Genomic DNA, 55,406 nt, shown 5'->3' with positions numbered 1-55,406 from the left:
GCGGCGCGACCCTGCGCGAGGGCTCCAAGACGCCCCAGCCCGTGACCGCCGAGGCGGCGGCCCGGGTGTTCGACAGCGTGGTGGTCTCCAAGATCAACGGCGGCTACCGCCGGGTCGACGGCCCGGAGACGTCCGCCTCCGAGCCGACCGCCGACGGGCGCGCGGGCGTGCTGCTGGCGCGGCTCTCCGCCTGCCTGCGCGGGAGCTGGACCGAGCGCGACCGCGACCGCCTGCTCTGGCGGATCGGCGAGTTGCGGCTGGCCGCGGCCACTCCGGACCTGATCGCCCTGGCGCGGGCGCTCGGCCCGGCGCGGGCGAGCTACGCCCTGGTCTGGGCGCTCGCCCGGGCGGCGGGCGCCGAGGCCGGTCCGGTGCTCGCGGCGATCGCCGCCGACGCGCCCGGAAGCGTGGTCCGCGACCTCGCCCTTTTCGCCCTGGCCGCCCCGCTCACCGGGGCCTGCCGGCCGGAGGCCGAGCCGGACCTGCCCGGCATGGTCGCCCGGCCGGCCGAGGCGGGCGACGTCGACGGCCTGTGCGGGGCGCTGGACGGCCTCGCCCGGCACGATCCGGGCCGGGTCGGGCCGGCCCTCGTGGCGCTCGGCCGGCGGGCGCAGGCGGCGCCCGGCCTGCACGCGACGCTCTGCGCGGCCCTCCTCCGCCTGCCGGCGCGGCCGCCCTACCTGATCGGCCTGCGGCGCCTGTTCAAGCACGCCGAGATGGCCGACGACGCCGCCCTGTTCGGCGCCGCCGCCCAGCGCTTCGAGACCGCGCAGGCGATGTACCGGGCCGGCCGGAGCCACGCCTACGTCCCCGACCTCCGGCGCTACGTCGCGGTGGACGCGGCGCGCCAGGGCCCGGAGGCGCGGCTCGGCCTGTCCACCGCCACCCGCGCCTACATGAAGCGGCGGATCTGGCGCGCCCTGCGCAAGCGCGGCGCCGTCGGGGACCCGGCCTTCGCCCCGTTGGCGGCGGGCTTCCTGCTGGCCCTCGGGCCGGAGGATCTCGACCCCCCGGCGCGCTGGACCGCCTGGGGGCGGCAGCCGGACGGGACCTGGGGCCGGCAGGCGCGGGCGCGGGGGCCGCTCGCCCGCAACTGGACCGCGAGCCAGCTCCTGTACCGCCACGCCCCGGAGGCCCGGCCGCGGGCGGGATCGCTGACCTTCCTGGAGACCGGCGCCGTCGATCCCGACCGGCGCGACGAGGCCTTCCCGGACCTCTGGAGCGCCCGCCCGGACCTGGCGCTCCGCCTCGCCGCGGAGGGGCGGATCGAGCCGGTGGCGCGGCTGGGCCTGCGGGTGCTGCGCGCGGATCCGGCAGCCTGCGCGGCCCTGACGGCCGCCGCGATCGGGCGCCTCCTGGCGGCGGCGCACGACGCCGTGCGGACCTTCGCCTTCCAGACCGCCCAGGCGCGCCTCGCCGCCGGGATCGCCGACCCCGCCGACCTCGCCGCCCTGGTGGCGGCGCTGCTCACGAGCCCGGATCCGGAGGCGCGGGCGCTGGCCCTGCGGCGCCTCGAGGCGGGGGCGCCGGCCGTCTGGTCGGATCCCGACCTCGCCGCCGCGCTGCTCACGAGCCCCGAGCCGGATGTCCGGGCGGCCCTCCCCGGCCTCGCCCGGGCGCGGGCGCTGTCCCCCGGGCTCGCGGCGCCGCTGGTCGCCCGGCTGGTGGCGTGGCTGCGGGCCATGCCGCCGGAGCCCGGCGCGGCCGCGACGTCCGCGATCCGGGGCCTGCGCGCCGCCCTGCCCCTCCTGTGGCCGGACCGCGACCTGCCGGTCGCGTCCGAGGACGCCGCGGCCCTGATCGCCCACCCGGCGGCCGCGGTGAGATCCGCCGGCCTCGCGCTCCTGGCGCAGTCCGAGGCCGGGGCCGCCGGCCTGCCGCCGGAGAGCTGGGACGCGCTGATCGGCGCGGAATCCGAGGACATCCGGGTCGCCGCCCTGGTCCTGCTGGCGCGCCTCGACGACGCGCGGCTCGGGCCCTGTGCGGACCGGATCGTCGCCTTCGCCAGCGGGCCCGGCAGCGCCGTCCGGCAGGCCGCCCGGCCCCTGGTGGCGCGCCTCGCGGCGGCGGATCCGGGTCTCGCCCCACGTCTCGCCCGGGAGCTGATCGGCAGCCTGTTCCGCGCGGCGCCCGACGACGCCTACGCGGCCGACGTGGTGGCGCTGCTGCGCGAGGCCCTGCCGGGGGAGTGCGCCGCCCTCGACGACGGCACCCTGTGGCGCCTGCTGCAGGCGCGGGCCGACGGCGCCCGCCGCCTCGGCGCCGCCCTCCTGCCCGACCGGCGCGCCGAGGCCCTCAGCGTCCGCCAGATCGCCCGGCTCGGCGGCCACCCCTACCGGGCGGTGCGGGACTGGGCGATGGCGGCCTTCGCGGCCGATCCGGCCCGGTTCCAGGCCGCGGCGGCCGAGGCCGTGCTCCTCGTCGAGAGCGACTGGCCCGACACCCTCGCCTTCGCCCGCGGCCTGTTCGCGTCCTGGCCGGAGGCCGCCTGGACGCCGGAGGCGCTCGCCGTCGTCACCGACAGCGTCAAGCCCGAGGTCCTGGCCTTCGCCCGCCATCTCCTGCGCGGCCGGCTCCGGCCCGAGGACGCGGAGGCGCAGGTCCTGCGCCTCCTGGAGCACCCCGCCCCGTCGATGCACCTCCTGCTCACCGAACTCCTGACCGAGCAGGCCGTGGCGAGCGAGGCGGCCTTCGCCCGGCTGATCCCCCTCGCCCGGATCGTGATGCTGCAGGTGCTGCGGGGCCGGGTCGCCAAGGACCGGATGGCCGCCTTCCTTCGGGCCGAGGCCCTGCGCAGCCGCGCCCGCGCCGAGGCGCTGCTGCCGCTCTTCGCCGACCTCACCCTGAGCGGCACGGCCCGGGACCGCAGCGCCGCGATCCTGACCCTGCGCGACGTCGCCGACGCGCATCCCGATCTCGCCGTGCCCCTCGTCCGGTGCCCGCCGGAGCCGCGGGGACCCGTCTCCGTCTCGGAAGGGGCTCGATGAACTTCGTCCATCGCTACCTCGGCGAGAGCCGGGCCGTCTCGGACGCGGACGCGACCCGGCTCGGCTTCGTCCCCGACACCTTGCGCGAGCCGACCTACTTCGCCGGGACCGTGGCGCGGCACCTGCCGTTCCGGGAGGCGATCTCGGCCCTGCACCACGTCGTCGTGTCGGACCTGCGCTTCGCGCCGAAGGACCGCACCGCCTACTTCGCGTGGCTCCAGGCCCACGAGCAGGAGCTCCTGGCCGAGGCCCTCGCCGAGAAGGACAGCCTGCGCGCCGAGATCGAGGCGCTGCGCGCCGAGAGCCGGGACATCGCGGCCCGCTCCGACGCCGTGATGCGGCCGTTCTACGACGCGCGGAAGCGGTACTTCGACCACCTCTACCGGGAGAACCTCGACGCCTGGATCGTGCTCGACCCGGTCATCACGGTCCATCCGGACGAGATCTTCTTCGAGGCGTTCAGCCTCGACGAATCGAGCTACGGGCGCCTGTCCTGCGACCACGACACGTTCGCGCGGATCGGCGACATGGCCTGCGGCACGACCAACATCGACTACAGCCACGCCCTCTACGATGAGTTCCAGAAGATCCGCAGCTACCGCGACACGGAGCTGGCGATCGACCCGACCGGCTTCGCGGTCCAGACCTCCGGCGAGGCCGCCTACCGCGAGGACAAGATCGAGCTGCCGGATTCCTGGATGCGGGGCTTCCTGCAGGTGTCGAGCGCCATGGCGCAGCCCGCCCACGTGGTGGATCTGCACCCGGTCGACATGCACGCGATCCTGACCCGCCTCGCCGCGCGCCGGGAGCGCCACGGCCCGCGCTCCCTCCGGTTCCTGCTCGAGCCCGACCGGCCGGTCAGCGTGCTGATCGAGCCCTGGAACGAGCGGCTGACTTTCCGGCGCTCGATCTACCGCGGGGGCGAGGCCGCGGAGATCCGCCTGTGGGGGCGGCGGCGCCTCGCGATCCTGGCCCGGACCCTGCCGCTCGCCCGGTCGGTGCGGCTGCACCTCCTCGGCACCGGGCTTCCGAGCTTCGCGGTCGTGGATTTCGGGGGCCTGCGCTTCACCCTCGGCCTGTCGGGCTGGACCGCCAACGACTGGTCCCGGGCCGGGCAGTTCGACCTGCTCGCGCCCCGGGCGGAGGTCGACGCCGGCACCGCCGCCCGGGTCTTCGCGGCGCTCCGGCGCCACCACGCCGCCGGGACCGGGCCGCTCGCCGCCGAGACCGGCCTCGACCGGGCGACCGTGGAGGCGGCCCTCGGCGGCTACGTGCAGGCCGGCCGCGCCATGTTCGACCTCGACAAGCGGGTCTACCGCCTGCGGGAGCTGACCCGGGAGCCGCTGGCGCCGGGCGCCCTGCGCTTCGCCTCCGAGCAGGAGGCCAAGGCCGACCGGTTCCTGGCGGCCGGGCTGGTCACCCTCGGGCCCGTCGAGCCGGCGGGCGACAGGCGGCGCCTGAGCGGGACCGTGCTGGACGACGGCCGGAGCCTGACGCCCGCGGTGGAGCTCGATCCCGACGACCGCATGGTCGGCGGCACCTGCCAGTGCGGCTTCTACACCCACAACCGGCTGACCTGCGGCCCCTGCGAGCACATGCTGGCCGTGCGGCGCTTCTTCCACGCCCAGGTCGAGGGCAGGCCCGCGCGGTGGCAGGCGTGAGGCGGACCCGATTGATGCGGCCGCGCGCCTGGCCTATCCTGACCGCGACAGGGGGCGCCGGCCGGGGCGGACCTTGCATTTCGGGCGGCGATTCGCCGTCCCTGCACCCTGCCCGGCAAAGCGTCACTGGCCCGCTCTTCACTGGGCCGGCACTGACCACCGGTGCGCGTTCGCGGTTTGGGTTCGCTGAACCCAAACGCGCACCGGTGGTCGTGCCGGCGTCGAGTGGACCGGGCCAGTCCCGAGACTTGACGAAGGCATCCCGGCCGACGTCCCCCGTCACGCCTCCTGCCCGCGCCGGAGGCCGCCGATGAGCCAGCAGCCCGGCAGCCTGACCCGCCAGCAGCTCTACGACCGGATCCGCGAGAGCTCGAAGGACGAGGTCATCCTCGAGGAGATGATCCGGCTCGGCTTCTGGCCGGACGGGGAAGCGCAGCCCAACCCGCCGGACGACCTGATCCGCCGCCGCGGCGAGATCGCCCGCGCCCTCGCCGACCTCCACCGGCGGGAGGCGGCGTGGCGCGACCCCGAGGCCGCCCTCAAGGAGATGCATCGCCGCCGCAAGACGGCGGCGCTGGAGCGGCGGCGCGAGACGCGGCTGCGCAACGCCCGCGACCGCCACGCCCGGGCGCAGGCGTGGCACGCGCGCCGGGAGGCCGAGATCCTCCATCTCGGGGACGGCGTCTCGGCCGGACTCTCGGCCGGGCTCGCGCACGCGGCTCCGGACGCGGGCACGCCCGCGCGCGGGCCCGCCCCCGGGCTCCCGCCCCTGGCGAGCCCGAAGGCGCTGGCCGAGGCCATGGGGATCGGCCTCGGCGAGCTGCGCTTCCTCGCCTACGACCGGGCGCTCAGCACGGTGAGCCATTACCGGCGCTTCACCATCCCCAAGAAGGCGGGCGGGCTGCGCCGCATCTCGGCGCCGATGCCGCGCCTGAAGCGGGCGCAGTACTGGATCCTCGACGCGCTCCTCGCCCACGCCCCCGTGCACCCGGCGGCCCACGGCTTCGTGCCGGGCCGCTCGATCGTCACCAACGCCGCCGCCCATGTCGGGCGGGACGTCGTGGTCAATCTCGACCTCAAGGACTTCTTCCCGAGCCTCGACTATCGGCGGATCAAGGGGAAGTTCCGGGGCCTGGGCTACGCCGAGCCGGTGGCGACCGTGCTGGCGCTGCTGTGCACCGAGCCGGACGTGGACGCGGTCGAGATCGACGGCGCCCGCCTCTACGCCGCCCGGGGGCCCCGCCGGCTGCCGCAGGGCGCGCCGACGAGCCCCGCGCTCACCAACCTCGTCTGCACCCGGCTCGACGCCCGGCTCTCCGGGCTCGCCGGCAGCCTCGGCTTCACCTACACGCGCTACGCCGACGACCTGACCTTCTCGGCCTCGGGCGAGGCCGCCGGGAAGGTCGGCGCGCTGCTCAAGTACGTCCACGCCATCGTCGCCGGGGAGGGCTTCACCGTCCATCCGGACAAGACCCGGGTGATGCGCCGCGGCCGGCACCAGGAGGTGACCGGGCTGACCGTCAACGAGCGGGTCGGCGTGCCCCGCGAGACCCTGCGCCGCTTCCGCGCCCTCCTGCACGGGCTCGAGCGGGACGGACCGGTCGGGCGCCGCTGGGGCGCGGCCGGCGAGGCGGGCGTGCTCCGCGCCGCCGTCGGCTTCGCGCAGTTCGTCCGGATGGTCACGCCGGAGACCGGCGCGCCGCTGCTGGCGCGGGCCCGCGCCCTCGCGGACCGCCACGCGGACCGCCCCTCGGCCCGTCGGGGCCGGCGCTGCCGGATTTCCGCGCCCGGTCGCCCGGGGCGAGGTGCCGCTCGCCCGCTGGTGGCGCCCCCCCCCGCCCGCGCCCGAGCCGGACCCGATCCTGGCCGAGGCCGAGGCGGCCGCCGCGCGGAGGCGGAGGAGGCCGCGGCCAGGGCTGCGCCCGCGCGGCCGCGCCGGTGCCGGGCCGCAGCGGCGTCCCGGTCTCCGGGCGCCCGCGTCTCGGCGCGCCGGAACCGACCGCCCGCGCGGAGGTCGCCCCGGACACGGGCGCGGAGCCCGACGCCGCCCCGATGAAGCCCTGGAAGGTCGTCCTGGGGATCTTCGTCCTGTTCCAGGCCGCCGCCCTGCTGCACCCGGCGCTCGGGCTGCTCGTCCTCGCGGTCGCCCTGCTGCTCGGCCTCCGACGCCTGCTGCGCCGCTGGCGACGGCGCCGATGAGCTTCGCCCGGCGCCTCCCGGCCGGGCACCTCCGGACCAGCCTCGCCGCGCTCTTCGCCCTGGCCCCGGTCCTCTCGCTCGGACCGGGGGCGTCCCGGGCCGACGAGGCGCCCGCCGTACCCGTCTTCAACAAGGCCGAGGCCGCGGAGATCTCGGCGCCGCTGCGGCAGGACCCGGCCCTGCTGCGCAGCTTCGGCACCTGCCCGGCCGACACCTTCGCGCGGGAGCGCCCGTTCTGGCGGTGGGCGTTCGCGCCCCGCCGGCCCACCGAGCGCCGCTGCGCGCGCGAGCCCGCTTCCTGCTACGCGCTCTGCACCTGGTGGTCGAACGCGCCAACCTGCTTCGACCTCGCCCTCGCCCTGGAGCACCACTCCCTCGACGTCGCCGACATCCTCGACAAGGAGCGGCTCTACGCCCTCGCCTGCGCGGGCGGGTTCCCGGCGGGCTGCACCAACCGGGCGGCCGGGATCCGGAACGGCGGCTACGCGGAGGGTCCTGTCCGCGACGCGCCGCGCGCCGACACGGAGGCCTGCCTCGCCCGGAGCTTCCGCCTCGATTGCGACCGGCGCGGCGCCTGGGGCTGCGCCATGCTCGGCCAGGCCTATCGCCTCGGCGAGGGCGTCGCCGCCGAGGCGTCCCGGGCCCGGGCGGCGTTCGACATGGCCTGCGCGATCAACCCGGACTTCGCGGCCTGTACCTTCGCCAAGCGGCAGCTGGCTGAGATGGGCGCTCTGTGAGCGCCGGCGACGCCGGACCAGATTCCGACCCCCTGCGGGCCCTCTACGGGCGGGTCGACCCGGAGCCCGAGGGGTCGCCGGCCCCGGGCCACGCGCGCGCCTCCCTGTGCGTGGACGTGGGCGACGGGGACGACGTCGCCGCCGCCGAGCGCTGGATGCTGGCCCATGCCGGCCGGCTCACCAGCGTGCGCAGCACCGGCTGCGGCTGCTGCGTGATCGGCTGGGACATCGAGGGGCCGGCGGCGCTCATCGCCACCCTGCCGGCGGCGCTCGGGGCAACCTCCGACTGGGCCGGCCCGGCCGCGGCCCCGCGGCGCGCGGCGATAGCGCGGGGCCGGCGCCTCTGGGCGCGCTGGTGGGAACGCTGGGTCTGCCGCGGCTGAGACGCGACCGACACGCGGTCGAGACGGGGAGCCTAGCGCGGTTCCGCGACGACCTCGGCGCGGTCCAGCACCGGCGGCGCCGGCCTCCGCTCCGGGATCAGCCGGTCCGGCGCCGCCCCGCGCTCGAGGGTGGCGATCGCCAGGGGCGCGCCGCGGCCGCGCAGGGCGTGCGTCCCCAGCGCGCGGGCGCGGACGCCGTCGGGCAGCCGGTCCAGCCGGTCGAGGAGATCCTGCGAGATCAGGATGCCGACGCCGAGGGGGCGGCACAGGGCCTCGATGCGCGACGTCACGTTCACGGCGTCGCCGAAATACGCGATCTTGTGGCGGTCGACCCCGACCTCGGCCGTGACCACCGAGCCGCCGTGCAGGGCCGCCCGCAGCCGCGGCACCGTGCCGAACCGGGCTTGCCAGGCCGCGGCGTCCGCCTCGATCCGGTCGAGCACCTCGAACACGCAGGTCACGCAGCGCGCGTCCTTCAGGCCGCGCTTCATCGGCCACGTGATCATCGCGAGGTCGCCGATGAAGTCGTCCGTGGAGCCGGCGTTGCGCCGCACCGGCTCGGCCAAGGTCGCGAACACCGCGCTGAGATAGGCCTGGGCGCGCAGGTCGCCGTGGGTCTCCGCGAAGGCCGTGGAGCCGACGACGTCGAGGAACAGGAAGATCCGCTCCTCCTGCACCGGCTTGTGGTAGCGGCCGATCATGAAGTTCACGAACACCTCGCCGCCGATCAGGTCGCGCATGCGCATGACGAAGACCAGCAGGGCCGACACGGCCAGCGAGTAGGCGAGGAAGCGCGGCGTGATCCGCACCGCCGTGGACAGGCTGTCGCCGGTGAGGCCGAAGGCCCAGACGACCAGCCCGCCGAGGGCGCAGCCGAGCGTGATCAGCACCACGTACAGCAGCTCGGCCGCGAGCATGTAGACCAGCGCCGGCAGGCGGCGCAGCCGCGTCTGCAGCCCCGACAGGGCCAGGCCCGGCACGAAGGCCAGCACCGTCCCGCCCACCGCTAGGGCGTAGACGAGGCCGGCGAGCATCGAGGCCCCGCCGACGAAGAGCAGGTTGTAGAGGAGACCCGCCCCGCCGGAGGCGAGGAGGAGAGTCAGGGCCCAGAGCCAGCGGTACTGTGGGAGCATGGGCTGTCGGCGAGGTCGAGCGTGGCGGCGGGCACGGTTGGACCTACGCGATGGCGGTGGGCGAAGGCGAGAGGGCGGACGCGCGCCGCGACGGGTGGGTCGGGGCCGCAGACTGGCCGGTCAACCGTGACCGATCCGGAACGTTTCGCGCCGTCCACAGGACGTCGTCGGCCTGTGTCGCCGCGCGGCCACAGGCGGCGCGCCGCGCGTCCGCTCCGGGGCCTGCCACCCGGCGATCCCGCGCGACCGCGGGAGGCTGGTGGGCCCGGCAGGACTCGAACCTGCAACCAGACCGTTATGAGCGGCCGGCTCTAACCATTGAGCTACAGGCCCGACAGAGCGGAGACGCCTAGAGAAGCGATACCCGAACCGTCCCGTCTCGTCACCCCGGTTTCCCCTCATTCCGGTCCATTCCCGTGCGCTGGAACAGGCGCGGACCATCCCGGCTCCGGCAGCACTCGGGTCGGTAACCGAGTCCCGACCTCGTGACCGGTCGAGCGTCGCGTGGCGGGCGATGGGACAGCACGGCATCGCCGGTCCGCGGAACGGCTGCCCACCGAGCACGGCGGTGGCGATCCTCCTATGGGGGCTGCCCTCTTCCAGGTGAGCCCGCCCACAGGAGGATCGGGAGGAGCCGTTCGTGAGGATCGACGGCCGCGGCGACGGCCGCTTCCCGGCGCTCGTCGGCTTCGAGAAGGCGAAAACTTTTACCGGCCTCCGAAGCCATCCGAGAGGCGGCGGGGGGAGCCGACCGAGATCTCCAGCCTCGGCGGGTGCTACAACGTCGAAGCCTCGCGGCGTGGGACAAAACCGGTCTGGTCGAGTTGAGAGGTCATGGACGCTCTCCTGCCTGGCGACCTTTGGGCCGTCGTGGAGCCGCTTCTGCCGCCGGAGCCTGGAAAGCTGATGGATGGTCGGCCGCGCGTGGCGGATCGAGCCGGGGCGGCCGGTATCGTCCTCGTCCTGCGCGCGGGACCGCCGTGGAGGCACCTGCCGCGCGCGGGGGTTGGCTGCGGCGGCAAGACGCGCGGGCGGCGACCGGGCGTATGGCAGGCGCCCAGGGTCTGGGCCGCGCTGCACCGGGCGATGCTCGCCTGCGCCCTCGTCTGCCACGCTCAGGCCGAACGGTTTTGTCCCTGTCTCCAGATCTCATGACCAGCGGGTTCGACGTCATCATCGTAGGGGGCGGCGCCGCCGGCATCGGCGCCGCGCGGAGGCTCGCGGACGGCGGCGCATCGGCCTTGCTGGTCGAGGCATCCGCGCGTCTCGGGGGCCGCGCGTACACGCAGGATCTCGGGGGCTACCCGCTCGACCTCGGCTGCGAGTGGCTCCACTCGGGCGACCGCAACGCGTGGGTCGGCATCGCCGAGGCATCGGGCTTCCCGGTCGATCGCGGCGACCCGCCATGGGCGAAGGCACACCCGAGCATCGCCGAGGACGAGGACGACCAGGCGGCGGCGCGGAAGGCGTACGGCGAGTGGGAGGAGCGGCTCCGCACGGTCGCGGCGGGCAGCGACCGGGCCAGCGATGCCCTCGCGCCCGGCGGCGCCTGGAACGCCTACGTCCGGGCCATCGCCGGGTTCATGAGCGGCGTGGGGCCCGAGCAGATCTCGGCCACCGATTACCTCGCCTACGACGATGCCTCGACCGGCCGGAACTGGCACCTGCCGCTCGGCTACGGCACGCTCGTCGCCGCCAGTCTGCCGTCCTCGACGACGCTGCGGCTGGGCACCCCCGCCGAGCGGATCGACGTGACGGCGGACGGCGTCGCCGTCGCCACCCGCGCCGGCACCGTCCGCGCCGGGGCGGCCATCCTCACGGTCTCGACCGCAATCCTGGCCGGCGACGCGATCCGCCTTCCCGCCGAGGTCGACCCCTGGCGCGAGGCGGCCGCCGCCCTGCCGCTGGGTCGCAACGAGAAGATCTTTCTGGAGATCGGACGCGACACCGCGTTCGGACCGGGCACTCACGCCTACGGAAACCTGCGTGACCCGAGGTCTGCCGCCTATTCCATCCGACCCAACGGCTGGCCGGTGATCGAGGCGTTCCTCGGGGGCGACGGTGCCCGCCTCGTGGAGGAGGAGGGACCCTCCGCCGGCTTCGCCCACGTCGCGGCGGAACTGGCCGCCCTGTTCGGCAACGACGTGGCGTCGGCCATCCGGCCGCTGGCGGCGACGTCGTGGAGCCGGATGGCGTCCATCGGCGGCGCGTATAGCTGCGCCGTGCCGGGCCGATCCGAGGCGCGGGCACGGCTGGCCCGGCCCTTCGAGGACCGGCTGTTCTTCGCCGGCGAGGCGACCCACCCCTTCGACTTCACGACCGCCCACGGGGCCCACGACAGCGGGCAGAGGGCCGCCGACGAGGCCCTGGTTGCGCTTCGGGAACGGGCCCGTTCCGGGCGGCGCGTCGCCCCCGCCGCGGGGCCGCGGCCGGCCGGATAGCGAGCTCGGTCGCGGTCGTGCAGCGCCTCGACCAGCACGGCCAGCGCCGGCTCCGGCCCGCGCCGGCTCGGGAAGTGGAGGTGACGGCCGGGGAACGGGCCGCACCAGTCCTCCCGCACCCGGACGAGGGGTCCGGCCTCCCGGTGCACCCGCTCGCCGTCCTACAGGTAGGCGATCTCGAACCCGTCCAGGGCTGCCTGGAGGAGCGCAGCGCCTCGGTGTTGAACACCAACGGCCCATCGACCCGCACCCTCGGTTCGCGCCCGTCCTTCCCGAACTCCCGGGCGTGGAATCCGCCTTGTGTCGGCAGGCGTTGGTTGATGCAGGCGCGGGCGGTGAGGTCCTCCGGGCGCCGCGGCTTGGCTCGCCCGGCGAGACACGAGGGGGCGGCGGCCATGCGCATGTCCGGCCCGATCCGGACCGCGGTCATGTCCTCGGCCACGATGCCGTCCGAGCGCGGATCGGCCGAGAGTGGAACGGTGTTCCGGGTCACCCGCCGCCGGACGGTCCCCTAGGGATGCTCGGCCCCTGGCGGTTCTTCCTCGGGCAGTTCGCGGTGCTCCCCTGCCTGTCACCTGCCTGCGGCCGCTCCTGGAGACGGTCACGCAGGTCGGCGTCACCGCCCTGTGCCTCATCCTGCTCCCCGGGTCGCGCCTCTACGGCCTCCTCATCGCGACACCGGTCGCGACGGCGGTCATCGGCATCGCCACTATGGTCCTCGGCGGGTCGCCGGTCGCCGTGACGGTCCTGGCTTGGCGGCAGGGCAGCCGGCGGCGGCCAGACGGTGGGATGATCCCGGGCCGCGGGCTCGAACGGCAGCGCTGGGCGGTGACCGAACGCACCCCTGGCGTCCCGTAGGGAAGGTTCCGCTTCCGACCGAGGCCGGCCGGTGGAGGGGTCGAATCGGGGATGGAGGCGGATGGCGCGGTGAGATCAACTACCGTGTCCGCCAGAGCGCGCCGACCAACCCGAGATTGGCGAGCGCGAGAGCGAGCAGCAACCACCACAGCGCATCCGGGCCGGCATGGGTGAGCACCACCGCGCCGGCTGGGGGAGCCAGAGCCTGCGCGATCAGGCCCGGCCGGGCCAAGCGGCCGACCACCAGCGGGTAGCGCACGGAGCCGAACAGCGCCAAGGGCACCGTGCCCCGCGCGATCGAGTAGATCCCGTTGCCGCCGCCGTAGAGCACCAGCCAGAGCCCCACGCCGGGCAGGCCGAACGCGAGCAGGGCCACGCCGAGGGCGACCAGAGCGAACGCGGCGGTCAGCGTCCACAGCGGATGGTGCCGCCCCTTGAAGGACATCTCCACGAGGCGGGCACCGACCTGCGCCGGGCCGATCAGCGCCCCGTAGGTGACCGCCGAAGCGAGCGCTACGCCGCGCGCCTGCAAGAGGGTAATCAGGTGAACCGACACCAGCGCCATGATCGCGCCGCCGAGCACCAGGACCTCGGCGAACAGCAGGAACGCCCGCCGCTCCGGAGTCGTCAGCGGGCCGGCGCCGGCTTGGTGATGTGCCGCCGCTGGCAGCGCCGGGGCCTTCGGGATCAGCCGTAGCACCAGCGGCAGCGTCACCGCGAGGTGCAGGCCGGCGTAGGCGAGGCACGCCCCCCGCCAGCCGGCATGCGCGACCAGGAACGCCGACAGCGGCCAGCACACGGTGCTGGCGAACCCGCCCCACAGCGTCAGGCTCGTGATCGCCGGCCGCGCCGCAGCGCCGTAGAGCCGGCCGAGTGTCGCGAACGCCGGGTCGTACAACCCGCAGCCCATGCCGAGGCCCAGGAGCAGCCAGCCGGCCAGGTAGACCGGCAGCGCCGGCGCGAGCGCCAGCGTGGTCAGCCCGGCCGCAAGCAGCAGGGCTGCCAGCGCCAGCACCGGGCGACCGCCGTGGCGGTGGATCGCGGCGCCGACATGCGGCGAGGCGAACGCGGCGACCAACAGGCCGAGGGACAGGCCACCGACCACCCAGGCGAGCGGCCAGCCGGTGCTGTCCGCGACCGGGCCGGCGAGCACCGCCGGCAGGTAGAACGACGACCCCCAGGTGAGGATCTGCACCACGCCGAGGGCGGAGATCACCGGCCAGCGGCGAGCCTCGGACACGGGCCGCCTACCAGGTGCCGAGCAGCGGTAGCCAGGCCGCCAGCGCCAGCAGCGTGATCAGCAGCACGGGCGGGGTGATGACCAGGCCGACCTTCATGTACTGGCCCCAGGTGATCCTCTGACCCTTGCTGGCGAGGACGTGCAGCCAGAGCAAGGTGGCGAGGCTGCCGATCGGCGTGAATTTCGGGCCGAGGTCGCAGCCGATCACGTTGGCGTAGACCATCAGCTCGCGGGTCAGCGGAGACAGGTCCGGGGCCTGCTGGATCGAGAGCGCTCCGATCAGCACGCTCGGCATGTTGTTCATCACTGACGACAGAACGGCCGCCGCAAAGCCGGTGCCGATGGTGGCGACCCACGGGCCGTACCCGGCAAGCCAGACCAGGCCCTTCGCCAGCTCGTCGGTCAGGCCGGCGTTCCGCAGGCCGTAGACCACGAGGTACATGCCGAGGCTGAACAGGACGATCTGCCAGGGGGCGCCGGTGAGCACCTTGCGGATCGGGATGATCCGGCCCCGGCCGGCGAGCAGCAGGAGCAGGGCCGCGCCGGCGCAGGTGACGGCCGAGACCGGCACGCCGAACGGCGCGGTGACGAAGTAGGCGAGCAGGAGCGCGCCGAGCAGCGGGAACGCCGCCCGGAACACCAGCGGGTCGCGGATCGCGCCGGCCGGTCGCTCCAACGCATCCACCGGGTAGGCCGCCGGCACGTCGCGCCGGAAGTAGGCCCGGAGCACCACCAGCGTCGCGGTCAGGGAGACCAGGTTCACCGGCACCATCACGGCCGCGTACCGGCCGAAGGTCACGTCGAAGAAGTTGGCGGAGACGATGTTGACGAGGTTGGAGATCACCAGCGGTAGGGAGGTGCTGTCCGCCACGAACCCGCAGGCGACGATGAACGCCAGGGCCGCCGCCGGCGTGAAGTCGAGCCGGAGCAGGATCGCCAGCACGATCGGGGTGAGCAGCAGCGCGGCGCCGTCGTTGGCGAACACCGCCGCGATGGCCGCGCCGAGGAGCACGACCAGCGGAAACAGCCGCCGGCCCCGGCCACCGCCCCAACGGGCGACGTGCAGGGCCGCCCAGTGGAAGAACCCGGCCTCATCGAGCAGCAGCGAGATGATGATCAGCGCCACGAAGGTGAACGTCGCGTCCCAAACGATGTGCCAGACCGCCGGAACATCGCCCGGATGGATCACCCCCGTGGCGAGGGCGACGCCCGCGCCGGCCAAGGCGCTCCACCCGATCCCGAGGCCCCTGGGCTGCCAGATGACGAAGACGAGGGTGGCAAGGAAGATGGCGAGCGCGAGCATCCGGGCGGTTTCTTCTTATGGTTCGGCGTGAGGCTCAGGCGGTGGCGATGCGGCGGCCGTGCTCGTCCACCACCCGCTCGCCGTCCTCTTTGACGAATTCGCCCCGCTGCACCGGCAGGAGATCCAGCACGGCTTCGGAGGGCCGGCAGAGGCGCACGCCCTTGGGCGTCACCACCAGCGGGCGGTTGATGAGGATCGGGTGCGCCTCGATGGCATCGAGCAGCTGCTCCTCGGTCAGCGTCGGATCACCGAGCTTCAGTTCGGCGAACGGCGTGCCCTTCTCCCGGAGCACGTCGCGGACGCTCAGGCCGGCGCGGGCGAGGAGCTGCACCAGCAGCGCCCGCGCGGGCGGGGTTTTGACGTACTCGACCACATGCGGCTCGATGCCGGCGTTGCGGATCATCGCCAGGGTGTTGCGGGACGTGCCGCACGCGGGGTTGTGGTAGATCACGACATCGAACGGCTCAGCCATGGGCGGTTTCTCCGGGGGGGCAGCAGGTTGCCAGCGCGGCCATCGCCGGAGCGCAGACTTCCGGGCGGCCCTGGCAGCAGTCTTTCATCAGGAAGGCGATCAGGTCGGACAGCGCCGGGTAGGCGGCGCTGTAGATGATCGAGCGGCCCTCGCGCCGCGAGGCGACCAGCCCGGCGTGGCTCAGCTCCTTGAGGTGATGGGAGACGGTGGCGGCGGAGACGCCGACCGCCTCGGCCAGAGCGCCGGAGGCCAGGCCGCCCGGACCGGCGGTCACGAGCGCCCGCACCAGGCGCAGGCGATGTTCCTGGGCGAGGGCCGCGAACGCGGCGAGGGCTTGCGGCTCGTCCATTTTCGTTACAATCTTCAAATTACCGTTTGAAAGTACAAGAAAGCCGATCCTTGGACAAGCCTGCACAGCCCTTCACCGATGGCCTGCCGAACTTGAGCCAGACGCACTTCGTGGTGCCGACCCGCGCCAGCGCGGTTTCGGCCGCGCCGTTCACCCATGCGCCCCGGTTCCTGATCCTCTATGGCTCCCTGCGCGAGCGCTCGTTCAGTCGGTTCCTCGCCTACGAAGCCGCTCGGCTGCTCGAAGCCATGGGTGGCGAGGTGCGGATCTACGACGCCCGCGGCCTGCCCCTGCCCGACGACACGACCGCCGACCACCCGAAGGTGCAGGAGCTGCGCGCCCTGTCGATCTGGTCCGAGGGACAGGTGTGGGTGTCGCCCGAGCGGCACGGCAACCTGACCGGCGTGATGAAGAGCCAGATCGACTGGCTGCCCCTCTCCGAGGGCAGCGTGCGACCGACCCAGGGGCGCACCCTCGCCGTCATGCAGGTGTCCGGCGGGTCGCAGAGCTTCAACGCCGTGAACAGCCTGCGCCTGCTCGGCCGCTGGATGCGTATGATCACCATCCCGAACCAGTCGTCCGTGCCGATGGCCTACAAGGAGTTCGACGACGCCGGCCGGATGAAGCCGGGGCCGCTCTACGAGCGCGTCGTGGACGTGTGCGAGGAGTTGATGAAGTTCACGCTCCTGACCCGCGAGCGGGCCGACTACCTGGTGGACCGCTACAGCGAGCGGAAGGAGCGCGAGCCGGAGCGGCTGAGCGCGGTGGCCGCCGATATCGGCTTTGTGAAGCGCTGAGACCTCTCCCGAGAAACGACCCGTGGAGCGCGCCGATGCCGACCCTTGAACGCCCGGACCGGATGGCGCCGGCCGCCACGGACATTCCGCTGGGTGCCCTGCTCGCCGCTTGCGACGCGCAGCCGGCCGCGCCCCTGGTGTTCAGCTACGCCGGCCGGACGATCGAGCGCGGCTATCATGTCACCGAGGTGAAGGCCGGGCAGTTCGCCGCCCTCGACTGCGGGGCCAACCCGGAAGCCTGGTCGGAGATCTTCGTCCAGCTCTGGGACGTGGTCGACGGCGACCGCACCCACATGACCGCCGGCAAGGTCGCGGAGATCATCCGCACGGTGTCGGAGCACGTCGGCCTCGACCCGGGCGCCCGGCTCACCTTCGAGGTCAGCGACGGAGTCGCGCCGATGCAGCTCCATCGCGCTGACGCCCCCGTCCGGTCAGGAGATGTGCTGACCGTGGCCCTGGCGCCGCGCGTGGCGAGCTGCAAGCCTCGTGATCGATGGCTGGAGGCGAAGCGGCGAGACGACGCGCGCTGCTGCTGAGGTGCTGTCCCTTCGACGACCGTCGGCACAAGGGCGCGGCGCACGCGTCCGGTGGCCGGGCGGGGTCGGGCTTGCCAAGCCGGGTTCGGGTTGGATTGGTCGACCTTCGGCCTGCCGCTCCCGTCGAACGGGTCTCTACCCCAGACGATGAAGCCACACAGGCGGGACGCGTCGGATCCGCACCGCTCGGTCCGGACCCGGGCGCGACCGTCTCCCGTGAGCCAAGTCCCGAACGGCTCGGCCGGACGCGGCGGCGGTCACCGAGGCGAACGGGGCCGCTAGGCGGGAGCGGTCATCGGATTCCGTTGTAACGTGGGGCGGAGGGGTGGCTCACGGCGTCGCCGCCGCGTGGCCGCACGCCTCGTCCCGCGGGCCGACGAAGCGGCCGAGCAGTCGGCCGAGCAGTCGGCCCAGGCTGTCCATCAGCAGGAACACGGCCGGGACGAAGACGAGGGAGAGCAGGGTCGAGACGATGAGGCCGGCGATGACCGCCACCGCCATCGGCGCCCGGAACTCGCCGCCGACCCCGAGCGCCATGGCGGACGGGACCATGCCCGCCGCCATCGCGATGGTCGTCATCACGATGGGCCGCGCCCGCTTGCGGCCGGCCTCGACGATGGCGGTGACCCGGTCGACGCCGCGGCCCATCTCCTCGACCGCAAAGTCGACCAGCATGATCGCGTTCTTCGTGACCAGTCCCATCAGCATCAGGATGCCGATGACGACCGGCATCGAGATCGGCATCTGGAAGAGGAGCAGGCCGAGGATGGCGCCGCCGACGGACAGAGGCAGCGAGAACAGGATGGTCAGCGGCTGCAGGAACGAGCCGAACAGCAGGACGAGCACCGCGTAGACCATCATGATGCCGGCGCCCATCGCCATCAGGAAGCCCGAGAACACCTCGCCCATGATCTCGGCGTCGCCGGTCTGCTTGATGGTCACCCCCGGCGGCAGAGTCCTGGCCGTCGGCGTCCGCAGCGCCTCGGCGATGAGCGTCCCGAGGGCCTCCGAGTTCTCCATGTTGGCCTCGACGGCCACGCGCACCGCCCGGTCGTAGCGGTCGATGGCGCCGGGTCCCTGGTCGAGCTCGATGTCGGCCACGACCGCCAGCGGCACGGCGGCCCCGTTCTTGGCCGGCACTTTCAGGTTCTCCAGCCGTGAGACGGCGCCGCGGGCGCTCTCGGGCAGTTGCACCCGGATCGGCACCTGGCGGTCCGCGGCGTTGAACTTCGCGAGGTTCAGGCCGATGTCGCCGATGGTCCCGACCCGGACGGTCTCCGCGATGGCGTCGGTCGAGACGCCGAGATCGGCCGCCACGCCCTCCTTCGGCCGGATGCGGACCTCCGTCCGGTTCAGCGGCGCCGTCGACATCACCGCCACGAGGTGCGGGATGGCGGCCATGTCGCGCTGCAGCCGCGCGGCGACCTCCGTGACGACGTCGGCGTCGGGACCGCTCACCACCAGGGCGAGGTCGCGCTGGCCGCTGTCGCGCAGGGTCCAGGACCGGATGTCGGGCTCCTCGGCGAGCAGGGCCGCGATCTCGGCCTCGACCGTCCACTGGCGCTTGGCGCGCGCGGCCTTCGGCGTGAGGTTGACGGTCAGGGTCGCGAGCCGGGTCTCCTTCTTGCCGCCGACCTGCCGTCCGCCGTCGACGAAGACCGAGGTCACCTCGGGCAGCGCCCGGATGCGCGAGACCACCCGGTCGGACACCGCCACCGTGTCGGCGAGCTTCGCGCCCGGCGCCAGCTCGACCATGAACAGCGTGCGGGCATTGTCCTGCTTCGGGATGAAGCCCGAGGGCAGCAGGCCCGTCGACGCGATGGAGGCGGCGAACAGCGCGAGGCCGGCGAACAGCGTGACGACCCGGTGGCGTACCGACCAGCCGACGAGGCGCGTATAGGCCCGCATGACCGGTCCCTCGCGCTCGTCGTGGTGGCCGCGGTCGCGCAGGAAGTAGGCGGCGAGCATCGGGGTGATGAGGCGCGCCACGAGCAGCGACATGAACACCGAGACCGCGATGGTGAGGCCGAACTGGATGAAGTAGCGGCCGGCGATGCCCGGCATGAACGAGACCGGGGCGAAAACGGCGATCAGGGTCGCCGTGATGGCGATGACCGCGAGGCCGATCTCGTCGGCGCCCTCGATGGCCGCTCGGTAGGGCGACTTGCCCAGCCGCATGTGCCGGACGACGTTCTCGATCTCGACGATGGCGTCGTCCACGAGGATGCCGGTCACCAGCGTGATCGCGAGCAGGCTGATGCCGTTCAGCGTGAAGCCCAGCGCGTCCATCGCCCAGAAGGTCGGGAAGACCGAGAGGGGCAGCGCCACCGCCGCGATGAGCGTGGCGCGCCAGTCGCGCAGGAACAGCAGCACCACGATGACCGCGAGGAGCGCCCCCTCGATCAGGGTGTGCATGGCGGAATCGTAGGAGCCGATGGTCGACGAGACCGACGAATCGATCAGCTCGAACTGCAGATCGGGATAGCTCGCCTGGAACTCGGCGATCTTCCTCTGCACCCCAGCCGCGACCTCGGCGTCGCTGGCGCCCGCACCGCGCGAGACCGCGAAGGCGACCACCGGCTCGCCGTTGAAGCGCGCGAAGGTGCGCGGCTCCTCGATACCGTCCTCGACGCGTGCGAGGTCGTCGAGCCGGACCTTGCGGCCGCCCGGCAGGACGATGGCGGTGGCCTTGAGGTCGCGCAGGGTGCGCGACGCGGCGAGCGTCCGGATCGACTGCTCGCGCCCGCCGACCTCGCCGCGCCCGCCCGCCATGTCGGCGGAGGTGAGGCGCAGCTGCCGGTTCACGTCCGCGGCGGTGATCCCGAGCGACAGCAGCCGGTCCGGCTGGAGCACGACCCGGACCTCGCGCGCGACGCCGCCGACCCGCTCGACGCCGCCCACGCCCTTCACGCCCTGGAGCGCGCGGGCGATCTTGTCCTCGACCAGCCAGGAGAGGTCGGCGGGCGTCATCGCGGGCGCCTTCACGCCGTAGACGAGGATCGGCAGGCCGGCGATCTCGACGCGGCTGATCACCGGCTCGTCGATGGTGCGGGGCAGGTTGATGCGGATCTTCGAGACCGCGTCCTTCACGTCGTTGACGGCGCGGTCGGTGTTCACCTCCAGACGGAACTCGACCGTGGTCACCGAGGAGCCCTCGGTGATGGCCGAGGTGATGTGCTTGACGCCCCGCACGCCGGCGATCGAGTCCTCGACCCACTTGGTGACCTGGGTCTGCAACTCGGACGGTGCCGCACCCGACTGGGTGATCGCCACCGAGACGATGGGCACGTCGACGTTGGGCATCTTCGTCACCGCGAGCCCGCGGAAGCTGACGAGGCCGAGCACGACCAGCACCAGGAACAGGACGAGGGGCGCGATGGGATTGCGGATCGCCCAGGCGGAGACGTTCAGGCGCATCGGGCGGCCCTGGCTCTCGTGACGTCGGGATGGGTGTGGGGACGCCGGCTTAAGGCACGCCGGCTTCGGCGGTGTCCCGCGGCGCGGGCACCGCGGCGACCGCGGGCGCGGGGGGCGGGGCCTCGAGGACCGGCCGGACCCGGTCGCCGTCACGCAGGAACGAGCCGGCCCGGGCCACGACGCGCTCGCCCTCGTTGAGGCCTGCGCGGATCTCGATGGTGTCCTCGTCGGCGATGCCGGTGCGCACGGTGCGGTCCTCGACCCGGTCGCCGGCGACAACGAGCACGCTGCGGCGTCCGCCGCCGTAGAGCACGGAGGCCTGGGGGACGCTCACGCCGCGGCTGCGGCCGAGCTCGACCCCGCCGCGGGCGAAGGTCCCGATGCGCAGGCGCGGGTCGGGATCGAGGCGCACGCGCACCTTGCCAAGGCGGGTGGCCTTGTCGACCTCGGGGTAGACGGCCCGCACGCGGCCCGCGACGCGGCCGCTCTCGCCGAGATCGATCCAGGCCGGGGCGCCCTCGCGCAGCAGGGGCAGCTTGGTCTCGACGATCTCGCCCTCGAGCTCGATCTCGCCGCGGGCGATCAGGCGGAACAGGGGCTCGGACGCGGCCGAGGCGGCGAGGCCGACCCGGGCGGTGCGGCGGCTGACGATGCCGTCCACGGGAGCGCGGATCTCCGTGCGGGCCAGCCGCAGGGACAGCTCGTCGCGCACGGCGCGGGCCTGGGCGAGGTCGGCCCTGGCCATGGCCAGCCCGTTGCGGGCGAAGGCGAGCCGGCCCTCGGCCTGGCGCAGGGCAGAGGTCCGGGTCTCCATCACCACGGCGGTGGTGTTGCCCGTGGATATGAGCGTCTTGGCCCGATCCAGGCTGAGCCGGGCCTCGGTCGCGGCGGCCTCGGCCTGCTCGATGCTGCTCTGGGACTGGGGCACGGCGGCCTCGGCCTTGGCCACCACCGCGTCCTGCTGGGCGATCTGGCGGTCGATGAGGTCGCGGGCGAGGCGCGCGAGCACCTGACCCTTGGTGACGCGCGCGCCCTCCTCGACCAGCACCTCGGTGACCCGGTAGCCGTCGATCTCGGGCGTCACCAGGATCTCGTCGCGGGGCACCAGGGTCCCGGTCACCGTCACGGTCTCCACGGTCTCGCGCCGCGTCGCCTCGACGACGCTGACCGCGGGCGCGGGCAACGGCTTGAGCGCGGCGGCGGCCTCGTCGCGGGCGGAGGCGGCCGACAGGCCGAGCGCCAGCAGCGCGGGGGCGACGAGGAAGGCGGCGCGGGTCATCGGCCGGTCTCCGGAACGGCGGTGGTGACCCGCGGCAGCGCGCCGTTCAGGCCCGCCTCGATCAGGGCCTGGAGGTGGGCGACGGCGGGGGCTGGGTCGTAGCCCGGCAGGATGGCGCGGCCGACGACGATGCCCTTCATCAGCGGGTTGATCGCCTCGAACATCGACGCGGGGTCGCAATCCGGCGAGGCGGCGAGCGCCGCGAACATCCCGCACAGCCACGCGCGGGCCTCGGCCTCGCTGCGGTCGACCAGCGCGGCGATGGCGGGGTTCCGCGTGGTTTCCGCCCAGAGGTCGAGGCGCAGCACCGCGGCCTCGCGGGTGATGCCGGTGAAGAACCGTTCGAGGATGCCGTTCAGGGACGCGCGGCGGTCGCCGTCCCGCTCCATCTCGGCGACCAGGGCGGCGCCGCGGGCGCGGTCGCGCTCCGCCATCGCCAGGACGATGTCCTCCTTCGAGGCGAAGTAGCGGTAGAAGTTGCCCTGGCTCATCGCGGCCTCGCGGGCGAGGTCCGACATCGTGGTGCGGTGGAAGCCGTTCCGGACGAAGCAGGCCTCGGCCGCGTCGAGGATCTGTTCGCGCCGCGCCGCCTGGACGTCGCGGACCTCGACGACGGCGCCGGTCACCGCGTCCACGACGCCAGCTCCGCCGCATGGGGCACGACCCGGCCGGCGTCCTGGACCGGGCGGACCTCGGCGCAGGCGCGCGAGACCACGTCGAGACCGGCGCAGGTCCGGGCCTGCCAGCCCCCGGCGCCGTTGCCGGTCCAGGAGATCAGTGCGGCCCAGCCCAGAAGCGCCACGAGGACGGCGAGCAGGTTGGCCGGGCGCGACGCCGCCACCGCGACGGAGCGCAGGCAGGCCCATGCCTCGGGGGCCGGTCCGTGGACGGGCCGCGCCTCTGAGAAACCGTGCATCATTCGCGTCTCCCGCGCCACGTCGGGAGCATTAGTGAACGTTCATTCTCATGTCAATGAACGTTCATTCACTGGTGCCGGGGCACTCAGCCGCGGCGTGCCGGGGTCCTGCTCTCCAGTCCGTCGCCGGGGGCCGTGTTCGTCCCCCGACGGATCGAGCAGCCGGGATGCGCGCCGGGGCTGTCGGGCGACGCCGGCGCTGAGCGCGCTGAGGGACCGCGACCTCCGCGGGCCGTCCAGGCCGGACGGACTCTCGATGCACGCGGTCGGGCCCGACGTTCCATCGCGCGTGGGCCATCGCGCGTGGGCGCGGTCACAGGGCGTCGTAGTACCCGATGGCCTCTTCGAGCTCCCGCTCCTCGTACCCGAAGTGCGAGATCACGACGCGTTCGAAGACCCCGTAGACCTCCCTGAGGTCGAGGACCTGTTCCCGCGTGGGGGCCGATGCGACGGACCGCACGATGGCGCGGATGCGTTCGAGGAGGGCGTGCACGGTGCGGTGCTCCGCGCCGAGGCGGTCGAGGACCCGGCGCAGGCCGTCGGATTGCCGCAGCCTGGGGTACATGTCGCCCTCCTCGATGTCGTGGTGCATCTGGAGGAGGTGGCACTGGCGCCCGCAGAGGGTGCCGAAGGCACGGTAGTTCTCGGTCAGCGTCATCGACGCCACGCCGTCCGTCACCGCCTCGACGGTGCCGGTGCCCGCCAGGAAGCGGTCGAGCGCGCCGCGAACGGCGGCGAGCTCCGCGAGGTGGTGGCGATGATACAGGGCCAGGCGCCGCCCTCGCGCCCGCTGGGCCGGGGTCACGCCGGGGATGGGCGGCGCCTTCGGGCGCGTGGCATCGTCCAGGAAGGGAATGCCATCGAGGGCGCGGCCAAGCCTTGCCTCGACAGGCGGCGCGGCGGCTTCGGGCGTGTCGGGGGCCATCGGATGTGCCGTTCTCCGTCAGGCCGGCGGGAGGCGCTTCTTGAGGTCCATGTTCTCCCGGTAGAGCGCCCCGAGGTTCTTGAACACGCCGTTCAGGTAGGACTGGTAGGTGGGCAAGGCGGCCGGCTCGACACCCGCACGTGCCGCGAAGTGCGCGACGATGGCGTCGGACTCCGTCGTGAAGCTGCCGGGCGTGAGTTCGGCCGCCGGGAAGGTGACCTTCTCGACCACCGGGCCGAGCAGGCCGCGGATCTCGGTTTCCTCCTCGGTGCCGGGCGCGAACTCGCGCAGGACGACGCCGTCGAGTTGTCCAGCCTCGAGGAGGAACAGGCGCACCTTCATGCAGAAGGGGCAGCCCGCCTTGAGGAAGAGGACGGGCGCGAACGGTGTCTCGGTCATCGTAGGACTTCCTGTGCGATGGGGTCGGGTGTCGTGGGCAGCTGGCGCGCGACGGCCCGGCCCTGCGGCCTACCGCGGGCGTGGGACGAGACGGGCTGACGGGTCGCGGCGCAGCGACGCGAGCACGACGTCGAGGCTGAGCAGCAGGAAGGCGGGAGCCGCCGGGGTCGGGAGCACCAGGAGGTGCGCGAGGAGCGCGCCCACCATGGTCGCGGCGAGCCAGACGGCGCCGAGGAAGGCGTAGCCGGGTGTCAGGAGCGCGAGGGCGCCGACGACCTCGACGAGGCCCGTCGCGATGCGGAACCACTGCCCGAGGCCGATCTGATCGAAGGTCTGGACCATCATCGGCACGCCGGCCAGCTTGGCGCCGCCGGCCGCCAGATAGGCGGCGGACAGAGCCACCGACAGGACCCACGCGGCGATGTTGCGACCGCGCGAAGGTCGGGCGGCGCGGGCGAGACTCTGCGACATGCCGGGACCCTGGATGTGACCGGAGCGCCCGGAGCCGCGCGTGGGTTCCTTAGCAGGCCTCGGTTTCGTTTAGTGACCGCGTTATGATACGAGCCCCGTCTCCTCCTGCAAGACGGCACAGGAAGGGTACCGAGGTTACATGGATGTGACTGTCCATCGCCCCGAGCATTCGGCGGGATGCATGCGGGTCTCGAAGATCCTTTCCCGCATCGGCGACAAGTGGACCGTCCTCGTCATCATGCTCCTGCGCGACCGGTCGCGTCGGTTCAGCGAGTTGAAGCGCGGTGTCGAGGGGATTTCCCAGCGGATGCTGACCCTCACTCTGCGGAATCTGGAGCGGGATGGGCTCGTGACGCGAACGGTGACGCCCTCCATCCCGCCGCGGGTCGATTATGAACTGACGGAACTCGGGCACTCCCTGGCGGGGCCGATCCAGGCCCTCGGGGCGTGGGCGTTCGATAACATGGCGCAGATCGATGCGGCTCAGACTGCCTACGACGCGAAGGAGAAGGCTGTCTGAGACGGAACGGTCGCCGTCTGCCTCGACGCGCGTACCGCGCGGAAGCGGACCGGCGGAGACCGGCCCGCGACGGCTGTTCGGTTCGCCGCGTTCGTGGTTGCCCGTCTTCGACAGGGGTACGGCCCGCGGACGCCGCCTCGCGCGTCGGATCGATGACTGGGCTCCGGAACGTCGATCAGCCCCGGTGGCGGGAAGCCTCGACCGCGAAGGCCGGCGCGGCCTGGCGACGGCGCGGGCAGGTCCGGCGATCTCGGCCAGCACGAGATCCTCCGGGCGGTAGGCGAGACCGAGCCCGGCCAGCGCCGCGCTCCGGTTGAGGTCGATGCGGTTGAACGCACGCGGTCCGTCCACATCCCAGCCGCTCCACCGTCCCGGCGTGGACGGGGTCCGGTCCCGGCAAGATCACGACGCGATCTCATCCACGTTCGGGGCGCCGGGCCGGAGGCTCGGGCGCGTGACTGTGGAGGCGATGTCGACGGGCGAGCCGCGACATGTGGCGGTCCCCGGCATCGCCCCGCGTGAGCCGTTCGTGGGCAAGCGCGGGGTCCGCGCCCTCGCGGTCGCCACCGACCCGCACGGGAAGGTCCAGTACGGGAAGGTCCAGTACGGGCAGGACAGCCGCCCCGGTGACCATGCCGTCACCGTGCTGCCGGACGGGGTTCCCGACACGTACGTGGCCGCGTCGCGCGGGGACGGGGGACCTGCCTGTGCGCCGGCCCTGACGGTCGCGACCTCGCCACTTCCGTGGATGCGCACGGCGCGGCGTTCGGTGCGGCGTTCGGCGTCGAGACCCTCCTGCCGGAGGGCGGCGTGGTCCGGCGCCGCTACCGGGTGGAGAAAGCGCCGACCTGATCCGCATGGACGGCGCGGCCCGCGCACTGGGGGGAGACTGGCGGCGCGAAACGGGGTCTGATCGGGACGTCGCCCGTGCCGTTTCTCGTGCCCCAGCGAGAAAACGTGCCCCAGCGAGAAAAGCTGCGTCCAGCCCAGGGGACCGATGGTCCGGGCGGACCGTCAGGAGCGGCCGGCTCCGACCATCGAGCTACGGGCCCGGGCGGCGCCGACGGATAGCCGAGCCCCGGCCGTCACCCGGATCTCGCCGCGCCGCGGGAGCGCCGGGTCCGGGGCGCGGGATCCTGTGCGACCGGTTCGTCCGCCGGCGCGCCCACGGGGGCGGCCACCGGCGCGGGCGCCGTGTCCTTGATGCGCCACAGGTAGCGGGCCAGGATCGAGCGGTACGGCGCGAAGGCGGCCGCCACCGCGGCGGTATCGGCCCGCCCAGTGAGGCGGCGGAGGCACCCCACCGCCGCCACGTCGCCCGCGGGCCAGATGTCGGGGTCGTGGAAGTGGAAGATGCCGACCATGTCGGCCGTCCAGGGGCCGACGCCGCGGATGCCGCACAGGATCGCCGCCCGCTCGGGATGCGGCAGGTCGGCGAGGCCGGGCCCGAGCAGGCCCGCCGTCTCGGCCGCCACGATCGCCTGGAGCGCCCGCACCTTGTTGCCCGAGATGCCGCAGGCCCGCAGCAGCGCCGCGTCCCCGGCCTCGAACAGGTCCCGCGGGCGCGCGCCCGCCGCCGCGGCCGCGGCCTCGATCCGGGCCCAGATCGCCGCCGCCGCCCGGACGGAGAGCTGCTGGTTGACCACCTCGACGAACAGGCGGTCGGCGACGCACGGATGCGCCGGCGGCTCGATCCGGATCGGACCGGCCCGCACCAGGGCGGCCCGCAGCGGCGGATGGGCGCGCGCCGCGTCCAGGAGGTGGTCGTAGATGGCGGGATCCAGCATCGCCGCAGCCTAACCGGCCCGCGGGGTTTCGCGGAAGCGGCCCTGGAGCCGTCCGGAGCGGTCCGGAAACGCGGCGATGCGGCCGCGCGCCTCGCGCCGGCCGGTCTGGACGGGACGCGCCCGCGGCCCAGGTCTCGACACCATGGCGATCTTCTTCACCGCGGACACGCATTTCGGCGACCCGCACATCCTCCGCCACCGGGGGGCGCGGTTCGGCGGCGTCGAGGCCCACGACGAGGCCCTGGTCGCCGGCTGGAACGCCGTGGTCGGCCCGGAGGACGCCGTCTGGCACCTCGGCGACTTCGCCGCCCATGCCAGCCGGGCGCACTGCGCGGCGATCTTCGCGCGGCTGAACGGCACCAAGCGCCTCGTCCGGGGCAACCACGATTCGAACCGCGTCCTGGACCTGCCCTGGGCCGAGCCGCCGGTGGAGAGCGCCCGACTCTCCGTCGCGGACGCGCGCGGGCGGCCGCACCGCCTGTTCCTGTCGCACTACGCGCACCGGGCCTGGCCGGGCCTGTGGCGGGAGACGCGCCACCTCTACGGGCACAGCCACGGCTGGCTCGCCGACACCACGCGCTCCTGCGATGTCGGCGTGGATGCCTGGGACGACCGCCCGGTCACCCTCGACGCGATCCTGCTGCGCCAGGACGCGGCCGCGGGCGCGCCGGAGGAACTCGCGGCCCACGGCCTGCGCTGATGGGTGGGGACCGGCGCGCTACATCGTCCGCCGGAGCATCGACAGCCCGGCAGGAGGCCGCATCGCCATGACCGACATCCCCGCCCCGCCGCCGGGCTCGACCGAGGCGGCGACCCGGGCCGCCGATCAGGCCGCGACCGAACTCGGCCTCGGGACCGACTGGGCCGCCCTCGGCGCGCCGGACTGGGCCCGGGTCTGCCGCCGGGCCGGCGCGATCCTCGCCGGGCAGGGCCTGGCGCCGACGCCCGGCTGGGACGGAGCCCTGGCGCGGGCGCTCGGCCGCCCCGCTCCCGCGGCCGACCGGGACGAGCTGGCCCGCGACGCGGCCGACACCGTCCTGGCCGAGAAGGGCGAGGTCTTCGCCCCCGAGGACGATGCCTGAGGCGGACGACGACACGCTGTCGGACTTGCCACCGGACTTGCCACCGGATCTGCCACCGGACGTGACATCGGGCGGGCCGGTGGTTGCCGCGGCGGGGGTGCGGGCCGATGTAGGAGGCATGCCTCATCCCGAACACCGGGCCGAACACCGGCCTGATCACCGCCGTGCCGCCCCCGGACCGACCGAGCGCTACGCCGCCGGCGCGGCACCGTCCGCCCTGCGGGTGGTGCCCGTCGCGGGTGGCCCGATCCTCGACGCGCAGACGCGCGTGCGGCTCGGCCACCAGATGCGGGCGATGTACGATCCGGTGATCGACGAGGCGCTGGATCCCCGGCTGGCGGAGCTGCTGCAGCAGCTCGACGCGGACCGGAGCGGCTCGACCTGAGATCCGGGCGGGGGGCGTCCGGCCCGCGCATCCGCTGCGGCTGCCGGCGAAGAGGCTCCCATCGGTGGATCGGGGGGATGTCACACCGATGGGAGCCCGGCCGAGTCGACGGATCGACCCAACCCGCTCCATATCGCCCAGGCGACGGCCCGGGCGCTTTCACCTAAGTCAATTTGCTGGCGAATACGGCCGTCGAAGTGTCGAATTGGCGTATTCGATCGTGACAATCGTCGCGATCAGGCCGAAGTGCCGGTCACCGACAGCATGACCCCGTCACTGCCGATCTCGTCGCCGCCGTAGCCGAGCATGCGCGCGAGCTGCTCGCGGGCGCGCCAGACCCGGCTCTTCACGGTGCCGATCCGGCAGTTCATGACGACGGCGGCTTCCTCGTAGCTCAGGTTCTCGATCGCCACGAGGACCAGCGCCTCGCGCATCACCGGCGCGAGGCGGTCGAGGGCCGCGCGCACGTCCTGCAGGTCGAGGTGGCCCCCCTGCTCGGGAATGCTGGTCAGCCGCTCGGCGTAGTTGCCGTCGGTGTCGGCGACCTCGCGGCCCTGCTTGCGGTGCTGGCTGTAGAAGACGTTGCGGAGGATCGTGAACAGCCACGCCTCCAGGTTGGTCCCGGGGGTGAAGCCGCCGCGGCCGCGCCAGCCGCGCAGCAGGGTGTCCTGCACGAGATCGTCCGCCGCGGCCGGGTCGCGCGTCAGCGAGACCGCGAACCGGTGCAGCGCCGGCACCACCTCCAGCAGGCCCGCGCGGAAGGTCTTGTCCCGCTCGCCCTCGGCCTGCGCGAGGGCGATCTCCAGGCGCGCGAGCAGGTCGGCGAAGGGGTTCGTGGCACCGTCCGCGTCCTGGCCGATCCGGTCGTAGGTGCGGCCGAGCAGGGTGCCGAGATGGGCCCGCACGGCCTCCGGCAGGCCGAAGCGAGTCTCGTCCCCGGCCTCCTCTGCGACATCCGCGATGGGATCGAGGAGCGATGAGCCTTCGGTGTCGGGCATTCGGTCCGGTCGTCGGCGGGCGGGCCGGTCAAGCCCAGAGGACCGGTTGTGGCGTGCCCGGGCCGCCCATGCCGCAACATGGGTTAGCGCTTTGCCCGAACGGAGCTCAGCCGCGGGCGGCGAACCGCCGCGCCGCCGCGAGGCCGGCGAGGAGCCCCGCGCAGGCCCCCGCGGCGGCGAGCCCGGTGCCGAGGGCGGTGCTCAGCGTGCCGGCATCGGGGACGTGCTTGCGGGCGCGCCAGCCGCCGTCGGCGCGCGTGCCCTCCGGCGTCGGCGCGCGCAGGGCGCCGTGCGTGCGCGGCCCGGGCTCGGCCCGGTCGAGGGCCCGCCGGAACCCGGCGCCCATCAGGTGCTCGGTCGGGTACGGGGCGAGCGCGTAGCCCACCTGCGCGAGGCGGGCCGGCCAGCCGACCGCGACCTCGTCGCGCGGGTGGCGCACGAGGCGGAGATAGGTCTCGGCCACGGCCTCGGGCGCGTAGTACAGGTGCCCGGGATTGAGCCGCCGGCCGCTGACATTGGCGCCGTGATCCAGGCCCGGCGTGTCGACGATGGCGGGGAACACGGCGCAGACGCGGATGTGCCGGTGCCGGGCGAGTTCCTGGCGCAGGCTCGCCGAGAAGCCGCGCAGGCCGAACTTGCTGGCCGTGTAGGCGGCGGCGAAGGGCGTCGGTGCCCAGCCGCCCATCGAGACCGTGTTGATCAGCGTCCCCCGGCCGCGGTCGAGGAAGTGGGGCAGCACCGCGTAGGCCCCGTGCACGGCGCCCAGCAGGTTCACCGCGATCGTCTGCCGGTGCAGGTCCAGTGGGGCGTCCAGCAGGGGGCCGAACACCCCTACCCCGGCGTTGTTGATCCAGACGTCGATGCCGCCGAAGGCCCGGAGCGCCGCCCGGGCCAGGGCGTCCACCGCCTCGGGCTCGGTGACGTCGGTGGGCACCGCGACGGCCTCGGCGCCCGACGCGCGCAGGTCGCGGACGATCCCGTCGAGCACGTCGGCCCGCCGCGCCGCCAGGACCACCCGCGCGCCCCGCGCCGCGAAGGCCTCGGCCGCCGCCCGGCCGATGCCGCTCGAGGCCCCGGTGATGACCACCGTCCCGCCGTCCAGGCGCGCCATGCCGGTTCTCCGCGTCGTTCGCCGTCGAGTTGCAACTGCACGGCGAACCGTTCCCAGCGCCGCGGCGTTCCCCCTCGCAGCTGCGGCCATTCGGACGCGCCGTCCCGGACGCGCCGATCCGGACGCCGCGACGCGCGGCCCCGAAGGCCCCGCCCCTGTCTGCCCGAACCCTGCCGAGGTCGCCGATGCCTGCCCCCGATCCAGCCCCCGCCAGGGCCGCCGCTCCCGAGGGAGGCGCCTCGACGGTCTGGACGCTCGCCCTCGCCACCGCGCTGATCGGCCTCGTCGCCCTCCCCCGCCGGCCGGCCCGGGGCGCGGTCGGTGCCGCGGCGGATTCCCCGGTCGATTCCTCGGCCGGTTCCTCGGCCGACCGTGCGCCCGGCCGGTCCGCCGACCGGGACGACGCGCGCCGGACGTCGCCCGCGCACGCGGGACGGGAGGCCCACGCCGTCGCCCGGGCCGAGGCCGATCGCGGGCGGTGGGCCTCGACGCCGACCGAGATCCCCGCCAAGGGCTGGAAGGACATCGCGCTGCGCGCGTATCACGACATCGGCGAGAACCGCCTGTCGCTGATCGCGGCCGGCGTCACCTTCTTCACGCTCCTGGCGATCTTCCCGGCGGTGGCGGCCCTGGTCTCCTGCTACGGCCTCGTGGCCGATGCCTCGACCATCAACGACCAGCTCGCCAGCCTCCAGGGCATCCTGCCCCAGGGCGCCCTGGAGATCGTCGGCGATCAGGTGAAGCGGCTGAACGAGCAGGGCAACACCACCCTCGGGTTCAGCCTGCTCATCAGCATCGCCCTGTCGGTCTGGAGCGCCAATGGCGGCGTGAAGCACGTCTTCGACGCCCTCAACCTCGTCTACAACGAGCGCGAGAAGCGCAACTTCCTCGTGCTCAATCTCGTCTCCCTCGCCTTCACGGCGGGGGCGCTCCTGTTCCTCCTCCTGGCGCTGGCCGCGGTGGTGGTGGTGCCGGTGGTGCTGGACTTCGTCGGGCTCGGCGCGGACGCGTGGTGGCTGGCGCTGCTGCGGTGGCCGGTCCTGCTCGTGGCGGTGCTGCTCGGCCTCGCCCTGCTCTACCGCTACGGGCCGAGCCGGGACGCGCCGCGCTGGCGCTGGGTCACGCCCGGGGGCGCCCTCGCGGCCCTGCTGTGGATCGTCGCGTCGCTGCTGTTCTCCTGGTACGTCGCCCATTTCGGCAGCTACAACAAGACCTACGGCTCGCTGGGCGCGGCGATCGGCTTCATGACCTGGATCTGGCTCTCGACCATGATCGTCCTGACCGGCGCCCAGGTGAACGCCGAGATGGAGCATCAGACCGCCGAGGACACGACCGTCGGCGCGCCGCAGCCGCTCGGCACGCGCCGGGCGCGCATGGCCGACACGGTGGGCGCCGCCGCGGAGTAGCGGGGCGTCCGGCCATCCGCGCGGGCAGGGACTTCTGGGCGCAGGGCCGCAGGGGGAGCGCGGCGCGGGGGAGAACGCCGACTTAACACAGGTTGGCGCACGTTTTTCCGCCGCAGGCACAAGCCGACCAAGAAGATCCGGACTTCGATGTACGGACGACGGTTTGGCCCCCTGCCGATAGAAATATCCGTGCCTCATTATTTCACCGATACCCTTGGCGGCGCCGTCGTGCGGGACGCTTCGGACGCGCGCGACGACGTCCGATCCCCCGCGGTCGCCCGCCCCGGTGCCTGCCCCGGCGCCTGCCCCGGCGCCTGCCCGGCCGGGCTCCGCCGTCCGGCCGCCGGCACGCCGGCGCCGCGGTGATCTGACCGGAGGCGGACGTGGAGAACCCGTTCGTACGGAAGATGGAGCGGCATGTCCGGCTCGCGCCGGAGGACCGCGCGGTGCTCGACGGGTTGGGGCGCCTGCATGTCCGCCACGTCGCGGCCCGGCAGGATATCGAGGGGCAGCAGAGCGACCCGTACCACACGCACCTGATCCTCGACGGCTGGGCCTGCCGGTACAAGCAGTTCCCGGACGGGCGGCGCGCGATCGTCGCGCTGCTCCTGCCGGGCGACCTGTGCGACCCGTTCGTGTTCCGCCGGGCGCGGATGGACCACGCCATCGGCGCGCTGACCCCCGTCACCGTCGCGCGGATCGCCCCGGAGCAAATCGGCGACGCGGTCCGCGGCCGGCCCGCGGTCGAGGAATGCCTGTGGCGGGAGTTGCTCGCCGCCACGGCGATCCACCGCGAGTGGATCGCCAGCGTCGGCCGTCGCTCGGCGATCGAGCGGCTGGCGCACCTGTTCTGCGAGCTCCACCTCCGTCTGACGCGCGTCGGCCTCGCGGACGGGACGACGCTGCCGATGCCGGTGACCCAGCCCGACCTCGCGGACGCCCTCGGCCAGACGAGCGTGCACATCAACCGCACCCTGAAGGAGCTGCGCACCGGCGGCCTCATCGCCCTGCGCAGCCGGCGCCTGACGATCCGCGACCTCGACGGGCTGCGGGAGCGCGGGCTGTTCGATCCCGCCTACCTGCAGCTCTCCTGAGCGGCGCGGGCGATACGCCGCGGCATCGGAGGCCGCGCGCGCCTTGCCGCGGGGCGGCCGCGGCCGATCTGAGGCGGACCTGTCATCCGCCACGGGCGCCCGCGCGACACACGATGCACATCCACCTCGACGCGCTCGGCGGCGTCGCCGGCGACATGTTCGCCGCCGCCCTGCTGGACGCCTTCCCCGAGCATCAGGCCGGCGTGTCCGCCAGCGTCCGGGCGGTCGACGCGCGCATCGCCTGCGCGGTCCGGGCCCACAATGACGGGATCCTCAGCGGCGCGCGCTTCGCCGTGTCGGCGCCCGGTGAGGTGTCCGGTGCGGTGTCCGGGCCCGCGCCGCACCGGCACGAACACCCCGCGCCCCACGAACACCCGCATCCTCACCCGCATCCCCACGATCACGGCCACGATCACGGCCAAGAGCACGGCCACGAGCACGGCCACGATCGGGCCCGCGCGCACGACCACGGCCACCGGCCCTGGTCGGAGATCCGCGCCGCGCTGGAGGCGGCGGACCTCGCGCCGGCGGTGCGGGCGCACGCGCTCGGCATTTTCGGGCATCTGGCCGACGCCGAGGCGCGGGTCCACGGCATCGCCGTGGAGGCGGTGGCGTTCCACGAGGTCGGCGCCGCCGACTCGATCGCCGACATCGTGGCCGCCGCCCACCTGATCGCCGCCCTGGGGACGCGCAGCTGGAGCGTCTCGGCCCTGCCGCTGGGCTCGGGCCGGGTGCGGACCCAGCACGGTCCCCTCCCCGTCCCGGCCCCCGCCACGACGCTGCTGCTGGCGGGTTTCGCGACCCTCGACGACGGGATCCCCGGCGAGCGCGTCACCCCCACCGGGGCGGCGATCCTGCGCCATCTCTGCGGCGACGATCCCGGGCGGGGCCGACCCCGGGGCATCCTCGGGCGCACCGGCATCGGCTTCGGCACCAAGGTCCTGCCGGGCCTGAGCAACTGCCTGCGTGCCCTCGTGCTGGAGGAGAACGCCGCCCCCGGCCCGGGCCGGCGGGATCTGGCGGTGATCGCCTTCGAGGTCGACGACCAGTCCGGCGAGGACCTCGCCACGGGCCTCGACCGGCTGCGCGCGGAGCCCGGCATCGTGGACGTCGTGCAGATGCCGGTGATCGGCAAGAAGGGCCGGATGATGGCCCGGATCCAGGTCCTGGTCCGCCCGGAGAGCCTGGAGGCGGCGATCGCGGCCTGCTTCCGGGAGACCACGACCATCGGCCTGCGTTACCACCCCGTGGAGGGCGCGGTGCTCGAGCGCGCTGCCCGAACGGTCGAGCACGACGGTCTTTCCGTCCGCGTGAAGATCGTGGCCCGGCCGGGCGGGCGCACCGCCAAGGCCGAGGCCGACGACGCCCGCGGCCGTGCGGGCCACGCCGCGCGGGCCGCCCTGCGCCGCGAGGCCGAGCGGCGCGCGCTGGAACAGGAGCAGGAGGAGCGGTGACGCGCCAGCATCTCGAATCGGTCCTCGCCGGGCTCGGGCCCGTGGCGGTGGCGGTGAGCGGCGGGGTCGACAGCCTGACGCTCGCCACCCTGGCCCACCGGCTGGCGCCGGGGGCGACGCTCGTGGTCCACGCGGTCTCGCCGGCCGTGCCCGGGGAAGCGACCGCGCGCGTCCGGGCCGAGGCCGCCCGCGAGGGCTGGGATCTGCGGGTGATCGAGGCCGGCGAGTTCGCCGACCCGGCCTACCGGGCGAACCCGGTCAACCGCTGCTTCTTCTGCAAGACCAATCTCTACGGCGCGGTCCGGCAGGTCACGGACCGGCAGATCCTGTCGGGGGCCAACCGCGACGACCTCGGCGAGTACCGCCCCGGCCTCGACGCGGCCCGGGAGCACGGGGTGCGCCATCCCTACGTGGAGGCGGGGTTCGACAAGGCGTCCGTCCGGGCGCTCGCCCGCGACCTCGGCCTCGGCGCGGTGGCGGAATTGCCGGCGGCGCCCTGCCTGTCGAGCCGGGTCGAGACCGGCATCGCGATCGAGCCGGAGACCTTGCGCTTCATCCACGCGGTCGAGCGGCTGGTCGGCGGGGCGCTCGACGCGGAGAGCGGCGCCAAGCGCGCGGTCCGCTGCCGGGTGCGCGCCGAGGGCGTGGTGGTGGAACTCGATCCCGGGAGCTTGGCGGCCCTCGGCACCCGGGATCGCGAAAAGCTCGGGGCGGGCATCCGGGACATCGCGCCGGCGCGTCTCGCCGGCCCGGTCCGGTTCGCGCCCTACCGGGTCGGCAGCGCCTTCCTGGTGCAGCAGGGGGAGGGCCGGGCGTGAGCGTCGCCGAAGAATTCACCCTCGATTTCGCCCGGTCCGAGCGGATCGGCCTGGAGGAGGCGATCTTCTGCGCCGGCAAGAGCCCGGAGCAGATCGACGCGATCCTGGAGGCCGCCCGGGCGCGGGGTACCTCGCTCCTGCTCACCCGCCTCGACCCGGAGAAGCGCGACCGGCTCGATGCGGCGGCCCGGCTCGACTACTGCCCGGTCTCGCGCACGGCGGTGTTCGGCGAGCCGCCGCGGATCACCGGTCCCGCCCGGGTCGCCGTGGTAGCGGCCGGCACCTCGGACGTGCCCGTCGCCCGCGAGGCCCTGCGGGTGCTGGCCTATGCCGGCCGGGCGGCCTCGCTCTTCGCCGATGTCGGCGTCGCCGGCCTGTGGCGGCTGACCTCGCGGATCGAGGAGATCCGGGCGCATCCGGTGGTGATCGTCGCCGCCGGCATGGACGCGGCGTTGCCCAGCGTCGTCGGCGGCCTCGTGGCGGGCGCGGTGATCGCGGTGCCGACCTCCGTGGGCTACGGCGTCGCGGCGGGCGGGCGCGCCGCCCTCGACGCCGTGCTGGCGAGCTGCGCGCCGGGCATCACGGTGGTCAACATCGACAACGGCTACGGCGCCGCCTGCGCCGCCCTGCGCCTGCTCCACGCGGCAGGACGCCTCGCCGAGGAGACCGAACGATGAGCCGGTCCGACGCATTACCTCCCCTCACCCGGACATTCGCGAACGGAGACAGCCGATGGAACGCCGCAGCTTCCTACAGGGCGCCGTGCTCGGCGCGGGCCTCGCGGGCGCCGGCAGCGCAGGAGCGGCCGTGAACGCCCCCGCGCTCCCTGGCAACCGCCCGCAGGACCCGGCCGACCTGCCCTTCGTCACCGATCCCGGCGAGCGCCGGGGCGAGATGCTCTACCGGTCGTTCGGGAAGACGTCGGAGAAGATCTCGGCGATCGGCATGGGCGGGTTCCATCTCGGCAAGAGCGCCGTGACGGACGACGAGGCGACCCGGCTGATCCATGCCGGGATCGACCGCGGCATCACCTTCATGGACAATTGCTGGGACTACAACGACGGGCGCTCCGAGCTCCGCATGGGCGCGGCGCTGGCCCAGGGCGGCTACCGCGACAAGGTCTTCCTGATGTCCAAGATGGACGGGCGGACCAAGGAGGAGGCGATCAAGCAGATCGACCAGTCGCTCCTGCGCCTGCGCACCGACCGGATCGACCTCGTCCAGCACCACGAGATCCTGCGCTACGACGATCCCGACCGGGTCTTCGCCGAGGGGGGCGCCATGGAGGGCTTCCTGGAGGCGAAGAAGCAGGGCAAGCTGCGCTACATCGGCTTCACCGGCCACAAGGACCCGCGCATCCACCTGCAGATGCTGGAGGTGGCGGCCGAGCGCGGCTTCCACTTCGATTCCGTGCAGATGCCCGTCAACGTGATGGACGCGCATTTCCGCTCGTTCAGCCACCTCGTCCTGCCCTATCTCGTGCAGAACGGCATCGCGCCGCTCGCCATGAAGACCTTCGGCGACGGGGTGATCCTGAAGGCGGACGCGCCGATCAAGCCGCTCGAGTACCTGCATTTCTCGCTGAACCTGCCGGTCTCGGTGGTGATCACCGGCATCCAGAACCAGCGCGACCTCGACCAAGCCTTCGAGGCGGTGAAGACCTTCAAGCCGATGGACAGGGCGGCGGTGGCCGAGCTGCTGTCGCGCTCGAAGCCCTACGCGCTGGAGGGCAAGTACGAGCTGTTCAAGACGAGCGCCACCTTCGACGGCACGGCCAAGAACGCGGCGTGGCTCGGCGAGGATGTCGCGAGCGTGAAGAAGCTCGCGCCGACGATGGAGTAGGGGGCGGACGTCCGGGCCCTCGGGCGACGTCCGACCCTCCACCTCAGGACGAGGGCGCGCCGGAAGTCCGCACCCAGCCTCCCCCTCACGCCACGTCTTCCAGCCGGATCGGCAGGCTGCGGATCCGGCGGCCGGTGGCGTGGTGGACGGCGTTGGCGATGGCCGCGTTCACCCCGATGATGCCGAGCTCGCCCAGGCCCTTCAGCCCCAGCGCGTCCACCCGGTCGTCGGGATCGGGCACCAGCAGCGCCTCGACCTCCGGCGCGTCCGCCGCGGTGGGGACGAGGTACTCGGCCAGATCCGGATTGCGGTAGGCGGCGCCGTCCACCACCGTCTCCTCGAGCAGCGCCGAGCCGAGCCCCCAGATCATCCCGCCCGTGAGCTGGCTCTTCGCGGTCAGCGGGTTGAGGATCCGCCCCGCCGCGAAGGCGCCGGTGAGCCGGGCGACCCGGATCTCCCCGGTCTCGGCGTGGACGTGGACCTCCGCGAACTGCGCCCCGAAGCCCCAGGACACCGCCTTCCCCGCGCCGCCCAGGCTGAGCCCGATATGGCCGCCGCGCAGGCCCTTGAGCGCCGTCTCCCGGTCGCTGCCCTCCGGCACGAAGGCTGCGACGGTCTCGACGCCCTCTGAACCGACGGCCTCCGCGAGCGGGATCCCGGTCCCCTCCGGGGCGACGAGCCGGCCACCCACGAGGCGCAGGGTGCCCGGATCCCGGCCGGCGAGGCGGCCCCCCTGCCCGGTCGCGGCCTGCGCCACAACCTGTCGGATCTGCCCGCAGCCGAGCGCCAGCGCGCTCATGAGGCTGGTGGTCGTGCTCGACCCGCCCGAGATGCCGGCCGCCGGCAGGTCCGTGTCGCCGAGCCGGACCGTCACCCGCTCCACCGGCACGCCGAGCCCGTCCGCCGCGCCCAGGGCGAGCAGCGTGGTGATGCCGTTGCCGATCTCGTGGTGCGCGCAGGCGACCTCCGCGGAGCCGTCCGGGCCCAGCCGGACCCGCATGGTCGCGGCGGCGATCTTCACCGGCCGCACCGAGGCGGCGCAGCCGAGCCCCACCCGCCAGGGTCCGTCGCGCATCGAGCCCGGGCGCGGCACCCGGCGCGACCAGCCGAAGGCCCGCGCGCCCGCCGCGAAGCAGGCCATCAGCGGCCGGGTCGAGAACGGCTTTCCCGAGACCGGATCGACCGCCGTGTCGTTGATCCGGCGCAGCGCGATCGGATCCATGCCGAGCGCGACCGCCATCTCGTCGACGGCGCTCTCCAGGGCGAACAGGAACGGCACCTCCGGGGGCGCCCGCATCGGCCCGGGCGTGTTGCGGTCGACCCGCGCGGCCCGCTCCGCGGTGCGGATGTTCGGGCAGGCGTAGAGGCTCGCCGTCACCTCCGCACCCTCCATGACGAAGGGATCGAAGCGCGACGTCACGGTCTCGGCCTCGTGCACCAGGGCGGTGAAGCGGCCCGTCCGGTCGGCGCCGAGGCGGATGGTGTGGCGCGATTCCGGCCGGTAATTGGCGATGGTGAAGCACTGTCGCCGGCTCGGCATCAGGGAGACCGGCCGGTCGAGGCGCTTGGCCGCGAGCGCAACCAGCGCGGTGTGCTGCGACAGGGCGAATTTCGAGCCGAAATGGCCGCCGATCAGGCCCGCCACCACCCGCACCTGCGCGGGATCGAGCCCGAGCTGCGCCGCGAGCCCGTGCTGGACGGCGCCGACGTAGCGGGTCGGCTCGTGCACGGTGAGCCGGTCGCCGTCCCAGGCGGCCCGGGTGGTGAACAGCTCGATCGGGTTGTGGTGCTGGACCGGCGTCGCGTAGCGCGCCTCGACCCGGATGGCCGCGCCGGCCAAGCCGGCCTCGGCGTCGCCCCGGGCGATGTCCTCGTGGTGGGGTTTCAGGTCGGCGAGGCGCACGGTCTCGGCGCCGGGCGCGTCGAAGCCGCCAGCGGCGGGCTCGGCCGCGTAGGCGACCGTGACCGCGCCGGCCGCCGCCTCGGCGGCCTCCAGAGTCTCGGCGACGACCAGCGCCACGATCTGGCCGGCATAGGCGACGGCGTCGGAATCCAGCGGCCGGTGCGAGCTGTTGGCGTAGCCGCCGGCCATCAGGTGCTTCACCGGCGCCACCGCGCCCGCGAAATCCCGGTGGGTGAAGATGCGCAGGACGCCCGGCACCCGCTCGGCCGCCGCGAGGTCGAACCCGGTGATGCGGCCCCGGGCGACCGTGCTGGTCACCAGGGCCGCGTGGGCCGTGCCGGATTCCGGCCCCGTGAGGTCGGAGCTGTAGCGGGCCCGGCCGGTGACCTTGTCGGGGCCCTCGACCCGGACGTGGGACTGGCCGAGACGGCCGTCGGTTTCCCCTGCGCGCGCGTCCATGCCGCCCTCCCCGTTCGCGGCCGCTCGGGCCCATCGCAAAGGAAGGAAGCGCCGCGAGGGCGTTCCGGCTCCCTGGGTGGCGGGGCGACAGGATGCAGCGGCCGGACCGAACCGGCCGTCCTCGCGAGCGGAGCGAAGCGACCGAGGGCAGCGCGCCCTGGATCGGCGGGGCGCCACCTGGACGGCTTCGCGCCGCTCGCGAGGACGGGGCTGCGACGGGCTTCCGCCGCAGCCCGGGATCTCAGTTCAGGACCTTGCCGTCCGGTCCGACCTTGACCTCCTGCTCCTTGTCGGCGCCGGCGACCTTGATCTCGTACTGGACCGTGGAGCCGTCCTTCTCGACCTCGGCCTCGTAGGCCTTGCCGCCGCCGGCCTTCTGCTCGGCGATGGCGAGCGCGTCCTTCAGGGAGGTCTTCGCGTTCTGGAAGTCGGAGGCCTTCAGCCGGGTGAAGTAGCGCTCGATCGGCTGGTTCTCGGTCTTGTAGAGGGCGCCGGTGTCGGCGTTGATGCCGTACTCGACGAGCTTGCCGCTCGGGTACACGACCTTGATCGCGTAGTGGGCCGGATCCTTGCTGTCGGCCTTCTCGAAATCGGCGTCGATGGCGCGGCCGCCCTTCTCGTCGCCCTGCGACTCGGCGGTGGCGAGGGCCTGGGCGAGGCCGACCTTGGCGACCTTGGCGACCTGCCACTCTTTCATGTTGCTGTCCGCCTTCGTGGCGGGCTCGGCCGGCGTCGCGGTGGGCGTCTGGGCCAGGGCGAGGCCGGTGGAGAGGGCCAGGAGGCCGGCTGCGGCGGTGAGACGGGTGATCATGGCGGGGTGTCCCTTCGCGGGTTCGTTCAAGGATGCGTGAAACGTCGGGTCCGGAAACTCGGTTGCCCGCGATCGGGAAAAAATTCGGCTCCCGCCCCCCCGGCGAGACGGAGGGCCGGCGCCCCTGTATGACACGCGGACGTTCCGGCGCGCCGCTCGGCGACGGCGGACATTTCTCCGATGGAGCCGGTCATGACCGCGCACGAGCCCGAGCCGCTGGACGAGTTCACCCGCCTGCACGCCAAGCTGTCCGCCCTGGAGATCGTGCTCGGCGTCCTGATCGGGCGGCTCTCCGAGGAGAACCCGGAGATCCGCGAGGACGTGAAGCGTGACGTGGCGGCGATCCTGTCGGACATGCCGATCGACGGCTCGAGCGAGGAGATGATCGCCGCCGAGGTCCGCCGCGCCGCCGAGGTGCTGACCAGCGTGTCGATCGGCTGAGCCGTCAGCGCGGCGGCATCCGCAGCGCCCCGTCGAGCCGGATGGTCTCGCCGTTCAGCATCGGGTTCTCGCAGATGTGGCGGACGAGGTCGGCGTATTCCGACGGGCGGCCGAGGCGCGGCGGGAACGGCACGCTCTGGCCGAGCGTGTCCTGCACGTCCTGGGGCAGGCCCGCCATCATCGGCGTCTCGAAGATGCCGGGCGCGATGGTGACCACCCGGATGCCGTGCCGGGCGAGTTCCCGGGCGATCGGCAGGGTCATGGACACCACCCCGCCCTTCGAGGCCGCGTAGGCGGCCTGCCCGATCTGGCCGTCGAAGGCCGCGATCGAGGCGGTGTTCACGATCACGCCCCGGGCGCCCGCCCCGTCCGGCGCTTCCCGGGCGATGGCGTCGGCGGCCAGCCGGATCATGTTGAACGTGCCGACGAGGTTGACCGAGACCGCCCGCGCGAAGGTCTCGAGCCGGTGCGGCGCGTCGCGGCCGACCACCTTCTCCCCCGGCGCGATGCCGGCGCAGTTCACGAGCCCGTGGAGGTGCCCGAACGCGTCCAGCGCCGTCCGCACCGCCGCCGCGCCGTCCGCCTCGCGGGTGACGTCCGTCTCGACGAAGCGGGCCCGCGCCCCGAGATCCGCCGCCACCCGGGCGCCGGCCTCCCGGGCGATGTCGGCCACGACCACCCGGGCCCCCGCCGCCGCGAGGCCCCGCGCCGCCGCCTCCCCGAGGCCCGAGCCCGCGCCCGTGACGACGAAGACCCGGTCCCTGATCATCTCGCTGGCCATCGTGGCTCCCCGACGCTCCCGGGCGGCCGACGGCGCCCCGCGATCCCCGAGGTAGCGCGGCGGCGCGGCCGCCGGAAGGCGTCCGGCCCGGCACCCGGGCCGACCGGACCCGCGCGGCGATTGACGTGTGATTTTTTCCCACATATAGATTGCGGCGGCGGCCCAAGATATCGGGCCGTCTCTTCAAGTGTTTCCGGCGCTCCATCGCGCAGTGGCAAGTCGTGTGGCCGCGCGCGATCAGTCGACGCCCGTCGCCCTCCGCTCCCGTCCGTCCGGGAGCGGCCGATTCCCCACGCCTGATCAGGACCGCCATGGGCGCCCACTGGATCGAGACCGCGGCCCGGCATTGGCGGCACGGGCGGATCGTCGGGCGTCGCTTCGCCGAGCGGCGTCCCGGCATCCGCGCGGCGCTTCGGGCGGCCGCGCCCGACAGCGTGCTGCTCGCCGGCAATTCCCACGCGGAGTTCGTCGGCGCGCCGGATCTCGGCGGCCGGCCCTGCATCAACATCGCGGTCGGCGGCAGCACCGCGGCCGATTGCGGCCGTCATCTCGCGGCGCTGCGCGTCCCGGTCCGCTGCGCGGCCGCGGTGCTGATCATCGGCACCAACGATATCCAGCGCTGGCGGCATCCCGAGCGGGCCCGGGTGGCCGACCGGTTCGAGGCCGATGTCGGGGGCATCCTGCGCCGCCTGGAGCCCTGGGCCGCGCGGGTCTTCGTCGCCGCGATCCCGCCGATCGGTGCCGGGGCGGCCGGCCGGGATCCCGCCGCCGTCGCGGTCTTCACGGCACGCTTGGCCGCGCTCTGCGCCGCGGGGGGGTACGCCTTCATCGACCCGTTCGCGCCGTGGCGATCCGGCGCCGGCGGCCTCGCCGGACCGGGCCTCCACCGGGACGGCGTGCACTTGGCCGATTACGCGCCCCTGGCCGCGGCGCTCGCCCGCGCGGTGGCGGCCGATATCGGAACGATCGACGCGCGGGCGAGCGCCGCGGTCCCGCCCGCGCCCGTCCGCAGGCCCGCCCCGGCCGCGCCCCTCCGGGTCCTGCGCGCGGCGTGGATCGGACGACCGTGAGGATCCGCGCGCGCCTCGCAGCCCTGCGGCCGCCCGCGCGCGGCGCCGGGAAGCCCCTTCCCCTGCGGGTCTGGCCCGCCGACGAGTCGGTCTGGCTCGACGAGAACGGCGTCCGCGACGCGCGGGCGGCGCGGCGCGCCCTCGCGGCGCTGGCCACCCTCGGATCCTGCGGCCGGTACGGGGCCCGGATCGCCGGCCGGGGCAAGGTCGTGACCGGTCCGGCCAGCGCGCTCGTCCTGCGCGACGCGGAGGCGGAGATCGGGTTCGTCCTCAGCGTCACGCCCTACGGGTACGGCGCGGAGCCGTTCTGAGCGGGGTCCGGTCAGGGCGAGGTCGTGCACAGCAGGGTCGGCGCGCAGGCCGTCCGGAAGCCCACCCGGGCGTAGAGCGCCTCGATCCTGCCGCCGGCCGGGCACTGCAGGAAGACCTGGGCGGCCCCCCGCGCCCGCGCCTCGCGCAGGGCCGCGACCGTCACGGCGGTGCCGAGGCCGCGGCGCTGCCGGTCGGCCCGCGTGCTGACATTGTACAGCCCGGCGGTCTCGCCGCGCAGGTAGAGGCTGGCGCAGGCCGCCGGCCCGGCGGCGTCGCGCAGGACGAGGTGCAGCGCCGCGAGGCCGGGCCGGCCCCGGGCCGCGCGCAGCGCCGGGATGTAGTAGCGGCGCAGATGCGTCCGCACGGCCGGCGCGTCGGACAGGTGGGCGAAGACCCGCTCGAAATCCGGCCCCGGCGCGGGCGTCGCCTGCACGGTGACGGCGCTGCCGGCCGGGGCCGGCGCCGGGAGCCCCCGCGCCACCATCCAGCTCGCCGGGTAGAGGATCGCGGGCTCGAACAGGGCGCGCAGCAGCGCGATCTCCCCGTCGTCCCGGGCCAGGAAGGCCGGCGCCCGGGCGCGTCCGAGGGCCGCCGCGCCCGCCCAGGCGAACTGGTCGGGACGGCGGACCCCGAAGGCGAAGTTCAGGGTCGGGTCCGGGATGCTGCGCGACCAGACGTAGCCGGCCCCGCCGGGGCCGTGCTCGAGGCCGTCGATCAGGGAGCCGGTGAGCGCCGCGACATGGGCGTCGCGCAGGGCGTCGAAGGTCGGTTCGCGCTCCTGCATGTCAGGCGGCCGTCCAGGCAGGGGCCCGCGCGGGGGACAGCGCGGGTGCCTCGGCGGCCGGCGCCGTCAGCGCGGCGATCCGGTCGTGGAGGTGCGGGGACAGGACGATGTCGAGGTGATCCGTGTCGGGGACGGTCTCCACCCCGAGGAGCCGGTCGGTGAGCGGCGCCCAGTCGATCACCGGCAGGCCGCGGGCCCGCGAATCCGCCGCCGCGAAGCTGCGGATCGGCACCGTGCCGGGCTCCAGGCGGAGGGCCCGGAACTGGATCGCGTGGTCGACGAGCGTCCAGAGCATCCGCTCCCGGCTGCCGACCTCGGGACCGTCGGCCGGCAGGGGCTGCGGCTCGGCGGCGAGGAAGCGCAGGAACTGCACCGTGGCCTCCGGGTCCATGCGGGCGCGCAGGGCCTCCCAGTGCGCGCGCATCGGCGCGCGCGCGAGCCAGGCCTCGACCAGGGCCTCGTGCGCCGCCCGCTCCGCGGGCTCGATCGGCCGGCCGGCGCCCGGGGCGAAGTTGGCCTCCAGGGCGCAGGCGTCGAGCATGCCGACCCAGTCCAGGGGACAGTCCGGGCCGAGCCGCCGGGCGGTCTCGTAGGCGAGCACCCCGCCCCAGGACCAGCCGAGGAAGACGCAGGACCCCGCGCGGCCGCGCATGAGGTCGCGCACCCGCTCGGCATAGGCGTCCGCGAGCTCGGCCACGGCCGGCAGGGGCCGGACCGCCTCCACCAGGGAGGCGCAGAGGAAGCCGTGCGCCTCCTGCTCGGGGCCGAGATGGGCCACCAGGGGCTCGTATTCCCGGGTGCTGACGAGCAGCCCCGGGAACAGCACCAGCAGCGGCCGGCCGCTCTCCGGCCGGCCGGCGGACAGCCGGACCAGGGGCGCGAGGCCCTCCGCATCGGCAGCCTCCGATCCGGCGTCGATCCGCGCCGCCAGCTCCGCGATGGTCGGATCGCGCAGGAGATCCGCCACGCCGATCCCGCCCCGCGGGGCGATGAGGCGCAGGCGCGCCACCAGCCGCAGGGCCGACAGGGAATCGCCGCCGAGCTCGAAGAAGCGCCGGTCCGCCACCCGGACCGGGAAGCCCAGGCACTCGGACCAGATCCCGGCGAGGCGCCGCTCCGTGGCGGTCCCGGGCGGGCGCCCGCGCCGGTCGTCGGCGGCGGGATCCGGCAGGGCGTTGCGGTCGACCTTGCCGTTGGCGGTGACCGGCAGCCGGTCGAGGATCGTCAGGCTCGCCGGCACCATCGGCTCCGGGAGGGTGCGGGCGAGGCCGGCACGCAGGCGTCCGGGCTCCGGTCGGCGTCCGCGTGACGGCACGACGTAGGCCGCGAGATAGGCGCCGGCCGGGCCCTCCCGGCGCAGGATCGCGGCCTCCGCGACCCCCGGCAGGGCGCGCAGGGCCGCCTCGACCTCGCCGATCTCGATCCGGTGGCCGCGGATCTTGACCTGATCGTCCGCCCGCCCCGCGAAGGCGAGGGTTCCGTCGGGCCGCCGCCGGACCCGGTCGCCGGTGCGGTACATCCGGCCGCCGCCCGCGGCGAACGGGTCGGGCAGGAAGCGCTCGGCGGTGAGCGCCGGGCGCTCCCAGTAGCCCCGGGCGAGGCCGCCGCCGATGTAGAGCTCGCCGGTCTCGCCGTCCGCGACCGGCTCGAGGTCGGGCCCGAGCACGTAGGCCGCCCGCGCCCCGACCGGGCCGCCGATCGGCGCGTAGGGCTCGGCGAAGGTCGCGTCCGGCGGCACCGCCCAGACGAGGGGCGAGATCACGCACTCGGTCGGGCCGTAGCCGTTGATCAGCAGCCGGGGCTTCAGGGCGCGGCCGAGCCGCGCGAAGGTCTCCCGGGGCATCCCCTCGCCGCCGAAGGAGTAGACCTGGACCGGGGGCGCCTCGCCCAGGCGCTCGGCCCATTCGGCGAGCTGGCCGATGAAGCTCGTGGGGAAGCCGGCATGGGTCACCCGGTGGCGGCGGATCTGCGCCAGGGTCTCGGCGGCGGTCCAGAGCTCGGGCCCGCGCAGCACGATGCAGCCGCCGGCGACGAGCGGCGTCATCCAGCGCTCGTGGGCGCCGTCGAACGCGAAGGACAGGACGTGGAGTTCGCGCGACTCCGCGTCCATCGCGTAGGCCTCGGCCGTGGTGCGGCAGTGCATGGCCAGCGGCCCGTGCTCCACGAGCACGCCCTTCGGCGTCCCGGTCGAGCCCGACGTGTAGATCAGGTAGGCGGCATCCCCCGGCTCCGGCAGGGCGGGACGGGGGCCGTCCGCGGCGGCCTCCAGCGCGGCGGGATCGAGCCGGGCGACGCCCGCGGGCAGTTCCAGGCGCGCGGCGATCGCGGCGGTGGTGAGACACTGCGCGATGCCGGCATCCGCCAGCATCGCGCGGACGCGGGCGGCCGGGTAGGCCGGGTCGACGGGCAGGAAGGCCGCGCCGGCCCGCAGCACCCCGAGCAGCGCCACGATGGTTTCCGGCGCGCGCTCCAGCGCCACCGCGACCCGGTGGCCGCGCCCGATTCCGCGCGCCGCGAGCCCGGCCGCGAGGGCGCCGGCCCGGGTGTCGAGTTCGCCCCGGGTCAGCGTCCGGGTCCCGAACAGCACCGCCGGCCGTTCGGGCTCGGCGGCGGCGAGGCGGGCGAGCCGGGCCGGGACGCTCTCGCGGTCGGCGTCGGGGGCGAGCACCGAGGCGGGGGTGGCTTCGGGGGTGGCTGCGGGGGCGGCTTCGGTCACCCGCGCCGGATCCGCGATCCAGTCCCGGGCCGCCGCGATCCCGCAGGGGCCGTACGCCCGGGTCCAGCCGGCGGGCAGCGCCCGGCCCGCCGGCCAGAAGGCGCCGTGCCCGGCCCGGTCGAAGGCCACCACCACCGGCTCGAAGGTCCAGTCCGCGGCCGGGTCCGCGGCCGTGCCCGCGATGGTGCCCGCCATCGCGCCCGCAACAGCGCCCGCGCCCGCCTCTGCGCTCGCCTCCTGGCCGGCCTGCTGGTCCATCCGCTCGCTCCTGCGCCGCTCCGGGCTTCGACGGAGTGACGGTTGAGGCGGGGGGCCGTTCACGGCCGCGCCCCGGGGCCGCCGGGACGCGACCGCGCGAAACGTCTGAACGCCGGGCGGCCCCATCCGTCAGGGAGGTGCCGACGACGTGCGGAGGACGGATGACGGACGCTTCGAGCCCAGCGATGCGCGACCCGGGGGCGCACCCCGCGAGCATCCACGATGAGGGGGCGCCGGTGAGCGCGCCGGTGAGCGCGCCGGTGAGCGCGCAGGCGACCGTGCCGGTGCCCCTCACCCTGGACGGGACCCGGGAGGCGCCGGTCATCCGCCTCGCCGCGCCGGCCGCGCCGGCCGCGGCCGCGGAGGCGATCCTGGCGCGCGCCGAGGCTCTGACCGCCCAGGACACGCAGGTCCTGCGCATCGTCGTCGCGGCCGATCCGGCGACGTCCGGACGGCTGCTCGACCTCGGCGCGGCCCGGCCCGTCGGCGACGGGGTCGAGATCCTGCCGGGTCTCCTCTGGCAATGCGCCGCCCGCTGGCTCCCGAAGGCCCGTCCGCCCTTCCCCGAGCTGTTCACCGCCACGGCCGGCCGCCGCCACCCGCTGCGGCCCGGGACGCCCTCCGGCACGGTCTACGCGCGGACGATCCCCTGGCTCGACCGGCGCCTGAGCTTCCGCACGATGACGGAGCCCGGCGACGTCGCCCTGTTCTCGGCCTGGATGAACGATCCCCGGGTCGCCGCGGTCTGGCAGGAGACCGGCACCCTGGAGGCGCACGCCGCCTACATCGCCGGGCTCCAGGCCGACCCCGCCACCCTGCCGCTGTTCGGCTGCCTCGACGGCAGGCCCTTCGGCTATTTCGAGCTGTACTGGGCGCGGGAGAGCCGGCTCGGGCCGCTCTACGAGTCCGGCCCCTACGACCGCGGCTGGCACGTGGCGATCGGCGACGCGTCCGTGCGCGGGCGGCCCGCCCTCTCGGCCTGGCTGCCGTCGCTGATGCACTACCTGTTCCTCGACGAGCCGCGCACGCAGCGCGTCGTGGGCGAGCCGCGGGCCGATCACGCCCAGCAGATCCGGAACCTCCACGCCTCCGGCTTCGCGACGATCGCCACCGTCGACTTCCCCCACAAGCGCGCGGCCCTGGTCGCCCTGTCGCGCGAGCACTTCGTCCGTGACCGGCTCTGGGTGCCGGGCGCGGCCGCCGCCGACGCGGCGCCGCGGCCCCCCGCCGTGCCGGCCTAGACCGCCCTTCGAGCGAGCGAGATGCGAGCGATGACGGATCACCCCGCGACCGACGACATCATCGGGATCGGCTTCGGCCCGGCCAACCTGTCGCTGGCCATCGCCCTCCGGGACGCGATGGGCGACGGGCCGCCGCGACCGTCCCTGCGGTTCATCGAGCGGCAGGAGCGGTTCGGCTGGCACCGGGCGATGATGCTGCCCGGCGCCGACATGCAGATCAGCTTCGTGAAGGACCTCGTGTCCCTGCGCGACCCGACGAGCCCGTTCAGCTTCCTCAACTACCTGCACGTGAAGGGGCGGCTCAGCACCTTCCTCAACCTCAAGACGTTCAATCCGTCGCGGGTCGAGTACAATGACTACCTCGCCTGGGCGGCGGACCAGTTCTCGGACGTGGTCGCGTACGGCGAGATCGTGGACTCCGTGCGGCCCGAGACCCGCGACGGCCGGCTCGCCGCCTTCGTGGTGGAGGCCCGGGGCGATGCCGGGTCGCGCCGCCTGCGCCGCTGCCGTCACCTCGTCGTCGCGGCGGGCGGCGACCCGGCGATCCCCGCCCCCTTCGCGGCCCACGCGCGGGACCGGCGGCTGATCCACTCCTCCTGGTACCTGCCGGGGATCGCGCAGGCCCTCGGGGCGCCGCGCCTGGACGGGCCGGAGCCCCGCATCCTGGTGGTGGGCGGCGGCCAGAGCGCCGTGGAGATCGTCACCGATCTCGGCGCGCGCTACCCGCGGGCGCTCGTCGATCTCGCGATCCGCGGGCCCGCCCTGAAGCCCGCCGACGACAGCCCCTTCGTGAACGAGATCTTCGACCCGGCCTCCGTCGATCGGATCCACAGCGCCGCGGCGCCGGTGCGGGCGGAGCTGATCGCCGCCCACCGCGCCACCAACTACGCGGTGGTCGATGCCGACCTGATCCAGGACTTCTACGCCACGCTCTACGAGCAGACGGTGAGCGGGGTGACCCGCTACCGGCTGCGGCGCAGCACCCGGGTGGAGGCGCTGGAGCCGGTAGCGGACGGCCTGCGCGCGACCCTGCGCGACGACGTCGACGGCACCACGGAGCGGCAGAGCTACGCGGCCGTGATCTGCGCGACCGGCTACCAGCGCGCCGCCCTGCCGGCGATCCTCGAGCCCGTGCGGCCGTTCCTCGCCGGCGACACCGCGGACCGGCATTACCGCCTGCCGCTGGAGCGCGCCGAGCCCCGGGTGAGCCTGCATCTCCAGGGCTTCAGCGAGCCGACCCACGGGCTGACCGAGACGCTGCTGTCGATCCTGCCCGTGCGGGCCGGCGCCATCGCGCAGACCATCCTCGCCGAGGAGCGGGCCGCCCGCGCGGCGATCCGCTCGGCCGCCTCGATCCCGTGAGGCGGCCGGTCGACCTCGACCAGGACCGGGTCGTCGGCCTGGTCCTCCGGCTGTCCGGGCCGGCGATCCTCGGCATCTCGGCGCACGCGCTGCAGATGCTGGTCAACGCGTGGTTCGTGGCCGATCTCGGCGCCGCCGCGATCGCCACCATCGCCCTGGCGTACCCGGTGACGCTGCTGGTCGCGGCGCTCGGCTACGGGGCCGGGATCGCGGCGGCCTCGCAGGTCTCCCGCGCCCTCGGGTCGGGGGACCGCGACCGGGCCGCGGCCGCCGCCGGCCTGGGCTTCTGGCTGAGCCTGCCGGCGGGGCTCGCCGTCACGGCCGCGATCGTGGCCGACACGCCGTTCTGGCTCCGCCTCCTCGGCGCCGATGCCGCCCTCGCCGCGGAGGCCGCGCCCTACACGGCGCTCGCCACGGTCGGCACGGCCCTGATGCTGGTGATGATCGTCGGCGGCTTCGTCGTGCGCGGCCAGGGCCACGCGCGCCTCAGCGGCGCCGTCATGGTCGGCAGCTTCGGCCTCAACATCCTGCTCGACGCGGTGCTGATCCGGGTCTGCGGCCTCGGCACCGTCGGCGCCGGCTGGGCGGCGATCGGCGCGCAGCTCGCGGGCGCGGCCGCCTACGGCCTGCACTTCGCCCGGGCGCGGGGGGCGGACCGGGTGTCGCTCCGGTGGCCCGGCGGCCGGATCGGGCGCGGGGCCCTCGCCGAGGCCCTGACGCTCGCGCTGCCCGCCACCGGCTCCAGCCTGCTCGCGGCCGTCGCGATGGCGCTGTTCGTGGAGGCGGCCGCGCCCTACGGCGACGCCGCGGTCGCCGCGCAGGGCATCGCCCTGCGCCTGACCCTGGTGGCGGCGCTGCCGCTCCTCGGGACGATGGCGGGCGCCCAGGCGGTGCTCGGCCACGCCGCCGGCGCCGGCCGCCGGGACCGGCTGCACCGCGCCCTCGCCTTCGTGCTCGCCGCCGCCCTCGCCTACGGCCTCGTCGTCGGCGGCCTGATGATCGCCTGCGCCGAGCCCCTCGCGGGCCTGTTCGCGCAGGATCCCGCGACCGCCCGCGCGGGCGCGCGCGCCACCGCGCTCTTCGCCGTCGCCTTCATGCCGGTGGGCCTACAGCTCACGGCCGCGACCCTGTTCCAGGCGATCGGCGCGCCGCGCCGGGCCGCCGCCGTGTCGCTGGCGGCGCAGGGGCTGGCGCTGATCCCGCCGCTCCTGATCCTGCCGCCGCTCCTCGGCTACGCGGGGGTGCTCGCCAGCCGGGTCGCGGCCGAGTTCCTGGCCGACGGGCTCGGCCTGGCGCTGCTGCTGGCCTGGGGCCTGGACGCGCGCCGGGCAGGCGGCGCAGCGCCGGTCGAGGGCCGCGAGGCAGTGCAGGTGGCCGCGGCGCACGAGACCGCACACCAGGGCGCGTGAGACCCCGAGCCGGGCCGCGATCTCGACCTGCGGCACGCCCTCGACCCGGTGGAGCTGGAAGGCCGTGCGCACCGGCTCCGGCAGCTCGGCCACCGCGGCCTCCACCTGCCGCAGGGATTCCCGCGACGCCGCGGCCGCCTCCGGGGTCCCCGTGCCGGGATCGGCCGGGTCCGGGGCGGCGTCGAGATCGGTGAACAGGCGCCGCTCGAAGCCCTGCCGCCGGGCCCGGTCGAGGGCGAGGTTGCGCACCATCCGCCCGATATAGGCGGCCTGGATCACGGTCTCGGCCGGGGGCGGATCGGCGATCAGCCGGAGCAGCACGTCCTGGACCACGTCCTCCGCCTGGGCCGGGCAGCCCAGGATGCGGCGTGCCCGCGCGAGATAGGCGGCGCGATGGCGCTCGAACGCCGCGAGGTTCCAGGATCCGCCGGGCGGCGGCCGGCCGGGCCGGCCCGGCGGGGCCGCGGCGATCCCCTGGCCCGAGAAGCCGGCGTCGCAGTTCCAGGTCGCCACTGTCCCGCTCACGATGTCCCATCGGTACGGCTCATGCGGGTCGGACGGGTATCACGCGGCTGTTCTGTGGAACAACGTCTATCTTTGTTGATTGGAATTATTAAAACTTACCGTCCCGCGAGATTCTCAAGGGAATAGATGGAATGTCTCGCCGATCGCCCCGCCGGAAGACGAAACATCGGTCTGGATCCTGAATTCTACGCCGGGACTTCCCGGAACGAGCCGGCGTGACGCGCCGGATCTCGGCCCGCGCCAGGCTCGGTCGGCGCGTGTATGCTGGCGCTTCCTCGATTCGGGGCGCGGTGCGCGCTGCCGAACCCTTCCCCGCAGGATCGCGGCAGGAGAGCCAGGGCCGCGATGCCGTCCGCCGATACGCTCGTCCCGGTGGGTGCCTTCGCGCTGCTGGTCCTGGCGTTCGCCGTGAAGCACCTCGCGGCGGACTTCTTCCTTCAGACCAACTGGATGGCGCAGGGCAAGCAGCGGTCCTCGGCCTGGCTCGGCCCCCTCTGCGCCCATACCGGCCTGCACGGCCTCGGCACGCTGGCGATCGCGCTCGCGGTGAAGCCGGCCCTGTGGTGGCTGGCGCTCGTCGATTTCGCGATCCACACGGGGATCGACCGCGGCAAGGTGCTGGTCGGCCAGCGGACCCGCCTGCCGACCACCGACGCCCGGTTCTGGTGGCTGATGGGCATCGACCAGTTCCTGCACCACGTCACCCATCTCGGGCTCGCCGTGGTGCTGGCGGCGGCCTGACGCGCGATCGGGACGGCGCGCGCCGCCGGGCGCCTCACTGCATCTCCGCCTCGAGCAGCCGGTTCGTGTCGGAGACCTTGCCGGCCAGTTCCAGGATCAGGAAGCGCTGGAAGGCGAGCGCGAGGTCCGGGCGCTCCCGCTCCATCCGGGCGAGGGCGGCGCGGTCGATGCCGACCACCCGGCAGGGGCTCTCGGCGACGGCGGTGGCGGTGCGCCGCCCGCCCTGGACCAGCGCGATCTCGCCGATCACCGTGCCGGCCGTGGTGGTGCGCAGGCGCAGGTTGCCGCGGCCGGGGACCTCCATCTCGACGGAGACGACGCCCTGCTCCAAGAAGTAGAGGGCGTCGGCCGCCTCCCCCTGGCGCATCAGCGCCGCGCCCGCCGCGAGTTCGCGGACCGTCAGGTAGGGCGCGAAGTCGTCCGGCCCGAACGCGCTGCCCAGCCGGTCGGCCATGTGCCGGGCGAACAGGGCGACCTCCCCCGGGCCGGCGCCGCCGGCCTCGGCCAGGAGCGTGGCCTCGGCGGCGCGCAGGGCCTCGTCCAGCGTGTCGAGGATCCGGACGCGCGGGTCGGCGGTGAGCCCGTTGCGGGTGATCAGCAGCCGCGCCGCCGGATCCACGTGGACCAGCAGCACGTCGAAGCGCCGCTGCTCGGCGAGCTGGCCGACCTTGCGGAACGCGATCAGCGCCGAGCTGTCGAGCCCCACGGTCTCGCGGAAATCCAGGATCAGGACGCGCAGGTCGCCGGCCTCCGCGGCGGCCCGGCGGTGGATCGCCTGCGCGTTGAGGAAGAACAGGTAGCCCTGCAGGGTGTAGATCCGGGTCCGGCCGCCGGCCGCCGCGAGCCGCGCGGCGGCGTCGGGACCGCGGATAACGCTGCTGCGCCGCTCCGCCCCGGAGAGCGACCGGCGGATCGCGCCGATCTGCCCGTACTGAACCCCGAAGATCAGGATCGCCAGCAGGACGCCGACGAGGAAGCCCGTGGTCGCCCCGAAGAACGCGGTGGCGGCGCACACGACCAGCGCGATGGCGATCTCCCACCCCGGCAGGGTCCGGCTGGCGAGGCCGAGGTTGAACAGGAGCCCGATGCCGATGGCGATCAGCGCGCCGCCGGCCAGCGGGCGGGGCAGCAGCGCCAGGGGACTCGCGCCGACGATGAGCAGGGCCGCCATGACCGCGAGGGTCAGCCACCAGCCGAGCCAGTGGCCGCCGCCAATATTGTGCAGCAGCAGCGTCGAGGTCCGGCCGAAGCCCATCGCGGAGCTGCCGAACACGCTGCCGACCAGGTTGGTGGCGCCCGAGGCCACGAACATCCGGTCGATGTCGAGGTCGCGCCGGATCTCCAGCTCGACGCTGACCACGTAGAGGATCTGGATGATGACCGCCACGACGACCAGGGTGGCGATCTTGGGCCAGATCGGCAGGAGCAGGCGCGGATCGAAGGCCATCAGGCTGCCGATGGCGGGCGGGCGCAGCAGCGTGCCCGTCGGCAGCGGCTCGATCAGCCATCCCGAGGCCTGCCCGGCGGCGACGCTGGTGCCCGTCCAGGCCAGCCCGAGATGGACCACCGCGAGGCTCGACAGGATCACCGCGGGGTAGGTCCCCCAGTGCCGGACGATCCGGGGCAGGTAGAAGGCGCAGAACCCGATGGCGAGGGTCAGGGCGATGCGGGCGAGCGCCCCGGCATCGATCCGGCCCGGATCGAGGTTGGCCGGATCGACGGTGCGGAGCAGCGCCGCGACCGGATCGTCGACATGGCCGCCGATCTGCACGCCGCTGCGCAGGAACAGCAGCCCGACGCCGCCGAGGAAGCCGGCGAGCACCGGGTAGGGCAGCAGCTGCACCAGCAGGGAGGCCCGCAGGGTGCCGAGCAGCGCGAAGATCACGCCGGTGGCGAAGGTCGAGACGCCGCAGGCCACGAGGACGAGCTGGCCGACCGTCTCCGGATCGGTGATGCCCGCGGCCTCGAGCTGCCCGGCGACCGCCGCGGCGATCGCCGCCTGCACGATCGCGGCCGCGCCGATGAAGGACAGCGAGATCCGCGCGGTCCGGCGGATGGCGATGAAGACGAGGCTGCCCAGCACGTAGGCCGCGAGCAGCGCCGACAGGCCGGCCGCGCGGCTCTCCGCCAGCGGACCCGAGAAGATGAGCTGGGAGTAGCTGATGAGGTCGAGCAGCAGCACCATCACGGTGACGGCCGCGGCCGCCACGATGCGGGCCCCGCGCAGCATCGCCGCGCGGCCGCCAGCCGGGGATGCGGTCCCGGCGGACGTCAGGTCGGTTGTCGTCATCGGCACGGTACCCGCGTCTCGAAATCCCGACGGGCGCGGAGCTCGCAGATCCCCGGGCAGATCCCGCGCAATCACGCGCGCGGATCATCGCCGAATCGCAGGACCTGACCTTGGCCACGCCAGTTCTCAACCGATGGCAGGTGCCGGCTTAAATTATCGTGCAGGCCGCTCCGGCGCGGCAGCATTGTGGCGATTGCTGCGGTGGATCGCGCCGCGTCGGCCGATCCGCGGCCCCGGCGCGGTGCCGGCGGGCGTCGCCCGTGAAGATCCGGCCTGTCCGATCGCGGCGCGCCCTGCGCCAGGACAGGCGCGGATCTCCCGGGCCCACGCGGGCGGAGCCCGGGATCCGGACACGCGGAAACGCCCGGGTCCCGCGCCGGCGACGGCTCCGGGTTGCCCGCCTTCGGGCTCCCCCGGGACAGGACTTGCCCGCGGCGCCTGGCAAGACGGGGCGGATCAGCGGGCGTGAGCCGGCGCGGCGTCGGCGACGGTGCTGGCGCGACGTGCCGAGCCCGCACGGAGGAGCGGCGCGCGCTGCCGGGGGCTCCCGGGTCGCGGACGCCGGCGGGACGGGCGTTCGGCCCTCAGCGCGCCTCGCTGACGCGCTTGGTCGCCCGCTGCTCCTTCTTGTAGGCGGTGATCGCCGCCGAGCAATTCGGGGAGAGCTTCTTGAGATTGGCCTTGAAGCAGGCCTCGACCTCCGGACCGCCCGGCGCGTAGGCGCTGCAGAAATCCATGTAGTCGCCGGTGCAGTACTGCTTGAGGGCTTCCCGAGCCGGGGATTGCTCCGCAAAGGCCGCGGCGGGGCCGAGGCACAGACCGATGGCCAGGAGGGCCGTCTTGGTCGAAGTCATCGAAATCCTTCGCTCGTCCAGGCCGCGCGAGCGGGTCGCGCGGCGATGGGCGGTGCGGATGGGCGCCAAGGATGGCATGACCGTGACGCCCGGGCTGTCCGAATGCAGATCAGCCATGCCCCGTGCCGGCGGGGCCGCCGGTCAGTGCGCGCCGACGCGGTGGGTCGGCACGAGGTCGTTGGCGATGATCTCGCCGAACGGGCCGTCGTTGCGGGCGTTGCTGGCCGGCCGCCCGGTGGTGGCGCGCAGCGGCAGCTTCGGGAAGACCAGCTCGGCGAACCGGTAGGCTTCCTCCAGGTGCGGGTAGCCCGAGAGGATGAAGCGGTCGATCCCGAGATCGATATACGCCTTCATCCGGTCGGCGACCTGGTCGGCCGAGCCGACCAGCGCCGTCCCGGCGCCGCCGCGGACGAGGCCGACGCCGGCCCAGAGGTTCGGCGCCACCACGA

Annotated in this window: 49 protein-coding genes, 1 tRNA gene and 2 pseudogenes (2 of these 52 cut by a window edge); 27 read left to right on the top strand and 25 right to left on the bottom strand. The window is 74.4% G+C overall.

Going from position 1 to position 55,406, the window contains the following annotated elements; genetic code table 11:
- The 6 genes from BKE41_RS08120 to BKE41_RS08100 form a co-directional block, all read left to right on the top strand.
- On the top strand, nt 1–2,987 hold the 3' portion of the coding sequence (locus BKE41_RS08120) for a hypothetical protein (RefSeq protein ID WP_070999042.1). It extends 133 nt beyond the left edge of the window; 2,987 of the gene's 3,120 nt are visible here — the last part of the coding sequence; the start codon falls outside the window, past its left edge; it ends in the stop codon at nt 2,985–2,987.
- Nucleotides 2,984–4,648 carry a hypothetical protein gene (locus BKE41_RS08115; protein WP_070999040.1) on the top strand — a complete coding sequence of 555 codons (1,665 nt, stop codon included), beginning with the start codon at nt 2,984–2,986 and terminating at the stop codon, nt 4,646–4,648. The genes BKE41_RS08120 and BKE41_RS08115 overlap by 4 nt, the downstream gene beginning before the upstream one ends.
- 310 nt (nt 4,649–4,958) lie before the next feature.
- Complete coding sequence (locus BKE41_RS08110; protein ID WP_083374319.1) at nt 4,959–6,704, top strand: reverse transcriptase family protein; 1,746 nt, start codon at nt 4,959–4,961, stop codon at nt 6,702–6,704.
- Complete coding sequence (locus BKE41_RS32015) at nt 6,701–6,847, top strand: hypothetical protein (protein ID WP_245295922.1); 147 nt, start codon at nt 6,701–6,703, stop codon at nt 6,845–6,847. The genes BKE41_RS08110 and BKE41_RS32015 overlap by 4 nt, the downstream gene beginning before the upstream one ends.
- Complete coding sequence (locus BKE41_RS08105; protein WP_070999038.1) at nt 6,844–7,584, top strand: hypothetical protein; 741 nt, start codon at nt 6,844–6,846, stop codon at nt 7,582–7,584. The genes BKE41_RS32015 and BKE41_RS08105 overlap by 4 nt, the downstream gene beginning before the upstream one ends.
- Entirely contained in the window at nt 7,581–7,967 is a 387-nt protein-coding gene (locus BKE41_RS08100; RefSeq protein ID WP_043073459.1) for a hypothetical protein, read from the top strand. The genes BKE41_RS08105 and BKE41_RS08100 overlap by 4 nt, the downstream gene beginning before the upstream one ends.
- A gap of 32 nt (nt 7,968–7,999) precedes the next feature.
- Here the strand turns inward: BKE41_RS08100 and BKE41_RS08095 are convergent, their stop codons facing one another.
- Entirely contained in the window at nt 8,000–9,100 is a 1,101-nt protein-coding gene (locus tag BKE41_RS08095) for an adenylate/guanylate cyclase domain-containing protein (RefSeq protein ID WP_012318370.1), read from the bottom strand.
- 257 nt (nt 9,101–9,357) lie between these two features.
- A tRNA-Ile gene (locus BKE41_RS08090) sits at nt 9,358–9,433 on the bottom strand.
- 501 nt (nt 9,434–9,934) lie between these two features.
- On the opposite strand from BKE41_RS08090, the pseudogene BKE41_RS30135 reads away from it, so the two are divergent.
- Together BKE41_RS30135 and BKE41_RS08085 are read left to right on the top strand one after the other, a co-directional pair.
- Nucleotides 9,935–10,192, top strand: a pseudogene (locus BKE41_RS30135) (transposase); the annotation flags it as partial.
- Nucleotides 10,193–10,251: 59 nt separating this feature from the next.
- A complete protein-coding gene (locus tag BKE41_RS08085; protein ID WP_070999036.1) occupies nt 10,252–11,541 on the top strand; it encodes an FAD-dependent oxidoreductase in 1,290 nt (429 codons plus the stop codon).
- Nucleotides 11,542–12,478: 937 nt separating this feature from the next.
- On the opposite strand, the gene BKE41_RS08070 is transcribed toward BKE41_RS08085, so the two are convergent.
- Genes BKE41_RS08070 through BKE41_RS08055 form a run of 4 tightly spaced genes read right to left on the bottom strand, consistent with a single transcriptional unit; the run spans nt 12,479 to nt 15,763 of the window.
- Nucleotides 12,479–13,639, bottom strand: coding sequence for an MFS transporter (locus BKE41_RS08070; protein WP_024830574.1), 1,161 nt, complete (start codon nt 13,637–13,639; stop codon nt 12,479–12,481).
- A 7-nt stretch (nt 13,640–13,646) separates the two neighbouring features.
- Nucleotides 13,647–14,942: an arsenic transporter gene (locus tag BKE41_RS08065; protein ID WP_024830575.1), complete on the bottom strand. Its 1,296-nt coding sequence runs from the start codon at nt 14,940–14,942 to the stop codon at nt 13,647–13,649.
- Between the two features lie 34 nt (nt 14,943–14,976).
- On the bottom strand, nt 14,977–15,414 hold the full coding sequence (gene arsC / locus BKE41_RS08060) for an arsenate reductase (glutaredoxin) (protein WP_024830576.1): 438 nt from the start codon (nt 15,412–15,414) through the stop codon (nt 14,977–14,979).
- Nucleotides 15,407–15,763: a metalloregulator ArsR/SmtB family transcription factor gene (locus BKE41_RS08055; RefSeq protein ID WP_012318364.1), complete on the bottom strand. Its 357-nt coding sequence runs from the start codon at nt 15,761–15,763 to the stop codon at nt 15,407–15,409. The genes arsC and BKE41_RS08055 overlap by 8 nt, the downstream gene beginning before the upstream one ends.
- A 50-nt stretch (nt 15,764–15,813) precedes the next feature.
- Here BKE41_RS08055 and arsH point away from each other — a divergent pair, with 50 nt between their 5' ends.
- Nucleotides 15,814–16,560, top strand: a complete 747-nt coding sequence (gene arsH, locus BKE41_RS08050) for an arsenical resistance protein ArsH (RefSeq protein ID WP_059409575.1) — start codon at nt 15,814–15,816, stop codon at nt 16,558–16,560.
- Nucleotides 16,561–16,595: 35 nt separating this feature from the next.
- Nucleotides 16,596–17,096, top strand: a complete 501-nt coding sequence (locus BKE41_RS08045; protein ID WP_083374317.1) for a DUF6428 family protein — start codon at nt 16,596–16,598, stop codon at nt 17,094–17,096.
- A gap of 330 nt (nt 17,097–17,426) precedes the next feature.
- On the opposite strand, the gene BKE41_RS08040 is transcribed toward BKE41_RS08045, so the two are convergent.
- From BKE41_RS08040 to BKE41_RS08010, 7 genes are all read right to left on the bottom strand, one after another.
- Entirely contained in the window at nt 17,427–20,513 is a 3,087-nt protein-coding gene (locus BKE41_RS08040) for an efflux RND transporter permease subunit (protein ID WP_012318361.1), read from the bottom strand.
- Nucleotides 20,514–20,562: 49 nt separating this feature from the next.
- Complete coding sequence (locus tag BKE41_RS08035) at nt 20,563–21,792, bottom strand: efflux RND transporter periplasmic adaptor subunit (RefSeq protein ID WP_024830579.1); 1,230 nt, start codon at nt 21,790–21,792, stop codon at nt 20,563–20,565.
- A complete protein-coding gene (locus BKE41_RS08030) occupies nt 21,789–22,427 on the bottom strand; it encodes a TetR/AcrR family transcriptional regulator (RefSeq protein ID WP_012318359.1) in 639 nt (212 codons plus the stop codon). Before BKE41_RS08030 ends, BKE41_RS08035 begins: the two co-directional genes overlap by 4 nt.
- Nucleotides 22,415–22,708 (bottom strand): hypothetical protein, encoded by a 294-nt coding sequence (locus BKE41_RS08025; protein ID WP_159392737.1) that lies wholly within the window; start codon nt 22,706–22,708, stop codon nt 22,415–22,417. Before BKE41_RS08025 ends, BKE41_RS08030 begins: the two co-directional genes overlap by 13 nt.
- Nucleotides 22,709–23,021: 313 nt before the next feature.
- Nucleotides 23,022–23,633 (bottom strand): hemerythrin domain-containing protein, encoded by a 612-nt coding sequence (locus tag BKE41_RS08020; RefSeq protein WP_012318357.1) that lies wholly within the window; start codon nt 23,631–23,633, stop codon nt 23,022–23,024.
- Between the two features lie 18 nt (nt 23,634–23,651).
- A complete protein-coding gene (locus BKE41_RS08015; protein WP_070999030.1) occupies nt 23,652–24,032 on the bottom strand; it encodes a glutathione S-transferase N-terminal domain-containing protein in 381 nt (126 codons plus the stop codon).
- 69 nt (nt 24,033–24,101) lie between these two features.
- A complete protein-coding gene (locus BKE41_RS08010; RefSeq protein ID WP_029360911.1) occupies nt 24,102–24,503 on the bottom strand; it encodes a DoxX family protein in 402 nt (133 codons plus the stop codon).
- Nucleotides 24,504–24,642: 139 nt separating this feature from the next.
- On the opposite strand from BKE41_RS08010, the gene BKE41_RS08005 reads away from it, so the two are divergent.
- A complete protein-coding gene (locus tag BKE41_RS08005; protein ID WP_012318354.1) occupies nt 24,643–25,023 on the top strand; it encodes a helix-turn-helix domain-containing protein in 381 nt (126 codons plus the stop codon).
- 1,085 nt (nt 25,024–26,108) lie between these two features.
- Here BKE41_RS08005 and BKE41_RS08000 read toward each other — a convergent pair.
- The gene (locus tag BKE41_RS08000; RefSeq protein ID WP_012318353.1) at nt 26,109–26,810 is read right to left on the bottom strand and encodes a (Fe-S)-cluster assembly protein; all 702 of its coding nucleotides are present in this window, start codon (nt 26,808–26,810) and stop codon (nt 26,109–26,111) included.
- A 142-nt stretch (nt 26,811–26,952) separates the two neighbouring features.
- Here BKE41_RS08000 and BKE41_RS07995 point away from each other — a divergent pair, with 142 nt between their 5' ends.
- The 3 genes from BKE41_RS07995 (at nt 26,953) to BKE41_RS07985 (ending at nt 28,277) form a co-directional block, all read left to right on the top strand.
- Entirely contained in the window at nt 26,953–27,510 is a 558-nt protein-coding gene (locus BKE41_RS07995) for a metallophosphoesterase (RefSeq protein ID WP_012318352.1), read from the top strand.
- A gap of 67 nt (nt 27,511–27,577) precedes the next feature.
- Nucleotides 27,578–27,892: a hypothetical protein gene (locus BKE41_RS07990; protein ID WP_070999029.1), complete on the top strand. Its 315-nt coding sequence runs from the start codon at nt 27,578–27,580 to the stop codon at nt 27,890–27,892.
- Between the two features lie 118 nt (nt 27,893–28,010).
- A complete protein-coding gene (locus tag BKE41_RS07985; RefSeq protein ID WP_024830586.1) occupies nt 28,011–28,277 on the top strand; it encodes a hypothetical protein in 267 nt (88 codons plus the stop codon).
- Between the two features lie 236 nt (nt 28,278–28,513).
- Here the strand turns inward: BKE41_RS07985 and BKE41_RS07980 are convergent, their stop codons facing one another.
- Both BKE41_RS07980 and BKE41_RS07975 read right to left on the bottom strand, forming a co-directional pair.
- Nucleotides 28,514–29,275: a sigma-70 family RNA polymerase sigma factor gene (locus BKE41_RS07980; protein WP_012318349.1), complete on the bottom strand. Its 762-nt coding sequence runs from the start codon at nt 29,273–29,275 to the stop codon at nt 28,514–28,516.
- Nucleotides 29,276–29,381: 106 nt separating this feature from the next.
- A complete protein-coding gene (locus BKE41_RS07975) occupies nt 29,382–30,386 on the bottom strand; it encodes an SDR family oxidoreductase (protein WP_070999027.1) in 1,005 nt (334 codons plus the stop codon).
- Between the two features lie 185 nt (nt 30,387–30,571).
- Here BKE41_RS07975 and BKE41_RS07970 point away from each other — a divergent pair, with 185 nt between their 5' ends.
- The 6 genes from BKE41_RS07970 (at nt 30,572) to BKE41_RS07945 (ending at nt 37,000) form a co-directional block, all read left to right on the top strand.
- A complete protein-coding gene (locus BKE41_RS07970; protein ID WP_070999026.1) occupies nt 30,572–31,792 on the top strand; it encodes a YihY/virulence factor BrkB family protein in 1,221 nt (406 codons plus the stop codon).
- Nucleotides 31,793–32,175: 383 nt separating this feature from the next.
- Nucleotides 32,176–32,886 carry a Crp/Fnr family transcriptional regulator gene (locus BKE41_RS07965; protein WP_012318346.1) on the top strand — a complete coding sequence of 237 codons (711 nt, stop codon included), beginning with the start codon at nt 32,176–32,178 and terminating at the stop codon, nt 32,884–32,886.
- Between the two features lie 113 nt (nt 32,887–32,999).
- Entirely contained in the window at nt 33,000–34,340 is a 1,341-nt protein-coding gene (locus BKE41_RS07960; protein WP_070999024.1) for a LarC family nickel insertion protein, read from the top strand.
- Nucleotides 34,337–35,158, top strand: a complete 822-nt coding sequence (locus BKE41_RS07955) for an adenine nucleotide alpha hydrolase (protein ID WP_012318344.1) — start codon at nt 34,337–34,339, stop codon at nt 35,156–35,158. The genes BKE41_RS07960 and BKE41_RS07955 overlap by 4 nt, the downstream gene beginning before the upstream one ends.
- Entirely contained in the window at nt 35,155–35,835 is a 681-nt protein-coding gene (gene larB, locus BKE41_RS07950; protein WP_070999023.1) for a nickel pincer cofactor biosynthesis protein LarB, read from the top strand. Before BKE41_RS07955 ends, larB begins: the two co-directional genes overlap by 4 nt.
- Nucleotides 35,836–35,890: 55 nt before the next feature.
- A complete protein-coding gene (locus BKE41_RS07945; RefSeq protein WP_024830591.1) occupies nt 35,891–37,000 on the top strand; it encodes an aldo/keto reductase in 1,110 nt (369 codons plus the stop codon).
- 85 nt (nt 37,001–37,085) lie between these two features.
- Here BKE41_RS07945 and BKE41_RS07940 read toward each other — a convergent pair whose 3' ends face one another.
- Both BKE41_RS07940 and BKE41_RS07935 read right to left on the bottom strand, forming a co-directional pair.
- A complete protein-coding gene (locus tag BKE41_RS07940) occupies nt 37,086–39,362 on the bottom strand; it encodes a xanthine dehydrogenase family protein molybdopterin-binding subunit (protein WP_070999021.1) in 2,277 nt (758 codons plus the stop codon).
- Nucleotides 39,363–39,603: 241 nt separating this feature from the next.
- A complete protein-coding gene (locus tag BKE41_RS07935; protein WP_012318340.1) occupies nt 39,604–40,173 on the bottom strand; it encodes a PepSY domain-containing protein in 570 nt (189 codons plus the stop codon).
- A gap of 192 nt (nt 40,174–40,365) precedes the next feature.
- Between BKE41_RS07935 and BKE41_RS07930 the strand changes: the two genes are divergently transcribed.
- A complete protein-coding gene (locus tag BKE41_RS07930; protein WP_012318339.1) occupies nt 40,366–40,614 on the top strand; it encodes a hypothetical protein in 249 nt (82 codons plus the stop codon).
- Between the two features lie 4 nt (nt 40,615–40,618).
- On the opposite strand, the gene BKE41_RS07925 is transcribed toward BKE41_RS07930, so the two are convergent.
- Nucleotides 40,619–41,395, bottom strand: a complete 777-nt coding sequence (locus BKE41_RS07925; protein ID WP_012318338.1) for a 3-hydroxyacyl-CoA dehydrogenase — start codon at nt 41,393–41,395, stop codon at nt 40,619–40,621.
- Nucleotides 41,396–41,706: 311 nt separating this feature from the next.
- Between BKE41_RS07925 and BKE41_RS07920 the strand changes: the two genes are divergently transcribed.
- Together BKE41_RS07920 and BKE41_RS07915 are read left to right on the top strand one after the other, a co-directional pair.
- Nucleotides 41,707–42,465 carry an SGNH/GDSL hydrolase family protein gene (locus BKE41_RS07920; protein ID WP_024830594.1) on the top strand — a complete coding sequence of 253 codons (759 nt, stop codon included), beginning with the start codon at nt 41,707–41,709 and terminating at the stop codon, nt 42,463–42,465.
- The gene (locus tag BKE41_RS07915; RefSeq protein WP_012318336.1) at nt 42,462–42,776 is read left to right on the top strand and encodes a hypothetical protein; all 315 of its coding nucleotides are present in this window, start codon (nt 42,462–42,464) and stop codon (nt 42,774–42,776) included. The genes BKE41_RS07920 and BKE41_RS07915 overlap by 4 nt, the downstream gene beginning before the upstream one ends.
- A gap of 11 nt (nt 42,777–42,787) precedes the next feature.
- Here BKE41_RS07915 and BKE41_RS07910 read toward each other — a convergent pair whose 3' ends face one another.
- Together BKE41_RS07910 and BKE41_RS07905 are read right to left on the bottom strand one after the other, a co-directional pair.
- Complete coding sequence (locus BKE41_RS07910) at nt 42,788–43,561, bottom strand: GNAT family N-acetyltransferase (protein WP_024830596.1); 774 nt, start codon at nt 43,559–43,561, stop codon at nt 42,788–42,790.
- Nucleotide 43,562: 1 nt separating this feature from the next.
- Nucleotides 43,563–46,535: an amino acid adenylation domain-containing protein gene (locus BKE41_RS07905; RefSeq protein ID WP_070999019.1), complete on the bottom strand. Its 2,973-nt coding sequence runs from the start codon at nt 46,533–46,535 to the stop codon at nt 43,563–43,565.
- Between the two features lie 161 nt (nt 46,536–46,696).
- Here BKE41_RS07905 and BKE41_RS07900 point away from each other — a divergent pair, with 161 nt between their 5' ends.
- The 3 genes and pseudogenes from BKE41_RS07900 to BKE41_RS32005 form a co-directional block, all read left to right on the top strand.
- Entirely contained in the window at nt 46,697–47,776 is a 1,080-nt protein-coding gene (locus BKE41_RS07900; RefSeq protein ID WP_199825834.1) for a GNAT family N-acetyltransferase, read from the top strand.
- Nucleotides 47,777–47,806: 30 nt separating this feature from the next.
- Nucleotides 47,807–49,138 (top strand): lysine N(6)-hydroxylase/L-ornithine N(5)-oxygenase family protein, encoded by a 1,332-nt coding sequence (locus tag BKE41_RS07895; RefSeq protein WP_070999016.1) that lies wholly within the window; start codon nt 47,807–47,809, stop codon nt 49,136–49,138.
- A gap of 95 nt (nt 49,139–49,233) precedes the next feature.
- Nucleotides 49,234–50,274 (top strand): annotated as a pseudogene (locus BKE41_RS32005) (MATE family efflux transporter); the annotation flags it as partial.
- On the opposite strand, the gene BKE41_RS30125 reads toward BKE41_RS32005, so the two are convergent.
- Nucleotides 50,245–51,072: a sigma-70 family RNA polymerase sigma factor gene (locus tag BKE41_RS30125; protein WP_244413217.1), complete on the bottom strand. Its 828-nt coding sequence runs from the start codon at nt 51,070–51,072 to the stop codon at nt 50,245–50,247. The pseudogene BKE41_RS32005 and the gene BKE41_RS30125 sit on opposite strands and share 30 nt — an antisense overlap.
- A 345-nt stretch (nt 51,073–51,417) precedes the next feature.
- Between BKE41_RS30125 and BKE41_RS07885 the strand changes: the two genes are divergently transcribed.
- The gene (locus tag BKE41_RS07885; protein ID WP_012318330.1) at nt 51,418–51,813 is read left to right on the top strand and encodes a DUF3307 domain-containing protein; all 396 of its coding nucleotides are present in this window, start codon (nt 51,418–51,420) and stop codon (nt 51,811–51,813) included.
- A 34-nt stretch (nt 51,814–51,847) separates the two neighbouring features.
- Here BKE41_RS07885 and BKE41_RS07880 read toward each other — a convergent pair whose 3' ends face one another.
- The 3 genes from BKE41_RS07880 to ssuD form a co-directional block, all read right to left on the bottom strand.
- Nucleotides 51,848–54,103 carry a cyclic nucleotide-binding domain-containing protein gene (locus tag BKE41_RS07880; protein WP_024830600.1) on the bottom strand — a complete coding sequence of 752 codons (2,256 nt, stop codon included), beginning with the start codon at nt 54,101–54,103 and terminating at the stop codon, nt 51,848–51,850.
- A 584-nt stretch (nt 54,104–54,687) separates the two neighbouring features.
- Nucleotides 54,688–54,957, bottom strand: a complete 270-nt coding sequence (locus tag BKE41_RS07875; RefSeq protein WP_012318328.1) for a hypothetical protein — start codon at nt 54,955–54,957, stop codon at nt 54,688–54,690.
- A gap of 141 nt (nt 54,958–55,098) precedes the next feature.
- On the bottom strand, nt 55,099–55,406 hold the final stretch of the coding sequence (ssuD, locus tag BKE41_RS07870) for an FMNH2-dependent alkanesulfonate monooxygenase (RefSeq protein WP_012318327.1). Its footprint extends 868 nt past the window's final position; only the last 308 of its 1,176 coding nucleotides appear in the window; the start codon falls outside the window, past its right edge; its stop codon occupies nt 55,099–55,101.

This window comes from Methylobacterium sp. C1 (assembly GCF_001854385.1).
Lineage (GTDB): Bacteria > Pseudomonadota > Alphaproteobacteria > Rhizobiales > Beijerinckiaceae > Methylobacterium > Methylobacterium radiotolerans.
Note: the sequence above shows the minus strand (reverse complement) of the source record. Positions and strands in the feature narration are given on the sequence as shown.

Excerpts from the sequence above, each read along its gene's own strand:
- BKE41_RS08115 (WP_070999040.1), top strand. The coding sequence starts at position 2,984 with ATGAACTTCGTCCATCGCTACCTCGGCGAGAGCCGGGCCGTCTCGGAC.
- BKE41_RS08110 (WP_083374319.1), top strand. The coding sequence starts at position 4,959 with ATGAGCCAGCAGCCCGGCAGCCTGACCCGCCAGCAGCTCTACGACCGG.
- BKE41_RS32015 (WP_245295922.1), top strand. The coding sequence starts at position 6,701 with ATGAAGCCCTGGAAGGTCGTCCTGGGGATCTTCGTCCTGTTCCAGGCC.
- BKE41_RS08105 (WP_070999038.1), top strand. The coding sequence starts at position 6,844 with ATGAGCTTCGCCCGGCGCCTCCCGGCCGGGCACCTCCGGACCAGCCTC.
- BKE41_RS08095 (WP_012318370.1), bottom strand. The coding sequence starts at position 9,100 with ATGCTCCCACAGTACCGCTGGCTCTGGGCCCTGACTCTCCTCCTCGCC.
- BKE41_RS08085 (WP_070999036.1), top strand. The coding sequence starts at position 10,252 with ATGACCAGCGGGTTCGACGTCATCATCGTAGGGGGCGGCGCCGCCGGC.
- BKE41_RS08065 (WP_024830575.1), bottom strand. The coding sequence starts at position 14,942 with ATGCTCGCGCTCGCCATCTTCCTTGCCACCCTCGTCTTCGTCATCTGG.
- arsC (WP_024830576.1), bottom strand. The coding sequence starts at position 15,414 with ATGGCTGAGCCGTTCGATGTCGTGATCTACCACAACCCCGCGTGCGGC.
- BKE41_RS08055 (WP_012318364.1), bottom strand. The coding sequence starts at position 15,763 with ATGGACGAGCCGCAAGCCCTCGCCGCGTTCGCGGCCCTCGCCCAGGAA.
- BKE41_RS08045 (WP_083374317.1), top strand. The coding sequence starts at position 16,596 with ATGCCGACCCTTGAACGCCCGGACCGGATGGCGCCGGCCGCCACGGAC.
- BKE41_RS08040 (WP_012318361.1), bottom strand. The coding sequence starts at position 20,513 with ATGCGCCTGAACGTCTCCGCCTGGGCGATCCGCAATCCCATCGCGCCC.
- BKE41_RS08035 (WP_024830579.1), bottom strand. The coding sequence starts at position 21,792 with ATGACCCGCGCCGCCTTCCTCGTCGCCCCCGCGCTGCTGGCGCTCGGC.
- BKE41_RS08025 (WP_159392737.1), bottom strand. The coding sequence starts at position 22,708 with ATGCACGGTTTCTCAGAGGCGCGGCCCGTCCACGGACCGGCCCCCGAG.
- BKE41_RS08020 (WP_012318357.1), bottom strand. The coding sequence starts at position 23,633 with ATGGCCCCCGACACGCCCGAAGCCGCCGCGCCGCCTGTCGAGGCAAGG.
- BKE41_RS08015 (WP_070999030.1), bottom strand. The coding sequence starts at position 24,032 with ATGACCGAGACACCGTTCGCGCCCGTCCTCTTCCTCAAGGCGGGCTGC.
- BKE41_RS08010 (WP_029360911.1), bottom strand. The coding sequence starts at position 24,503 with ATGTCGCAGAGTCTCGCCCGCGCCGCCCGACCTTCGCGCGGTCGCAAC.
- BKE41_RS08005 (WP_012318354.1), top strand. The coding sequence starts at position 24,643 with ATGGATGTGACTGTCCATCGCCCCGAGCATTCGGCGGGATGCATGCGG.
- BKE41_RS08000 (WP_012318353.1), bottom strand. The coding sequence starts at position 26,810 with ATGCTGGATCCCGCCATCTACGACCACCTCCTGGACGCGGCGCGCGCC.
- BKE41_RS07995 (WP_012318352.1), top strand. The coding sequence starts at position 26,953 with ATGGCGATCTTCTTCACCGCGGACACGCATTTCGGCGACCCGCACATC.
- BKE41_RS07990 (WP_070999029.1), top strand. The coding sequence starts at position 27,578 with ATGACCGACATCCCCGCCCCGCCGCCGGGCTCGACCGAGGCGGCGACC.
- BKE41_RS07985 (WP_024830586.1), top strand. The coding sequence starts at position 28,011 with ATGCCTCATCCCGAACACCGGGCCGAACACCGGCCTGATCACCGCCGT.
- BKE41_RS07980 (WP_012318349.1), bottom strand. The coding sequence starts at position 29,275 with ATGCCCGACACCGAAGGCTCATCGCTCCTCGATCCCATCGCGGATGTC.
- BKE41_RS07975 (WP_070999027.1), bottom strand. The coding sequence starts at position 30,386 with ATGGCGCGCCTGGACGGCGGGACGGTGGTCATCACCGGGGCCTCGAGC.
- BKE41_RS07970 (WP_070999026.1), top strand. The coding sequence starts at position 30,572 with ATGCCTGCCCCCGATCCAGCCCCCGCCAGGGCCGCCGCTCCCGAGGGA.
- BKE41_RS07960 (WP_070999024.1), top strand. The coding sequence starts at position 33,000 with ATGCACATCCACCTCGACGCGCTCGGCGGCGTCGCCGGCGACATGTTC.
- BKE41_RS07945 (WP_024830591.1), top strand. The coding sequence starts at position 35,891 with ATGGAACGCCGCAGCTTCCTACAGGGCGCCGTGCTCGGCGCGGGCCTC.
- BKE41_RS07940 (WP_070999021.1), bottom strand. The coding sequence starts at position 39,362 with ATGGACGCGCGCGCAGGGGAAACCGACGGCCGTCTCGGCCAGTCCCAC.
- BKE41_RS07935 (WP_012318340.1), bottom strand. The coding sequence starts at position 40,173 with ATGATCACCCGTCTCACCGCCGCAGCCGGCCTCCTGGCCCTCTCCACC.
- BKE41_RS07930 (WP_012318339.1), top strand. The coding sequence starts at position 40,366 with ATGACCGCGCACGAGCCCGAGCCGCTGGACGAGTTCACCCGCCTGCAC.
- BKE41_RS07925 (WP_012318338.1), bottom strand. The coding sequence starts at position 41,395 with ATGGCCAGCGAGATGATCAGGGACCGGGTCTTCGTCGTCACGGGCGCG.
- BKE41_RS07920 (WP_024830594.1), top strand. The coding sequence starts at position 41,707 with ATGGGCGCCCACTGGATCGAGACCGCGGCCCGGCATTGGCGGCACGGG.
- BKE41_RS07910 (WP_024830596.1), bottom strand. The coding sequence starts at position 43,561 with ATGCAGGAGCGCGAACCGACCTTCGACGCCCTGCGCGACGCCCATGTC.
- BKE41_RS07905 (WP_070999019.1), bottom strand. The coding sequence starts at position 46,535 with ATGGACCAGCAGGCCGGCCAGGAGGCGAGCGCAGAGGCGGGCGCGGGC.
- BKE41_RS07900 (WP_199825834.1), top strand. The coding sequence starts at position 46,697 with ATGACGGACGCTTCGAGCCCAGCGATGCGCGACCCGGGGGCGCACCCC.
- BKE41_RS07895 (WP_070999016.1), top strand. The coding sequence starts at position 47,807 with ATGACGGATCACCCCGCGACCGACGACATCATCGGGATCGGCTTCGGC.
- BKE41_RS07885 (WP_012318330.1), top strand. The coding sequence starts at position 51,418 with ATGCCGTCCGCCGATACGCTCGTCCCGGTGGGTGCCTTCGCGCTGCTG.
- BKE41_RS07880 (WP_024830600.1), bottom strand. The coding sequence starts at position 54,103 with ATGACGACAACCGACCTGACGTCCGCCGGGACCGCATCCCCGGCTGGC.
- BKE41_RS07875 (WP_012318328.1), bottom strand. The coding sequence starts at position 54,957 with ATGACTTCGACCAAGACGGCCCTCCTGGCCATCGGTCTGTGCCTCGGC.